Source organism: Streptomyces sp. NPDC002156 (genome assembly GCF_053593675.1).
Map to the genome: position 1 here is coordinate 1 of NZ_JBSFDA010000081.1, position 45,485 is coordinate 45,485.

42 protein-coding genes are annotated in these 45,485 nt (G+C 71.2%); 20 read left to right on the forward strand and 22 right to left on the reverse strand.

The window, feature by feature from the left end:
- Positions 1 to 127: 127 nt before the first annotated feature.
- Positions 128 to 907: a DUF3050 domain-containing protein gene (locus tag ACWCRB_RS28630; protein ID WP_450998787.1), complete on the reverse strand. Its 780-nt coding sequence runs from the start codon at positions 905 to 907 to the stop codon at positions 128 to 130.
- Between the two features lie 236 nt (positions 908 to 1,143).
- Between ACWCRB_RS28630 and ACWCRB_RS28635 the strand changes: the two genes are divergently transcribed.
- The 6 genes from ACWCRB_RS28635 (at position 1,144) to ACWCRB_RS28660 (ending at position 9,303) form a co-directional block, all read left to right on the forward strand.
- Positions 1,144 to 1,740, forward strand: a complete 597-nt coding sequence (locus tag ACWCRB_RS28635; protein WP_450998788.1) for an antibiotic biosynthesis monooxygenase — start codon at positions 1,144 to 1,146, stop codon at positions 1,738 to 1,740.
- 34 nt (positions 1,741 to 1,774) lie between these two features.
- Entirely contained in the window at positions 1,775 to 3,982 is a 2,208-nt protein-coding gene (gene pabB, locus ACWCRB_RS28640) for an aminodeoxychorismate synthase component I (protein ID WP_450998789.1), read from the forward strand.
- Positions 3,979 to 5,556 (forward strand): benzoate-CoA ligase family protein, encoded by a 1,578-nt coding sequence (locus tag ACWCRB_RS28645; RefSeq protein WP_450998790.1) that lies wholly within the window; start codon positions 3,979 to 3,981, stop codon positions 5,554 to 5,556. The genes pabB and ACWCRB_RS28645 overlap by 4 nt, the downstream gene beginning before the upstream one ends.
- Before the next feature lie 80 nt (positions 5,557 to 5,636).
- Entirely contained in the window at positions 5,637 to 7,217 is a 1,581-nt protein-coding gene (locus tag ACWCRB_RS28650; protein ID WP_450998791.1) for a class I adenylate-forming enzyme family protein, read from the forward strand.
- Positions 7,214 to 8,440: an FAD-dependent monooxygenase gene (locus tag ACWCRB_RS28655; protein WP_450998792.1), complete on the forward strand. Its 1,227-nt coding sequence runs from the start codon at positions 7,214 to 7,216 to the stop codon at positions 8,438 to 8,440. The genes ACWCRB_RS28650 and ACWCRB_RS28655 overlap by 4 nt, the downstream gene beginning before the upstream one ends.
- Positions 8,441 to 8,472: 32 nt before the next feature.
- Positions 8,473 to 9,303 (forward strand): aminotransferase class IV, encoded by an 831-nt coding sequence (locus tag ACWCRB_RS28660; RefSeq protein WP_450998793.1) that lies wholly within the window; start codon positions 8,473 to 8,475, stop codon positions 9,301 to 9,303.
- Positions 9,304 to 9,392: 89 nt separating this feature from the next.
- On the opposite strand, the gene ACWCRB_RS28665 is transcribed toward ACWCRB_RS28660, so the two are convergent.
- Genes ACWCRB_RS28665 through ACWCRB_RS28675 form a run of 3 tightly spaced genes read right to left on the reverse strand, consistent with a single transcriptional unit; the run spans position 9,393 to position 10,626 of the window.
- Complete coding sequence (locus tag ACWCRB_RS28665) at positions 9,393 to 9,887, reverse strand: carboxymuconolactone decarboxylase family protein (protein WP_235475379.1); 495 nt, start codon at positions 9,885 to 9,887, stop codon at positions 9,393 to 9,395.
- Entirely contained in the window at positions 9,884 to 10,213 is a 330-nt protein-coding gene (locus ACWCRB_RS28670; RefSeq protein WP_450998794.1) for a DUF7848 domain-containing protein, read from the reverse strand. The genes ACWCRB_RS28665 and ACWCRB_RS28670 overlap by 4 nt, the downstream gene beginning before the upstream one ends.
- On the reverse strand, positions 10,210 to 10,626 hold the full coding sequence (locus ACWCRB_RS28675) for a hypothetical protein (RefSeq protein ID WP_450998795.1): 417 nt from the start codon (positions 10,624 to 10,626) through the stop codon (positions 10,210 to 10,212). Before ACWCRB_RS28675 ends, ACWCRB_RS28670 begins: the two co-directional genes overlap by 4 nt.
- A gap of 149 nt (positions 10,627 to 10,775) precedes the next feature.
- Between ACWCRB_RS28675 and ACWCRB_RS28680 the strand changes: the two genes are divergently transcribed.
- The 3 genes from ACWCRB_RS28680 to ACWCRB_RS28690 are packed head-to-tail and all read left to right on the forward strand — an operon-like array spanning position 10,776 to position 12,378.
- Positions 10,776 to 11,597, forward strand: coding sequence for a helix-turn-helix domain-containing protein (locus ACWCRB_RS28680; protein WP_450998796.1), 822 nt, complete (start codon positions 10,776 to 10,778; stop codon positions 11,595 to 11,597).
- Positions 11,594 to 11,791 (forward strand): DUF397 domain-containing protein, encoded by a 198-nt coding sequence (locus ACWCRB_RS28685; protein ID WP_450998797.1) that lies wholly within the window; start codon positions 11,594 to 11,596, stop codon positions 11,789 to 11,791. The genes ACWCRB_RS28680 and ACWCRB_RS28685 overlap by 4 nt, the downstream gene beginning before the upstream one ends.
- A 20-nt stretch (positions 11,792 to 11,811) precedes the next feature.
- Positions 11,812 to 12,378, forward strand: a complete 567-nt coding sequence (locus ACWCRB_RS28690; RefSeq protein ID WP_450998798.1) for a hypothetical protein — start codon at positions 11,812 to 11,814, stop codon at positions 12,376 to 12,378.
- Here the strand turns inward: ACWCRB_RS28690 and pdxR are convergent.
- The gene (gene pdxR / locus ACWCRB_RS28695) at positions 12,375 to 13,829 is read right to left on the reverse strand and encodes a MocR-like pyridoxine biosynthesis transcription factor PdxR (RefSeq protein WP_450998799.1); all 1,455 of its coding nucleotides are present in this window, start codon (positions 13,827 to 13,829) and stop codon (positions 12,375 to 12,377) included. The two genes, ACWCRB_RS28690 and pdxR, sit on opposite strands and share 4 nt — an antisense overlap.
- Positions 13,830 to 13,876: 47 nt before the next feature.
- On the opposite strand from pdxR, the gene ACWCRB_RS28700 reads away from it, so the two are divergent.
- Complete coding sequence (locus tag ACWCRB_RS28700; protein ID WP_450998800.1) at positions 13,877 to 14,368, forward strand: carboxymuconolactone decarboxylase family protein; 492 nt, start codon at positions 13,877 to 13,879, stop codon at positions 14,366 to 14,368.
- A 2-nt stretch (positions 14,369 to 14,370) separates the two neighbouring features.
- Positions 14,371 to 15,105 carry an isocitrate lyase/PEP mutase family protein gene (locus ACWCRB_RS28705; RefSeq protein WP_450998801.1) on the forward strand — a complete coding sequence of 245 codons (735 nt, stop codon included), beginning with the start codon at positions 14,371 to 14,373 and terminating at the stop codon, positions 15,103 to 15,105.
- A gap of 25 nt (positions 15,106 to 15,130) precedes the next feature.
- On the opposite strand, the gene ACWCRB_RS28710 is transcribed toward ACWCRB_RS28705, so the two are convergent.
- Positions 15,131 to 16,333 carry a DUF5954 family protein gene (locus tag ACWCRB_RS28710; protein WP_450998802.1) on the reverse strand — a complete coding sequence of 401 codons (1,203 nt, stop codon included), beginning with the start codon at positions 16,331 to 16,333 and terminating at the stop codon, positions 15,131 to 15,133.
- A 115-nt stretch (positions 16,334 to 16,448) separates the two neighbouring features.
- Between ACWCRB_RS28710 and ACWCRB_RS28715 the strand changes: the two genes are divergently transcribed.
- Positions 16,449 to 17,339, forward strand: a complete 891-nt coding sequence (locus ACWCRB_RS28715) for a GNAT family N-acetyltransferase (RefSeq protein ID WP_450998803.1) — start codon at positions 16,449 to 16,451, stop codon at positions 17,337 to 17,339.
- Between the two features lie 85 nt (positions 17,340 to 17,424).
- On the opposite strand, the gene ACWCRB_RS28720 is transcribed toward ACWCRB_RS28715, so the two are convergent.
- The 5 genes from ACWCRB_RS28720 to ACWCRB_RS28740 form a co-directional block, all read right to left on the reverse strand.
- On the reverse strand, positions 17,425 to 18,414 hold the full coding sequence (locus ACWCRB_RS28720; protein WP_450998804.1) for a malate dehydrogenase: 990 nt from the start codon (positions 18,412 to 18,414) through the stop codon (positions 17,425 to 17,427).
- Positions 18,415 to 19,044: 630 nt separating this feature from the next.
- Positions 19,045 to 20,418: an XRE family transcriptional regulator gene (locus tag ACWCRB_RS28725; RefSeq protein ID WP_450998805.1), complete on the reverse strand. Its 1,374-nt coding sequence runs from the start codon at positions 20,416 to 20,418 to the stop codon at positions 19,045 to 19,047.
- A gap of 390 nt (positions 20,419 to 20,808) precedes the next feature.
- Entirely contained in the window at positions 20,809 to 21,324 is a 516-nt protein-coding gene (locus ACWCRB_RS28730) for a helix-turn-helix domain-containing protein (protein ID WP_450998806.1), read from the reverse strand.
- Between the two features lie 118 nt (positions 21,325 to 21,442).
- Positions 21,443 to 21,904 (reverse strand): DUF3017 domain-containing protein, encoded by a 462-nt coding sequence (locus ACWCRB_RS28735; RefSeq protein WP_450998821.1) that lies wholly within the window; start codon positions 21,902 to 21,904, stop codon positions 21,443 to 21,445.
- A gap of 439 nt (positions 21,905 to 22,343) precedes the next feature.
- Positions 22,344 to 23,198, reverse strand: a complete 855-nt coding sequence (locus ACWCRB_RS28740) for a bifunctional methylenetetrahydrofolate dehydrogenase/methenyltetrahydrofolate cyclohydrolase (RefSeq protein WP_450998807.1) — start codon at positions 23,196 to 23,198, stop codon at positions 22,344 to 22,346.
- A gap of 270 nt (positions 23,199 to 23,468) precedes the next feature.
- Here ACWCRB_RS28740 and ACWCRB_RS28745 point away from each other — a divergent pair, with 270 nt between their 5' ends.
- The 4 genes from ACWCRB_RS28745 (at position 23,469) to ACWCRB_RS28760 (ending at position 27,015) form a co-directional block, all read left to right on the forward strand.
- Entirely contained in the window at positions 23,469 to 24,092 is a 624-nt protein-coding gene (locus ACWCRB_RS28745; RefSeq protein WP_369030663.1) for a hypothetical protein, read from the forward strand.
- Positions 24,093 to 24,223: 131 nt separating this feature from the next.
- Entirely contained in the window at positions 24,224 to 24,955 is a 732-nt protein-coding gene (locus ACWCRB_RS28750) for an FHA domain-containing protein (RefSeq protein ID WP_450998808.1), read from the forward strand.
- A complete protein-coding gene (locus ACWCRB_RS28755) occupies positions 24,955 to 26,544 on the forward strand; it encodes a protein kinase domain-containing protein (protein WP_450998822.1) in 1,590 nt (529 codons plus the stop codon). The genes ACWCRB_RS28750 and ACWCRB_RS28755 overlap by 1 nt, the downstream gene beginning before the upstream one ends.
- Positions 26,545 to 26,640: 96 nt before the next feature.
- Positions 26,641 to 27,015 carry a peptidase inhibitor family I36 protein gene (locus ACWCRB_RS28760; RefSeq protein WP_450998809.1) on the forward strand — a complete coding sequence of 125 codons (375 nt, stop codon included), beginning with the start codon at positions 26,641 to 26,643 and terminating at the stop codon, positions 27,013 to 27,015.
- A 74-nt stretch (positions 27,016 to 27,089) separates the two neighbouring features.
- Here the strand turns inward: ACWCRB_RS28760 and ACWCRB_RS28765 are convergent, their stop codons facing one another.
- The 3 genes from ACWCRB_RS28765 to purN all read right to left on the reverse strand — a co-directional run bounded on the left by ACWCRB_RS28765 (position 27,090) and on the right by purN (position 29,828).
- Entirely contained in the window at positions 27,090 to 27,449 is a 360-nt protein-coding gene (locus ACWCRB_RS28765; protein WP_450998810.1) for a hypothetical protein, read from the reverse strand.
- Between the two features lie 175 nt (positions 27,450 to 27,624).
- On the reverse strand, positions 27,625 to 29,196 hold the full coding sequence (gene purH / locus ACWCRB_RS28770) for a bifunctional phosphoribosylaminoimidazolecarboxamide formyltransferase/IMP cyclohydrolase (RefSeq protein WP_450998823.1): 1,572 nt from the start codon (positions 29,194 to 29,196) through the stop codon (positions 27,625 to 27,627).
- 8 nt (positions 29,197 to 29,204) lie between these two features.
- Positions 29,205 to 29,828 carry a phosphoribosylglycinamide formyltransferase gene (gene purN / locus ACWCRB_RS28775; RefSeq protein ID WP_450998824.1) on the reverse strand — a complete coding sequence of 208 codons (624 nt, stop codon included), beginning with the start codon at positions 29,826 to 29,828 and terminating at the stop codon, positions 29,205 to 29,207.
- Positions 29,829 to 30,129: 301 nt separating this feature from the next.
- On the opposite strand from purN, the gene ACWCRB_RS28780 reads away from it, so the two are divergent.
- On the forward strand, positions 30,130 to 30,945 hold the full coding sequence (locus ACWCRB_RS28780) for a hypothetical protein (RefSeq protein WP_450998811.1): 816 nt from the start codon (positions 30,130 to 30,132) through the stop codon (positions 30,943 to 30,945).
- Between the two features lie 30 nt (positions 30,946 to 30,975).
- Here ACWCRB_RS28780 and ACWCRB_RS28785 read toward each other — a convergent pair whose 3' ends face one another.
- Positions 30,976 to 32,679: a cell division protein PerM gene (locus tag ACWCRB_RS28785; RefSeq protein WP_450998812.1), complete on the reverse strand. Its 1,704-nt coding sequence runs from the start codon at positions 32,677 to 32,679 to the stop codon at positions 30,976 to 30,978.
- A 97-nt stretch (positions 32,680 to 32,776) separates the two neighbouring features.
- Here ACWCRB_RS28785 and ACWCRB_RS28790 point away from each other — a divergent pair, with 97 nt between their 5' ends.
- Positions 32,777 to 33,799, forward strand: coding sequence for a helix-turn-helix domain-containing protein (locus ACWCRB_RS28790; RefSeq protein ID WP_450998813.1), 1,023 nt, complete (start codon positions 32,777 to 32,779; stop codon positions 33,797 to 33,799).
- Between the two features lie 407 nt (positions 33,800 to 34,206).
- Here ACWCRB_RS28790 and sucD read toward each other — a convergent pair whose 3' ends face one another.
- The 7 genes from sucD to ACWCRB_RS28825 all read right to left on the reverse strand — a co-directional run bounded on the left by sucD (position 34,207) and on the right by ACWCRB_RS28825 (position 43,381).
- Entirely contained in the window at positions 34,207 to 35,091 is an 885-nt protein-coding gene (sucD, locus tag ACWCRB_RS28795; RefSeq protein ID WP_371662151.1) for a succinate--CoA ligase subunit alpha, read from the reverse strand.
- 21 nt (positions 35,092 to 35,112) lie between these two features.
- Positions 35,113 to 36,291, reverse strand: a complete 1,179-nt coding sequence (gene sucC, locus ACWCRB_RS28800) for an ADP-forming succinate--CoA ligase subunit beta (protein ID WP_327697208.1) — start codon at positions 36,289 to 36,291, stop codon at positions 35,113 to 35,115.
- Between the two features lie 671 nt (positions 36,292 to 36,962).
- Complete coding sequence (locus ACWCRB_RS28805) at positions 36,963 to 37,859, reverse strand: hypothetical protein (RefSeq protein WP_450998814.1); 897 nt, start codon at positions 37,857 to 37,859, stop codon at positions 36,963 to 36,965.
- Between the two features lie 155 nt (positions 37,860 to 38,014).
- Complete coding sequence (locus tag ACWCRB_RS28810) at positions 38,015 to 39,190, reverse strand: VWA domain-containing protein (protein ID WP_450998815.1); 1,176 nt, start codon at positions 39,188 to 39,190, stop codon at positions 38,015 to 38,017.
- A complete protein-coding gene (locus ACWCRB_RS28815; RefSeq protein WP_450998816.1) occupies positions 39,187 to 42,069 on the reverse strand; it encodes a DUF5682 family protein in 2,883 nt (960 codons plus the stop codon). The genes ACWCRB_RS28810 and ACWCRB_RS28815 overlap by 4 nt, the downstream gene beginning before the upstream one ends.
- Entirely contained in the window at positions 42,066 to 42,227 is a 162-nt protein-coding gene (locus ACWCRB_RS28820) for a hypothetical protein (RefSeq protein ID WP_450998817.1), read from the reverse strand. Before ACWCRB_RS28820 ends, ACWCRB_RS28815 begins: the two co-directional genes overlap by 4 nt.
- Complete coding sequence (locus tag ACWCRB_RS28825) at positions 42,224 to 43,381, reverse strand: ATP-binding protein (protein WP_450998818.1); 1,158 nt, start codon at positions 43,379 to 43,381, stop codon at positions 42,224 to 42,226. The genes ACWCRB_RS28820 and ACWCRB_RS28825 overlap by 4 nt, the downstream gene beginning before the upstream one ends.
- A 167-nt stretch (positions 43,382 to 43,548) precedes the next feature.
- Here ACWCRB_RS28825 and ACWCRB_RS28830 point away from each other — a divergent pair, with 167 nt between their 5' ends.
- Positions 43,549 to 44,907 carry an SWIM zinc finger family protein gene (locus ACWCRB_RS28830; RefSeq protein WP_450998819.1) on the forward strand — a complete coding sequence of 453 codons (1,359 nt, stop codon included), beginning with the start codon at positions 43,549 to 43,551 and terminating at the stop codon, positions 44,905 to 44,907.
- Positions 44,908 to 45,247: 340 nt separating this feature from the next.
- The coding region (locus tag ACWCRB_RS28835; protein WP_450998820.1) for a DUF5691 domain-containing protein at positions 45,248 to 45,485 on the forward strand (238 nt) is incomplete at its 3' end.

The window sequence follows — 45,485 nt, forward strand, 5'->3', positions numbered from 1 at the left end:
GCCCGACGGGCTGACTACCCAGCCCGTCCGGCGTTTGAGGACTAGGCCCGTTCAGGGCCGGAGCGGGGGTCTGGGGGCGGCAGCCCCCAGAAGGATGGGACGGGTAGGGGCGGCGGGGGCGGACAACTCACCCCATCGCCCCCACCACCCCGTCCCACAACCGCACCCTCGCCTCCAACGCATCCATCGCCGTCTCCGCAGCCTCCGCCCAGTGCTTGTCACTCGTCCCGCACAGGTCCGCGACCATCTGCATGGCCATCGGAGTGTGCTCCTCCCCGTCGACCTCGATGTGCCGGGACAGGTAGTCGCAGAACAGAGGGAAGCGGTCCGTACCCTCCTTCTTGATCACCTGGTCGAACATGTCCGGGATGAGGTCCTCCCGGGAGAAGGCGAACGCCGCCGCGCGACAGTGCAGCGGGCGGTCGTTGATGATCTCGAAGGTGGTGCGGACGAACTCGGCGGCCGGGAGCGGGACTTGGGCCACCCGCAGGGCCGACGTCACGTCGTGCCCCTCCCCCACCAGCCCGATGAACGTGTCGATCCGCGTCGCATCGGCGTCCGCCTCGGCCATGCCGGCCCGGTACAGCTCGAAGTGGCTGGTGAACCCGCCGTTCAGCTCGTCGCTCTCCTCGACGAGCACGATGTCGTTGATGAGGCGGCGGCTCACCTCCGACCCGCGCGGCACCCAGGGGACGTCGACGCAGGTCAGCTCCCGCTGCAGCGACTTGAGCAGGGACATGAAGTCCCACACCGCGAACACATGATGTTCCATGAACGTCGCCATGTGTTCGCGGGTGTTTATCCGCTGGTAAATCGGGTGGGCGGTCACTTCTTTTCGTGCCGGTTCGATCACGGACCGGGCCCGCTCGATTCCCTCGTGGGTCATATCCCAGTCGTACCTGGACATGAAATCTCCCTCGCGTTGGTCGAATGGCGATCGTGCAGCTTTACCGACCCTCCCGGCAAGCCCTTTCCTGAATTCCAGAAAAGTTACCCCGAGTATCACTCAGGTATTGATCGAAACAACACCGAAATCCACCCCAAAGAACGATAAATAACCACCTTCCGGACATCCGGGCGAGGGTTTCGAAAATCTTCGTTGAAGATTTGAGCGTGACCGGATCCTGCTGCGTATAGGACGGGGTGACCAGGAATCCCGTCACCGTCACGGTGGCGTATCAAGTGATCCCGGGCCGCGAGACCGAGTTCCACTCCTGGGGGTGGGCCATGCTCCGCGCGACCGCGCGTGAGCAGGGTTTTCTGGGGGGTGGTGTGCTTGTCGACGGAGAGGGGGACTGGCATGTGGTCTACCGCTTCGACAGTGAGAGTTCGGGCCTGGCCTGGGAGAACTCCGTCGCCTGGGCCCAGTGGACGGCCAAGGCGCAGGCGCTTGCCCGAGAGACCGGGCGCCGGAGCGTCGAGGGATCCAAGACGTGGTTCGAGTCCCAGACGGACTCGCCGGCCACCACTCCGCCGCCCACTCCGCCACGCCCGCCGGATAAGTGGAAGCTCTGGTTCGTGAATATGAGCGCGGTTTTTCCACCCGTGCTCATATTCAATCTGACCATTCTCCCCTACCTCGGCGGTCTCAATCCGCTGATTCGCACTCTGCTGCTGTGCCTTTCCGTGACGGCAATCGTCACCTATATCCTCATGCCGCGCCTCCAGCGTTTCTTCAAGAAATGGCTGTATCCACCGCTCCAGGCACTTCGTGGACGGCACAAACGGCGAACCGCATGATCGACGGTATGAACGATGCAAGGGAGGTGGGCGGGTGAAGACCCTGCTCATCGACAATTATGACTCGTACACGTACAACCTTTTCCAGCTGATCGCGGAGGTCAACGGCGAGGAGCCGGTGGTGATCCGCAACGACGCACCGACCAGCGCATTCGACACTCTTGCCGAATTCGACAACGTGGTCGTCTCCCCCGGGCCCGGCCACCCCGCCGCACCCCGCGACTTCGGGATCAGCGCACGTGTACTCGCCGAGTCCCCGATCCCCGTACTGGGCGTCTGCCTGGGCCACCAGGGGATCGCGCTCGGTGAGCGGGGCCGGATCGTGCCCGCCCCCGAGCCACGTCACGGGCATCTCTCCACGATCCGGCACGACGAGCAGGACCTCTTCAAGGGGCTCCCGCAGAACTTCACCGCCGTGCGCTACCACTCCCTCGCCGTGCGCGAGCCGCTGCCCGAGACCCTCCAGGCCACCGCCTGGTCCGAGGACGGCGTCCTGATGGGCCTGCGGCACCGCACGCGCCCCCTGTGGGGAGTGCAGTTCCACCCGGAGTCCGTCCTCACCGAGTACGGCCGCCGCATGCTCATGAACTTCCGCAACCTCACGGCGGACCGCGCCCGCAAGCTCCGTACGAAGAACACCGCCGTCACCCGCCGGGCCGCGGCGATGCCCGAGCCGTCCGCCTCCCCGGCGCGCATGCCCCGCATCCCCGCCCAGCGCCGCTCCTCGCCGCAGCGCCCCACCCACCGTCTCCACACCCGCCGGATCGCCACCGCCGTGGACACGGAGGCCGCCTTCGGCCGGATGTACGCCGGCTCGCCGCGCGCGTTCTGGCTGGACAGTTCGCAGGTCGAGGAGGGGCGGTCGCGGTTCTCGTTCTTCGGGGACGGGTCAGGACCGCTCGCCGAGTTCGTGCGGTACGACGTCACGAGCGGCGTCTGTGAGATCGAGCGGGCCGGACGGCCCCCGCGCAAGGTGAAGGCGAGCGTCTTCGACTATCTGAAGCGGAAGTTGATCAGCCGTCAGGTCGACGCGACCGGCCTGCCCTTCGACTTCACCGGCGGATACGTCGGCTACTTCGGGTACGAGACGAAGGCCGACTGCGGAGCCTCGCCCAACGTCCACAAGGCCCAAACCCCGGACGCCTGCTGGCTGTTCGCCGACCGGCTGATCGCGGTGGACCACCAGGAGGGGTACACGTACGCGGTCTGTGTCGCCGAGGACACCCCGCAGGCCACGCTGGAGGCAGCCGACTGGCTCGACACCGCGCTGGCCCAGCTCACCTTCGTCGTCGCGGAACAGCCGCTCCCGTCGGTGCCCGCCGTCGAGCCGGACCCGGCCGCGGCCGAGCCGTGGCTGGTGCGCGACCGGGACACCTATCTCGCCGACATCGACGCCTGTCAGCGGGAGTTGAGGGCCGGTACGAGCTACGAGGTCTGTCTCACCGACGCGGCCAGGATGCCCGCCCCGCCGGACGCGTACGACTACTACCGCGTCCTGCGACGCGTCAACCCGGCGCCGTACGCGGCCTTCCTGCGCTTCGGGGACCTCGATGTGGCCGGCTCCTCCCCCGAGCGGTTCCTCCGCATCACCCGGGACGGCATGGCCGAGGCCAGACCCATCAAGGGCACCGCCCCGCGCGGCCACGCACCGGAGGAGGACGACGCCCTCCGGGACTCGCTCGCCGCCGACGACAAGACGCGCGCCGAGAACCTGATGATCGTCGACCTGCTCCGCAACGACCTGGGCCAGGTCTGCCGCACCGGCACGGTCCGCGTCTCCCGGCTCATGGTCGCCGAGACGTACGCCACCGTGCACCAGCTCGTCTCCTACGTCGAGGGACGGCTGCGCGAGGGCACCGACGCGGTGGACGCCGTCCGCGCCTGCTTCCCCGGCGGCTCCATGACCGGCGCGCCCAAGCTCCGCACGATGGAGATCATCGACTCGCTGGAGACCGAGGCCCGTGGCGTGTACTCCGGCGCCCTCGGCTACCTGGGGTGCAGCGGCGGCGCGGATCTCAGCATCGTCATCCGGACCGCCGTACTCGCCGACGGGGAGATGCAGTTGGGGGCCGGCGGCGCGATCGTCCTCGGTTCGGACCCGGTCGCGGAGTACGACGAGATGCTGCTGAAGACGGCCGCCCAGATGCGGGCCTACGACGAGTACCAGCAGCAGTACCAGGACAGCCAGGAGTACCAGTCGTCCCCGTCCCTGTCGGCCGCCGCCGAGGAGGCCACCCGATGACGCTCGACCAGGCGACCACGACAGCCGCTCCCCCTGCCTCCGCCCCTGCCGACGCCGGCGCCCCCGGCAACCTCGCCGCCCATCTCGCCGCCCTCGCCGAGCGGCGCGGCTGGCGCGACCGGGCCGCCTTCCACCAGAGCCACCAGGGGCACCGCTCCTGGACGCACGGGGAGGTGCACGAGCTGGCGGCCCGTACGGCGACGGTGCTCGCGGGGTACGGCGTGCGCGCCGGGGACCGGGTGCTCCTCGCCCTGCCCGACGGCATCACCTGGGTGACCGCCTTCCTCGCGATCGCCCGGCTGGGGGCCGTGGCCGTCCTGGTCAATCCCGAACTCCCGGCCGCCGACCACGCGTTCATGACCGAGGACGCCGAAGCCGTGCTGTGCGTGACCGGGCCTGGCCTTGAGGAGGCCGAGGGCGAGGAGGGGCGTTTCGCGGGACGGCCGCTCCTCGGCGCCGATCAGCTCGCCGCCCTCGCTCCGACCGCCGAACCGACCACCACCGCCCACCCGGTGGACGCGCATACACCCCTCTACGTGCAGTACACGTCCGGAACGACCGGGCGCCCCAAGGGAGTTGTGCACACGCACGGCGACCCGAAGACCTACCACGACCTCATCGGGCGTCGGCTGCTCCGCATCACCGAGGACGACGTCACCCTCTCCGTCTCGAAGATGTTCTTCGCCTACGGCTTCGGCAACGCCTTCGTCTTCCCGCTCTTCTCCGGCTCGTCGGCCGTCCTGGTGGACCGGCGTCCGACCCCGGCCGCCGTCGACGAACTCGTGGCCCGGCACCGGGTGACGCTGATCTACTCCGTGCCGTCCGCGTACGCGGCCCTCGTCTCCGACCGGGGCAGCGGCCACCAGGCCTGCTTCGCCTCCGTACGGGCCGCCGTGTCGGCCGGGGAGGGACTGCCGGACGGGCTCGGGCAACAGGTCGAGGAGCTGCTCGGCGCTCCGGTGCTGGAGCAGATCGGCTCGACGGAGGCCGGACACGCCTTCTGCGCCAACAGCTTCGACCACAACCACCCGGGTACGGTCGGCCGTCCCGTCCCCGGATTCGAGGTCGAGCTGCGCGACCGCGCCGGGGGCCGGTTACCCGAGGGGAGCGCGGAGGGCGAACTCTGGGTCCGTGGGCCCACGGTGACGTCCGGATACCTCAACCGGCCGGAGGAGACGGCCCGTTCACTGGTCGGCGGCTGGCTGGCCACCCGGGACCGGGCGGTGCGTGAACCGGACGGCACCTACCGGCACTTGGGCCGCGCCGACGACATGGAGATGGTCGGCGGCATCACGGTCTCCCCGCTGGAGGTGGAGGCCGTACTGCGCACCCACCCGGCGGTGAAGGAGGTCGCCGTCGCCGCTCTCACCGACGAGCGGGGCTTCAGCAGACTGCGCGCCTTCGTCGTGCCCGTCGGACCGGCCCGGGCGGGTCTGGAGACCGAACTCATCGAGCTGGCCCGGGCCCGGCTCGCCGCCTTCAAGGCCCCCCGCAGCGTCAGTTTCGTCCCGTCGCTGCCCCGCACCTCGACCGGGAAACTCCGCCGCCACCTGGTCCGCCAGGGCGCCTGGTGACTCGTACCACCACCCCCGGCACCACCACCGCAAGTCCCGCCGTACGACACGTACTTCAGACTTCAGAAGGGAACGGGCGCATGCCACAGCAGCAGCCCCTGCTCGCCGACCGCGGTTTCTATCTGGGCCCGATCTTCCGGCGGGCCGCCGACCGTCACGGAGCCGTCTTCGTCACCCTGGACCGGCCGCTGGATGTCAGCCCTGACCTCGGGGTCGACCTCAGCTACAGCCAACTGGCCGATCTGGTCGAGGAGTTGTCGGCCCGGCTGTGGGCGGCCGGGGTACGGCCGTCCGAGCAGGTGGTCGTCCACAAGACGGACAGCGTCGACATCGTGCTGCTGACCTGCGCCGTCTCCCGGATCGGCGCGGTCCCCGTACTCCTCTCCCCCGCCCTCGCCGGACCGGTCGTCGGGCAGTTGCTGGAGCGCCTGCAGCGCCCCTGGCTGCTCACCGACAGCACCAAACTCACCGGCCCGCTCAAGGAGTTGGACCTCTCTCCGCTGGTACGCCGGACCCTCACCGTCGACGCCGGCGCCACCGCGGCCGACGCCGAACCGCTGGAGAAGCACGCCGGTGCCGAACCCGCCGCGCCCGTCCGGCTCCACCCCCGCGAACCCGCCCTGATCACCCACAGTTCGGGCACCACCGGCATCCCGAAACTCGCCGTGCACTGCGCGAACACCATGTGGAACCGGCTCGTACCGCAGCAGGCGATGGGCTGGCCCACACGCGGGGAGACGGCCGCGCTGCACATGTCCTTCGTGCACTCGCGCTTCTACCATCTCCTCGGCGTGCTCCTGCACTTCGGCAGCCCGCTGCTCCTGATCACCGACCCGACCCCGGCCAGCGTGGGCCCGCTCCTCGCCCGCCATCGCCCCGGCATCGTCGAGACGCACCCCAACACCTTCGTCCTGTGGGAGGAGTTGGCGGACGCACCGGGCCAACCCCTGTCGCGCGTACGGTCGTACGGGTCGACGTTCGACGCGATCCACCCGCGTACCGTGAAGCGGCTGCTGGGCGCCTCGAAGCGCCGTAACGCCTGGCTGATCCAGCTGTACGGGCAGAGCGAGACCGGGCCGGTGGCCTTCCAGTGGTTCACCCGGCGCAGTGCCGCGAAGGCGGACGGGCGGCGAGTCGGGATCGGGATACCGGGGTTCACCCGGGTCCGGGTCACGGACGACAACGGGCAACCGGCGGCACCGGGAAAGCCGGGCCGGATCGAGGCCCGTACGCGCGGGCGCATCCTCACCTACCTCGGCGCGCGTGAGCAGTACGAGCGCCAGCTGGACGGCGGCGGGTGGTGGCAGATGGGCGACATGGGATACCGGAGCAGGCTCGGCGCGCTCTATCTCATCGACCGCGAGATCGACCAGATCGACTCCGTGCACAGCAACCTGGAGGTCGAGGACACGCTGATGGACCGGCTGGAGGAGCTGCGCGAGGTCGTCATCGTGCCGGGCGCCGACCGCGAGCCGGTACCCGTGATCTGCGTACGGGACGAGGTGCCGCTGGACCCGGACCGCTGGCGCCAGGCGACCGCCGACCTGCCGACGATGGCCGAGCCCCGGCAGTGGCGGTTCGAGGAGCTGCCGATGACGGCGACCTGGAAGGTGAAGCGGGTGGAGATCAGCCGCATGCTGGCCGAGAGCGCACGCGCATGACCCCCTCGGAACAGGTATCCGCGCAGGTGCTTGTGGTGGGGGCGGGTCCCGTCGGCCTCTCCGCCGCCCTGGGTCTGCGCGCCCATGGACTGCCCGTCGTCGTCCTGGAGTCGGACCCCGAGAAACGTGAACGCCCGGGCAGCCGCGCCCTGTTCGTGCACCGCGAGACCCTGCGCCTGCTGGACGCGATGCGCCCGGGCCTGGCCGCCGAGTTCACGGCGTACGGCCGTACGTGGCACACCAGGCGCACGCTGTACCGGGGCCGCGAGGTCTACTCCCGCACCTTCCCCGAGACACCGAACCCACCGACATCCACCCCACCCTTCACCAGCCTGCGCCAGGTCGACACCGAGCGCTTTCTGCGCGCCGCGTGCCAGGACGCGGGCGTGGAGTTCGCGTGGGGCGTGCGCGTGACGGGCGTACGGTCCTCGCCGACCGGAGTGACGCTCACCGACTCCGACGGGGGCGTCTGGCACGGCACCCATGTGATCGCGGCCGACGGCGCCCGGTCCGCTGTCCGGGCGGAGTTGGGGATCGCGATGGAGGGGACGCGCTCCGAGGGCTTCCATGTGGTCGTGGACGTCGCCGACATCCCCGGCGCCGAACTGCCCCTGGAGCGCGTCTTCCACTACGAACACCCGGGCTTGGGCGGCCGGAGCGTGATGCGGGTGCCCTTCACCGGCGGCTTCCAGGTCGACCTCCAGTGCCGCGACGACGACCAGCAGGAGGCGTACGGCACGGAGGAGGCCGTACGGGACTGGCTGCCGAGAGTCCTGGAGGCACCCGGGTACGGGTCGCAGATCCTGTGGGTGTCGACGTACCGCTTCCTGCGCAAGGTCGCGGACGCGTTCACCGATCCGCACCGGCGGGTGCTGCTCGTCGGGGAGGCGGCGCATCTGTTCCCGCCGTTCGGGGCGCGCGGCATGAACAGCGGGATCGCGGACGCGGCGGCAGCGGCGGAGGCGATCGCGGCGGTGACCAGAACGGGGCTGGTGGGAGCGGTCGCCGAGTTCGCCGAAGTACGGCGTGCGGCGGCCCTGTTCAACAGCGCGGCCGCCGGTACGGCGCTGGACCACCTCCGCCCCCACCGCCGGATCGTCCGGGCCAAGCAGCGTGCTGCGGCGGCCCTCGCACCGGTCCTGCCGTGGTGCGGATCGTGGCTGGAGCACGCGCCGTACGGGCCGCGCAACGGGGCACCGGCGGTGGCCGGCCGCAAGTACTGACCGAGGTACGAGGTATCAAGAAAGAGCACTTGATGACGCACCCAGCAACACAAGCAGTAGCCGCGGAGGGGCTGTTGGCCTGGTCGCCGCGCCGTGGCCTGACCGGTCCTGGCTCCGCGGACTCCGTACCGACGGTGGGCGAACGGCTGGCGGTCGCCGACTCGTGGCTGCTGCGCGACGGCCGGGTACGGGGCCTGGCCCGCCACCGGGAGCGTTTCCTGGGGGCCTGCGGTGACTCGGGCGGCCCCTCACTGCGCCACCTGGTGGACTTCTGGCGGGACATGGCCGCGGCACTGCCACGCACCGGGGAGTGGTTCCCCCGGGTCGAACTGGGCGCTGAATCAAGGGAGTTGAGACTTCTCCTCCGTCACGCTCCGCCGCTCGGCACGGGTGTACGGGTCTGGGCGACGGCCCAGTCCGATCCGCGTACCGTCCCCCGCCGCAAGGGCCCCGACCTGGACATCCTGGCCCGGGTCCGGCAGCGGGCGGTCGGCGCGGGGGCGGACGAGGCGGTGCTGATCGCACCCACGGGCGTGGTCCTGGAGGGCGCCACTTCCAGCGTCCTGTGGTGGGAGGGCGACACCCTGTGCTTCCCCTCCCCGCAGCTCCCCGTCCTGGCGGGAGTCACCCTCTCCCTCATCCAGGAACGCGCCCAGCGCACCGGCATCCGCGTCGCCCACCGCGAACGCGTCCTCGCCGACCTGGACGGCCGAGAGGTGTGGCTGGTGAACGCGCTCCACGGAATCCGCCCGGTGACGGCATGGACGGCAGGCGAATCGGAACCGCTTATGCGGGCGGGGCGAGCGGAACGGGCAGCTGAATGGCGGCAATGGCTGGAGGACCTGATGGAGCCGCTGCAATAAACAAAGAAACGTAGACCGAAGAAAGGTGGGGCAGGGCGCCGAATTTGCCCCGCCCCACCTTTTCACGCCCAAATTCAGCTGCTCTTCGTTCAGCTGCTCTTCTTCGCTGCCGACTGATAAGCCCCCGGAACCATCCGCGTCGCGATGGCGATCCGGTTGTACGCATTGATGACGGTGGCCGCCCAGATCAGCGCGGCGACCTGTGCCTCGTCGAAGACGGCGGCGGCCTCGGCGTACACGTCGTCGGGCACGTGACCGTCGTGCACCAGGGTCACTGCCTCGGTCAACGCCAGTGCGGCGCGCTCCCGTTCGGTGAAGAAGGGGGTCTCCCGCCAGGCGCTCAGGGCGTAGATCCGCTGCTCGGTCTCCTCCTGGGCGCGGGCGTCCTTGGTGTGCATGTCGAGGCAGAACGCACAGCCGTTGATCTGGGACGCGCGAATCCTGATCAGCTCCAGGAGTTCGGGTTCGACCTTGGCATCCTGCGCTGCGGAAACGGCGGCGCCGTGCAGGGCGCCCATCGACGCGGAGACATCGGGGGTGATTTTCTTGAGGGCGACTCGGGATATCGGCTCTGTGGTGGTCATGGGATTACTGTATCCGCCGAAGACGACGAAGAGTGCTCGGGGATCGAAAAAGCGAGGGAACCAGAAAAGGAGTCGGAACCGTCCTCGCCTCCGCCCGGGGGCTCCATGACCGCGTAGTCCGCGAACGTACGCCGATAGCGGCTGTGCCGGGTGTCCTGCATGTGCTTGCGCTGCCACTCCTCCACGTCCGCCGGGTCATGCCGTACGCCGGACTCGGCGCCGCAGTCTCTCTCGTCGCCGGACACGCATCGCGCCGCGTACTCCGGTTCGGCGGTCTGGTCCTGGACGATCGTGTACGGCACGTAGCGGAAGATCCGGCGGGTCATGCGTCGTGGTCCCGTCGCTGGTGGGAGCGGAGCAGTACGTTCGCGTCCGTCTCCCCACTCCAGTCGAAACCGGCGTGGGCGGCGGCGCGTCGAGCGGTGAGTTCGGCGCACTCCGTACAGCCGGGGACCGGCGTCGGCGGGCGCCGCATCTCGTGGTCCAGGACGTTCGCGGGTTCCGCCCGGTTGCGGGCGGCCTGGTCGTTCGCCGCCCGCACCTTGGCGCTCAGTTGTTCGGCCGGGGTCGCCGGGCGTACGTCCGCCGGGGCGGCCTCCCACTCCCGGCCGCCCCCGAGCGGGCGGAGCAGCAGATAGGGGCCGGCCTTCGCCCGGTACTCCCCGACCTTCCCCGACTCACCGTCGTACAGGACCGATCCGACCTCCGGGGCCGTACCCGCACACTTGTCCGTCTCCACGCGCTTCTCCTTTGGAGTGGGCAACTACCGGTTGTGGAGACAGCGTTGCGCTCCGTTGGGTAGCTTCACCAGGCAGAACGCCATGACCTGACCGGGGTCATGGGAGGTCGCCATGACCGCCTCTCGGTCATGACTGAGGAGGTTTGCGCATGACCGTCGAGACCGGCCCCGCACCTGATCCCACCAAGTCCCTGCTGGCCTTCTTCGGGACGGAGTTGGCCCGCATCCGCACCAAGCAGGGTCTGTCGCAAGAGAGGCTCGCGAAGCTGGCGCACACCACCCAGTCCATGATTTCGAAGGTGGAAGCGGCGAAGAGGGTCCCGTCGGAGGACCTCGCGCGCGATCTGGACATCGCGTTGAAGGCAGACGGGCACTTCCAACGGCTGTACCCGCTCGTCATGTGTTACGCGTATCCGTCATGGTTCCTGCCGCTCGTCGAACTGGAACGGAGTGCCGTGTCCATCCGGTCGTTCCAGGGGCAGATTCTCCCCGGGCTGTTGCAGACCGAGCAGTACGCGCGCACCATCCTGGCCGATGCCCGGCCGGACAACCTCGAAGATCTAGTGGCCGCCCGGATGACCCGGCAGTCGATCTTCGAACGCGAGGATCGCCCCCGGACCTGGTTCATCGTCGACGAGTACGTGCTCATGCGGCACGTCGGCGGCGAGGCCGTGATGCGCACCCAGCTCGAACGCCTGCTGGAGGCGGGCCAGCATCCCCGCACGGTGATCCAGATCATCCCCCGCACGGTTGTCACGCATCCCGGGCTGGAAGGCGCGTTCATGCTGCTCGGATTCGACGAGGGCGAGGACGTACTCCACGTGGACGGCTTCTTTCAGGGACGGACAACCGCAGACCGGGGGGAGGTCGCCGTGGCGGCCCACACTTATGATCTGCTCAGGGCGATGGCCCTATCACCCGACGCGTCGGCCGAGTTGATCGGCAGGCATCTGAAGGAGCTAGGCACATGATCAGCGCGAGCGAACTGCCCGTTGCGTGGCGCAAGAGCAGCTACAGCAGCTCCAACGGCGGCGACTGCCTCGAAGTCGGGGACGGTATCGCGAGCTTCGTCCCCGTCCGTGACTCCAAGGCGCCCCACGGGCCCGCGATCCTCTTCGCCTCGGCCGCCTGGGCATCGTTCCTCGTCGAGGCCAAGGCGAAGTAGGCACTGGAGGGGACCCGCCAGTGACCCCGCATTCCCTGGCGTTCTACGTGGACGTCGTCACCACCGGCACCGTGCTCGGCGTGGGCGGCCCCGCGGATTCTCCCGAGCAGGTCGCCAATGCCCTGGGGCCGGACTTCGCCGAGGACACCTTCAGCGATCACAGCATGTGCCTCGGCTACGGCTTCGTCGAGTTCTTCTGGGACCGCGCCTCCGCCGACGATCCCTGGTCGGGCCACCACTTCACCCTGCAACTGCACCGACTCGCGCACCGGAACCGCACCGACGTCCACGACGTACTGCGTGCCAGGTACGGGCGGTTCACCCCCAGGCTCCGGTTCGAGAAGCTGCAACGTCTGCTGACGCGGCGCGGCGTGCCCCTGGTGGAGATCCCGGAGATCCCGGGGACGGGTCCGTATTACCGCACGTTCTGGCAGCCCGACTCCCGTGTGGCCCTCACCGTCATCGGCACCTACGGCGAGCACTACACACCGGACAATCTGCGGGTCGGTGACGTGTACAGCGTCCACGGCCCGCTGCGTGCCGAGGAAGTCGCGTGGCGGAGGGCAAAGGTCCAGGAACCGGTCTAGGAACCGGCCGGGGCGACCGTCGCACACAGTTCCTCCAGCGCCCCCGCCCACCCATGGTCCGGCGGTGTCCCGTACCCCACCACCAGCGCGTCGGTCCGTTCGGCGGTCGAGTCGGGGTGGCGGTAGAGGTCGAGACCGTGCACCGCCAGTCGCCGCCGGACCGCCTCCCGTACCACCGACTCCTCGGTGCCCGGCGGGAGTTGGAGGACCGCGTGCAGACCGGCCGCGATGCCGGTCGCCTGGACCTGGGGTGCCCTGGCGGCCAGGGCCGCGACCAGCGCGTCCCGTCGACGCCGGTAACGCAGCCGGGCGGCGCGCACCTGACGGTCGTACGCACCCGAGTCGATGAACTCCGCGAGCGTCAACTGGTCGAAGACACCGCAGGACCAGTCGATCCTGCCCTTCGCCGCGACGACCTCGCCGACGAGGGACGGCGGCAGCACCAGCCAGCCCAGCCGCAGGCCGGGCGCCAGCGACTTGCTCGCCGTACCGAGGTACACCACCCGGTCGGGGTCCAGCCCCTGGAGCGCGCCCACCGCCTGCCGGTCGTAACGGAACTCCCCGTCGTAGTCGTCCTCCAGGATCAGCCCGTCCCCGCGCCGCGCCCAGTCCACGACGGCGGCCCGCCGGTCGGGATGCAGCGACTTGCCGATGGGGAACTGGTGGGCAGGGGTCAGCAACACGGTTCGTACGCCCGCCAGGTCTGCTTCCCCTCCCGTCAACTCTTCGGTACGGGTGCCCAGTTCGTCGAGGCCGAGCGGTACCGTCCGTAGCCCCGCGCGCTCCAACAGCCGCCAGTGGGCGTCCAGTCCGTACGACTCCAAGGCCAGTGAGGTGAGCCCGCGGGCGTGCAGGACCCCGCCCAGCAGCATCAGCCCGTGCACGAAGCCGGAGCAGATGACGATCCTGTCGGGGTCGGTGTGGACGCCTCGGGCGCGTGCCAGATAGCCGGCGAGGGCGGTACGGAGTTCCACGCGTCCGCGCGGGTCGGAGTAGCCGAGGGCGTCGTTCGGGGCGTTGGTGAGGGCGCGGCGGGATGCCTTGAGCCAGGCGGCGCGGGGGAAGAAGGAGAGGTCGGGGCTGCCGGGGATCAGGTCGTGCACCGGCGGGAACGGTGAACGCGGATGCCGGGTGGGCCCTGCGGACGGGCGGGGCACCGGGCGTTCCGCCACGCTGGTGCCCGAGCCCTGGCGGGCGGTGAGCCAGCCCTCGGCGACCAGGTCGGCGTAAGCGTCGGCGACCGTGTTGCGGGCGATGCCGAGATCGGCGGCGAGGGAGCGGGAGGAGGGCAGGCGGGTACCGGGCGTCAGCCTGCCGCCGCGCACGGCTTCCCGGATCGCGTCCGTGAGCCCCCGGCGCACGCCGGTGCCGGTGCCGGTACCGATGCCGGTCGGGTCGAGGCGGAGGTGGAGGTGGAGGTCCACCCCCAAAGCGGCCCAGGATTTTGCCATGAAAATGGACCATACCCTTGGGCTACTTGCCTCCTAGAGTCGATGGCATGACCACCGATGAGAAGACCCCCCGTCTCCCCTGGGCCGAACTCGCCCCCGACGTCTTCAAGGCCATGATCCGGCTGGACTCGGCGGCCAGACAGGGCCTCGACCCGGTTCTCTGGGAGCTGGTCAAGCTACGGGCCTCGCAGATCAACCACTGCGCCTACTGCCTGGACATGCACACCAAGGACGCGCTCGCGGCGGGCGAGAGCGTGGAGCGGATCGTCCAGCTCAGCGCGTGGGAGGAGTCGGCGCACTTCTACACGGAGAAGGAGCTGGCGGCACTCCGGCTGACCGAGGCGGTGACCGTCCTGACCGACGGCTTCGTCCCGGACGCGGTCTACGAACACGCCGCCCGCCACTTCGAGGAGGCCGAACTGGCCCACCTGATCGCCGGGATCACGGTCATCAACGCCTGGAACCGCTTCGCGGTGACGACCCGTATGGTCCCCGGCCACTACAAGCCGGGCCAGTACGCGACCGGCGGCGCCAAGTGAGCGTGGACGTCTTCCGAGCCCTGCACCAACACCGCCTGCCCGACGACCCGTTGATCCTGCCCGGCCCCTGGGACGCGGTCAGCGCACGGGAGTTCGCCGCCGCCGGGTTCCCCGCGCTCGCGACGCCCAGTGCCGGGATCGCGGCCTCGCTCGGGTACGAGGACGGGGCCACGCCCGCCGACGAGATGTTCGCGGCGATCGCACGCGTCGCGCGGGCCGTGGACGTACCCGTGTCGGCGGACGTGGAGGACGGATACGGCCTGGCGCCAAGGGAGTTGGTGGACCGGCTGCTGACCGCGGGCGCCGTCGGCTGCAACCTGGAGGACTCCCACGCGGGCGTCCTGGCCGACCCGCACGCCCACGCCGACCGCCTCGCCGAGGTACGGGACGCGGCAGGCGACCGGCTCTTCGTCAACGCCCGCATCGACTCGTTCGTATACGGCGACCAGACCCCCGAACAGGCCATCGAGCGGGCCGCGTTGTACGTGGCGGCCGGCGCGGACTGTGTCTACCCCATCGAGGCACCACTCGCCACACTTCCGCTGCTGCGGTCCGCCATCAGCGGTCCGCTCAACGTCTTCGCCACACTCGACGGCCCCTCCCCGGCCGAACTGGGCGCCCTGGGCGCCACCCGAATCACCTTCGGCCCGGGCTTTCTGCACTGGACGGCGGAGGCGCTGCGGGGGAGAGCGGCGGGGTTCATCGCGGGCGGAAGCGGGGCGGGGACCGGGGGCTGAAGCGGTACCGGGAGCGGGGCCGGGCTCAGACAGGCGTAGGCCCTTCTCCCACACCCTCGCCCTGCCCCCGCCCCTGCCCGTCCTCCTGACCCTGCCCCTTCGCCGCCTCCCTCGCCTTCCTCCTCTCCTCCCGCACCGCCGTTCGGCGGGCCTCCTCCGCCTCCCAGCGGCGTTTCAGTTCCAGGGTGCGTTCGCTGAGTGGGGCCGGCTCGTCGTCCTCCTCCTTCCACAGGCCCTTCGCCTTCAGCTCGCGCGTCTGGACCTCGACCGGCGGTTCCGGGTCGAAGTCGGAGGGGCGCGGGCCCTCGGGGCCGTCGGGGCCGACCCTGATCAGGCGTTCGACGCGGGTGACGCGGTAGCGGATGCCGTCGACGGTCGCGACGTTCAAGCGCTTCTCGTCGACTCGGTCGGCCATCAGGGCGTATTCCGCAGCCTTCTTCTCGTTCAGCCGGAGCGTGAAGGGCGCCATCACGCGCAACCAGTACGCCAGGGAGTCCCGCGCGCCCTGGGGCGTCGAGTCGGAGGCGCCGGGGTTGTGCGCCCGCCAACTCCCGTCCACCCGCTCGGAGATCATGTAGACGGCGGGCAGCAGCACACCGCCCGGGTGGGTGTGCAGCGCCCACCGCGCCTCGTCCCGCACCTCCTGCGGCGCACCCGGGGCGATGCCCACGAACTGGATCAGGTCCAGCTTGAGGATGCCGTCGGACAGCCCGGTACCGGTGACGGGGTCGACCACGAAACCCTTCGTCCGCGGCCCCACCTTGTACGCCTCGCCGACCTCCGCCGGGTCGGGGTCGGACGGGCGGGGCGGCTCGGGCCCGTTCGGCCCCATCCGGACGAAGCGTGAGGCGCGCACGATCCGGAATCTCTCGCCGCGCACCCGCAGGTCGTTCACGACCTCCCGGTCCATGCGCAACGCCGCCGCCATCCACTTGCGCCGGGCCCCCTCGTCACCCGCCTTCTCGGCCTCGGTGGCCCGCAGCCGGAACACCGAGCCGAGCGAGTCCCGGGAGCCCTGCGGGGTGTCGCTGCCGTAGCCGAACAGCTCCCAGCCGCCCGCCTCGCGCTCCTTGGCATGGAAGAACTCGGGGATGCCCACCCCCATCAGGTCGGGGTACCGCATCGCGGCCTCCCCCGCCTCCTGCTCCGCGAAGGCCGCGATCGGACCCTCCTGCGCGGTGACCCTGATCGTCAGATACGCCGGAACATCGTCCCTGTAGTCGCCCATGCACTGAGCGTGCACACAAGGGAGTTGCCCGACACCGGGTTTCACCGAATTCGCGGGGCTCCGGCGTGGAACCCTGTGGAATCTCACCGGTTCTTTGACTAAAGTCAAAGAAATCATGGATGACGCTGTGAACGATGTGAACACCCTCCGGCAGTTCAACCGGTACTTCACCCGCCGCATCGGCGCCCTCGACGACCACTACCTCGGCCAGGACCGGCCGCTCGGCGAGGCACGGCTGCTGTTCGAGATCTCCGAGGCCGGTGAGGGCGCCTCGCTGCGCGAGCTGCGCACCCGGCTCACCCTGGACGCGGGGTATCTGAGCCGACTGGTCCGCGCACTGGACAGACAGGGCCTGGTCCGGCTGCGGGTGCATCCCGGGGACAGCCGGTCACGGGTCGTGGAGCTGACACCGGCCGGAGAGGCCGAGCTGACGGAGCAGAACCGCCGGGCCGACGCCCTGGCGGCGGGCCTCCTCGCCGGCCTCGACGACACCCGGCGCGGCGAACTGACCGCCGCCCTCGACACCGCCCGACGGCTGCTGCGCCTCGCGGCGATCACCGTCGAGACCGTCGACGGCGCGAGCCCCGACGCCCGCGCCTGCCTCGCCGCGTACGCCTCCGACATCGACGAACGGTTCCCCGAGGGCTTCGATCCGGCAACCCTCGTACAGCCGCACGAGGTGTCGGACGACGCGGGCGCCTTCCTGGTGGCGTACGAGGAGGGGCGTGCCGTGGGCTGCGGGGCGCTGCGGCGGCTCGAACCGGGGGTCGGCGAGATCCGCCATGTCTGGGTGGACCCCGGGTCCCGCCGGCTGGGCCTCGCCCGGCGCATCCTCGACGGCCTCGAACAGCAGGCCGCCGTACGGGACTTGACGGTCGTACGACTGGACACGCACGCGGTCCTCAAGGAGGCGCAGGCGATGTACCTGGCGTGCGGCTACACGGAGATCCCGCGCTACGACGACAACCCTTACGCAGGGCACTGGTTCGAGAAGCGGCTGTCCTGACCCGTACGCCCGTACCGGGACGCACGCGGGCCCCGTCCGGCAGAAGCCTGAACGGGGCCCGAAAGCAGAGCGGTTGAACCGGGGACTAGATGAGGCCGAGGGCGCGGACCGCCTCGCGCTCCTCCGCCAGCTCCTGCACCGACGCGTCGATACGGGCGCGGGAGAACTCGTTGATGTCCAGGCCCTGGACGATCTCGTACACGCCGTCCTTCGTGGTGACCGGGAAGGAGGAGATGATGCCCTCCGGGACACCGTACGAGCCGTCGGACGGGATGCCCATGGAGGCCCAGTCGCCGTCGGCCGTGCCGTTGACCCAGGTGTGGATGTGGTCGATGGCGGCGTTGGCGGCGGAGGCGGCCGAGGACGCGCCACGGGCCTCGATGATCGCGGCACCACGCTTGGCGACGGTCGGGATGAAGTCCTCGGCGAGCCACTTCTCGTCGCTGACGACCTCGGCGGCGTTCTTGCCGGCGATCGTGGCGTGGAAGATGTCGGGGTACTGGGTGGCGGAGTGGTTGCCCCAGATCGTCAGGCGCTTGATGTCGGCGACCGTCGAGCCCGTCTTCTTCGCGAGCTGGGTGAGCGCGCGGTTGTGGTCCAGGCGGGTCATCGCGGTGAAGCGCTCGGCCGGTACGTCCGGGGCGGCGGCCTGCGCGATGAGCGCGTTGGTGTTGGCCGGGTTGCCGACGACGAGGACCTTGATGTCGTCCGCGGCGTTGTCGTTGATGGCCTTGCCCTGCGGCTTGAAGATGCCGCCGTTGGCCTCCAGGAGGTCACCGCGCTCCATGCCCTTGGTACGCGGGCGGGCGCCGACCAGCAGGCCGACGTTGGCGCCGTCGAAGGCCACGTTCGGGTCGTCCGTGATGTCGATGCCCTGGAGCAGCGGGAAGGCGCAGTCGTCCAGCTCCATGGCCGTACCCTCGGCGGCCTTGAGCGCCGGGGTGATCTCCAGGAGGCGGAGCCTGACCGGCACGTCCGCGCCGAGCAGCTGGCCGGAGGCGATGCGGAAGAGCAGGGCGTAACCGATCTGGCCGGCCGCGCCGGTGACGGTGACGTTCACGGGAGTGCGGGTCATGGCGTTCTCCGTATGACAGCTGGCGGTGGGGCGTCGCTGCCCCGGTTCGGATGATCGATCTCTTGGCATCAAGAGAGATCCGCCGTCAGGCTATCGCGCATCCGGGATCCCGGACGTCCGGGTCCCATGTGGCCCGTCCCACAGAGTCGCACGCACGGGCCGGGAAAGCGGCGGCCACCCGTCCGGGAGAGGTGTTGACGGGCGACCGCCGCCCGGGGACCGATCACGCCGGATCCCGTGGGGGTACTTCACCGCCTGCCCAGAACCGGGCCGGGCATTCCCCTCACACACCGATTGCACGGAATCCAGCGGAACGGACTCCGGCACACGAGGGGCATGACGCCCACACCTGCGGCGCGGGCCCGCACCCGCCGCGCGCGACTTTCCCTGCCGCGTGGGGCTCTTCGCGTTTCCCTGCCGCGTGGGGCTCTTCGCGCCGCGCGCGACCTCGTCACCGCCGCATGCGGCCTTCGCCGCCGCGTACGGCTCTTCCGCCGCATGCGACAGTCCCCGCCACTTGGGGATCTTCCCCATGGCGTACGGCTCTGCACGCCGCGCGCGACTCCCCGCCGCGCGCGGCCCCGTCACCGCCGCGCGCGACTCACCCCCGCCGCGCGCGGCCCTGCCCCCCTACTGCGTGCAGCCCTTCTCTCCGGTCGCCGCGAGGGTGACGCATGCCGTGGCGTCGCCCGCGTCCTTCACGGCCACCATCGGCGTGTACGCGTCGGTGTCCGTGTCGACCGCGCCGGTCTGCTTCGCCCCGCCGGAGGCGGTGACGTCGACCTTGTCGCCGGGGGCCGCCTGGGTGATGCGCGCCCAGGCCGCCTGGCAGGTCTTGCTGTAGCGGACCTCGACGAGCGTGGTGCCGACGGTGACGCTGTTGGCGGTCTGCGCCAACTCGCCGCCGCAGCCCATGTTCTCCGGGTCCTGGCCGGTGCACGCGTCGCCGCTGCACTCCACCCCGACCGGCAGGTCGGGATCGGTGCCGGCCGACGTGGTCGGGGACGGGCTCGGCTTGCTCGCCGCCGGTGTGTCGTCCCCCTGGTTGGTGAAGAACAGGGCCGCCGCGACCACCACCGACGCCCCCACGACGCCCGCGAGGAACATCGTGAGCCGCCGCTTGCGCCGCGAACCGCCGGAGCCACCGGGATCGTCAGGACCGCCGGGACCACCGCTGCCGCCCGGCCGAGCGTCCTGCGGCGAACCGCCGGGCGTCGGTACGGGCGTACCCGGAGTCCAAGGCGTCCCGCCCGAATATCCGGGCACCCCCGACGCCCCGGCCACACTGGGCGATCCCGAGGGCGGCGTGGCCGTGCGCCCCCCGGCGCCGCCCCTCGCCGCCGGCCCCTGATACCCGGCCAGGCCCCAGGAGTTGCCCTCGGCCGAGGCCGAACTCGCGGAGCCGGCCGAGCCGGCGGAAGAGGTGGAACTGGCAGAACTCACGGAGCCTGCGGAACTCGCGGAACTCACCGAGCCGCCGGAGGCACCGCCCCGCGCCGCACCCGCCCGTACGTCGCCCACCGAGTCCCGGGTCTCCGGGGTCGGCTGCGGCGGCACGGTCGGGGAGACACCGGCGGGGCCGGCGATCCCCGGAGTCACCGTCGCGCTCCGGGCGGCCCGTCCGTTCTTGCCGCTCCCGTTCTTCGTGTCGGCGGCAGGCGCCCCGAACTCCCCGAGCGCGGCGCGCGCCTGGGAGATCCGGATCGCCTCCATGGTCATGTCGTGGCGCATCTCCGAGCGGCTCCAGGCGCGCTCGGCCAATTCCCACATCGTCGTCAGATGAACGGGATTGGTGTTGGTGACCTCGGCCAGGGCGACGATCGCGCCCTTGGGCGCGAGAAGACGGCCGTTGAGATATCGCTCCCAGGACGTCTTGCTGTAGCCCGTGCGGTCGGCCACCGCCGCGATGTTCAGGCCGCTGCGGTCCACGAGCCTGCGCAGTTGGCTCGCGAACTCCTTGACCTGCGGATCGAGATCATCCGGCAAGGCCCTCCAACGAGGCATAGCTTCCCCCCTCATTCCCCCCGGTCGTGCTGGCTGTTCTCCCGTGCGTAGTGCCGTGGATCCCTCGCCGAGTCCCGTCTTGGCTACCCACACGGATGCGCCCATTCAGGATCTCGGTTCCCGGGGTGGGGGCGCACGGGAGCATTGTCAGGCCTGGAGGTGCACCGTTGCACGCCCCTGGCTTGCGGTCCAGTGTTCCACCGGTAGCCCTCCCGGCCGGACAGAACCCCTGGATGGTGCACGGGACGCCCCGGACCGTCCCGATTGCACACATTAGCCGTGGCGCGTTGCGCGCCGGTTGCAATTCCTCGAACTTATCGACACATCGCCACACAGAAAGCACAAGAGCGGTCACACCGGACACACTGTTGTCACATTCCCCCAGCGGCATCAACCAAAAGCGACAGCGCCGACCACCGCGAGCAACCCGAGCGCCACTACGAGGAGTACGGCGACGAGCAGCACGCGCCGGGAGGAGTCCCCGAAAGCGCGGGAATCCTCGGCGAACCCGAATCCGGCCCCGGACCCGGACTCTGACTCTGACTCTGACTCCACCCACCAAGGAAGTGTGGGCACCTCCTCCTCGTACACCCCGTCCTGCTGCGCCGACTCCGCGACCGGGGCCGGTGGCCGGGGCCAGACCTGGACCGCCAACTCCCAGCGGACGCCGAAGCGTTCGGCGTCCGTCGGGGTGAGGCCCGCGACCCGGCACAGCGCGGCTATCGCCTGGCGGGGCGGCGGCTGGGTCGCGTTGAGGTACCGCTGCCAGGAGGACTTGCTGTACGCGGTGCGCGCGCCGAGCGCGGCCAGGCTGAGCCCGGTGCGGTCCTTGAGACCCCGCACCTGCTCCACGAAGTGCCGCACCTCCGGCGGCAGATCGTCCGGCAGCGGCTGCCAGGCGCTCATCGCGCATCCTCCTCGGCATTCGTCGACCTTCGTCGGCGTACGTCGGCGCACAACGGCCGATCCGAGGCATTTGACGACGTCGGACGGCGGGTCGGTTCCCGCCGGGGCCGACGTGCGCCTACAGACCGCCGTGGCTGCGGATCGTGTAGTGCAGGGTGTCGTCCAGGAACGGGATCTCCAGCCACGGATTCGGCTGCGCCATCATCGACAGCAGCACGATGGCCGTGCCCAGCACCGTGTACGTGACCATGTCCGTGAACCGGGACCGTACGGCGAGCATCCCGACGTCCGGCACCACCCAGCGCAGCACCGCACCGGCCAGCAACGCGGCCCCGATCAGCAACGTCCCGTACCGGAACACGTCCAACGCGGTCAGCAACAGGCCGAGCCCGACCGCACTCAACACGGCAAGAATCGGCCACTGCCGAGCGGGCGCCGGCGCATCCCCACGAGCCGCCCGGCCACCACCCTCGGGCCGAGCGGTGTCCCGCGTGAACAGCGGAAACCGCCGCGTAGTACGCCGGGGCCGCCCCGCGGCATCCGGCGCGCTGACGGGGTCCACGACACCGTTCGAGTCCACGGCACCGTCCGACTCGGCGCCACCACCCGACCCGACGGCACCGACCCGATCACCCGCCCCGGACACTCCCCCGGACTCGGGCACCACACCGTTCCTGGAGGCCCCGCGAGAACTCGACGCCCCGCCGAAATCCCGCACCCCAGCCACCTCAGACACCCCGGCCCGATCACCCGCCCCGGACGCTCCCCCGGACTCGGGCACCACACCGTCCCTGGCGACCCCGCCAGAACTCGACGCCCCGCCGAAATCCCGCACCCCAGCCGCCTCAACACCACCGGCCCGGTCGCCCGACCTGGACACTCCCCCGGACTCGGGCGCCCCGTCGGAACCGGCCGGTCCGCCGAAATCGCGCATCCCAGTCGACTCGGGCGCCCCGGCGTCGGTCGTGCCGCCGGAGAGAGCTCCGTGTCCGCCCTCCGGCCCCCGCCGGTCCTCCGCCTCAGGCGACACTTCGCTCCGCCGCCTCGACCACGTTGACGAGCAGCTGGGCGCGGGTCATCGGGCCGACTCCGCCGGGGTTCGGGGAGATCCAGCCGGCGACCTCGGTGACGTCCGGGTGGACGTCGCCCACGATCTTGCCCTCGGCGGTGCGCGAGACGCCGACGTCGAGGACGGCGGCGCCCGGCTTCACGTCCTCGGGGCGGACCAGGTGGGCCGAGCCGGCCGCGGCGACGATGATGTCGGCGCGGCGGAGGTGGGCGGCCAGGTCACGCGTACCCGTGTGGCACTGCGTCACCGTCGCGTTCTCGCTGCGGCGGGTGAGGAGAAGGGGCATGGGGCGGCCGATCGTCACGCCTCGGCCGACGACCACCACCTCCGCGCCCTTGATCTCCACGCCGTGCGCGCGGAGGAGGGTGAGGATGCCGTTGGGGGTGCAGGGGAGCGGGGCCGGCTCGTTCAGGACGAGGCGGCCGAGGTTCATCGGGTGGAGGCCGTCCGCGTCCTTGTCCGGGTTCATCAGTTCGAGGACGCGGTTCTCGTCGATGCCCCGGGGGAGGGGCAGCTGGACGATGTAACCCGTGCAGGCCGGGTCCTCGTTCAGCTCGCGGACCGCCGCCTCGATCTCCTCCTGGGTCGCCGTGGCGGGCAACTCGCGCTGGATGGAGGCGATGCCCACCTGCGCGCAGTCACGGTGCTTTCCGGCGACGTACTTCTGGCTGCCGGGATCCTCACCCACCAGGATCGTGCCGAGGCCGGGCGTCACACCCTTCTCCTTCAGCGCCGCCACGCGGGCGGTCAGATCGGACTTGATCGCGGCTGCGGTGGCCTTGCCATCGAGAATCTGGGCGCTCATACCCACATCCTCGCGGATGACCGCCTCCCGGTTCCAATCCGGGTGCCCTACAAAGCACCCCACAGCCATATGCGCATGATCGCGGATGTTGCACTTGCACAACACATGCACTATGCGGCTGGACAAGTATGAGCGAACTAAAGAACGATAAAAAGCTGAGCAGCACAGTGCCGCGGGCAGGGCCGGGGGGCGTACCGCATCTGCATCACCTTCCTCCGTTCGGTGCCTCGCGTCGTCCCCGCACTTGACGCATACGGAGGAAGACCCGCCATGAGTTTCGGCGACCCGAACAACCCCTACGGCCCGCCCCAGCAGCAGCCCCAGCAGCCGGCGCCCGGTTACGGCTACCCCCAGCAGACCCCGCCCCAGCAGCCCGGTTACGGCTACCCGGCCGCCCCGCCGCTCGGCCAGCAGGCGTACGGACAGCCCGGCTACGGCGGCTACCCCGGCGGCCCGCTCACGATGCCGGGCAACGTCAAGGCCGCCCGCGTGATGCTCTACGTCATCGCGGGCTTCCAGGTGATCGGCGCGATCCTCTTCGCCCTGTCCGCGGTCGCGATCAACGCCGCGAAGGACGACGCCGAGCTGAAGGACAACGTCGACTTCCAGCAGCTCGCCGACTACTCGTCCGGCGCCCTGTGGGCCTTCACCGCGATCGTCCTCGGCTGGGGCATCTTCGCGATCGTGCTGGGCACGAAGTTCAGCAGCGGCGGCAGCGGCATCCGTATCACGACCATGGTGTTCGCGATCATCACCGCCGTCCTCGGCGTCTACCCGTTCATAGTCGTCGGCCTGGTGCACACCGTCCTCGCCATCCTCATCGCGGTGTTCGTCGGCAAGTCCGAGGGCGCGGCCTGGTTCAACCGGGCGAAGTACCCCGCGGCACACCAGTAACCACCGAGGCGACCACCGAGTTCTCGCCAATCACCGTCAAGGGCCGTGTCTCACCCGCACAAGGGGAGACACGGCCCTGGTGCGTCGCCCTACCCTGGCTCCGAAAGCTGCGAGGCCCGGGGAGACGCACCTTGTACAGCATCATCGTGGTACCTCCGCCGACCACGGAGGACGAGCGACGAAACACCCGATTCCGGCTCGCGCCCGGCGAACGCCTCACGTTCGGCCGGTCCGCGACCGACAACGACCTGGAGATCCCGCACGAGGGTGTCTCCCGCGCCGCCGGTGAGATCACCGCGCAGGGCGCCTTCTGGATACTCAGCAACCACAGCGGGTCCCAGACGTACGTCGTCGAGAACCCGGAGGGCGCGGGCGAGCACATCAAGGTGGGCCCGGGGCGGCTGGACGCGCCGATCCCCTTCGAGTTCTCCCGGATCGTGCTCCCGGCGGCCGGCGATCTGCTCCCGATCGAGGTGTGGGCACCGCGCCACGACTACCGCGACCCGTCCGCGGGACCGACCGGCGCCACAACGGCCCCCGCCTTCTCCGTCGACCGGACGAAGCGCTACTTCGCGGTCCTGGCCGCCCTCTGCGAGCCCCGCCTGCGCGGCGCCCCGCACGCGCCGCTGCCGACGGTCGACCAGGTCGTCGACCGGCTGCGCCCCAACTGGCCCGCCGCCTCCCGTACTTCGGTGCAGTGGAACATCGACTACCTGGCCGTGAAACTGCGCCTCAAACCCGGCCCGGACACGGCGGACACGGGCCCGCGCCTCAACGGCAAGAAGGAGTCCCTGGTCTCGCTGGCGCTCCGCTTCGACCTCGTACGAGAGGACGATCTGACCGTGCTCGCGGTGGAGCGATGATGCCGGAGCCGTACGCGGTGACGGTGCCCAAGGGCTACCGGGTGGGCGCCTGGGAGGTACGGGCGCCGATCGCGACGGGCGCCTTCGGCAGCGTGTACGAGGCCCGGCGCGTCGCCGACGACCAGGGCACCGCCCCGCAGGACCTGCCCCGCACCGCCGCCCTCAAGTTCCTGCCCACCGGCACCGGAACCCCCCGTCACCTCGCCCACCTGCGCGAACTGGCGGACCGCGAGCTGACGTTGCACCGCAGGCTGAAGCGTCCCCGGCTGATCCGCATGTACGAGACGCTGACCGTGGACGACCCGGCCCACCCGGACCTGGACGGCGCGGTGGTCCTCGTACTGGAGCGGGCGGAGGAGTCCCTGGCGGCCCTTCTCACCCGCACGCAGGGTCAGCCGCCCGAGGGCCCGTCCCTCCTCGCACAGATCTGCGAGGGGCTGGCCCAGCTCCACCGGGCGGGCTGGGTGCACGGTGACCTGAAACCGGCCAATGTCCTGCTGATGACGGACGGTTCGGCGCGGCTGGCCGACTTCAACATGGCCGCGGAGCTGGAGGGCACGCACGCGTACACGCCCGCCTTCTCGACGCCCGACTACACGCCCCCGGAACTCCTGTGGTCGGAGATCGGCGAACGGGGCCGCCGGATCCGCCCGTCGGCCGACATCTGGGCCTTCGGCGTCCTCGCCCACCTGGTCCTCACCGGCACCTTCCCGCTCCCCGGCGGCACCCCGACGACCCGCCGCGACGCGGCAGCGGCCTACGCCCGGGGTGCCGACGAACTCCGCCTCTCCCCCGAACTCCCGGACGCCTGGCGGGAGATCGTGCGGGCCTGTCTGACCCGTACGCACGAGGAGCGGATCGCGGGCGAGGCACTGCTGCGGAGAGTGGAGGCGGTGGCGGGCAAGGGAGCCCGCACCAAACTCCGCCCCCGCTTCCCGTACCGCGGACGGAGGCACAGGACCCTGATCATCGGCGCGGCGGCCGCCGCGGTGGCCGCCGCCGCACTCGGCTACGGCATCAGCACCTGGGCGTCGGGCGGCGAGCCCTCGACCGGCAAGGCGGCCGAGGGCACCGGCGGCACGACCGCGGTGACGGCCGCCTCGTACGGCGCCACGGACCTCCGTACCGACAAGGGCGTACCGCCCGCCTACCGGCTGCTGATCGTCGAGACGGCGCACGACTGCAACCAACCGGACGTCACCCCGCCCCTCATCGCGGCCATGCTGAAGGTCGAGAGCGACTTCGACCCGGACCTCGCCGACCCCGCCAAGAACGAGTACGGCATCGCCCGTTGGACCCCGAGCGTGCTGCGCTGGTGGATGCACGAGGACGGCACCCCCGGTGAGTCCGTGCCCGAACCGCCCTTCCCGCCCGCCGAGTCCATCCCGGCCATGGGCCGCTATCTGTGCTGGATCGCACCCCGCCTGGACACGAAGCTGCCGGGCGACCGCCGGGTGCTGATCTCGGCGGCCTACCGGACGTCGTACAAGGTGGTGAACGAGGCGGCCGGTGTTCCCCCGGAGGTCCGGCCCTACGCCGACCGCGTCGCCCACTACCTCAAGGAGTACACGCCGCCGGGAAAGAAGTGACCCTGAGAGTTCCGAGGTACCACTCCCCTTCCTGCCGTACGAGGGTGAGGACGTCCACCTACGGGGGTGGGTACGTCTCAAGGAGGGACACGCATCATGAAGAAGGCAATCCGGTTCAACCGGCTGACCGCCGCGGCGGCGGCGCTCGCCACGGTCGGCCTGCTGTCGGCCGGCACCGCGGTAGCCGCCCCGTCCGCCGACTCGGCCCGTCAGGCGGCCGCCGCCAGCTGGCACGGCTACGCCTCGACGGGCTTCGGCGGGCTGGAGAAGTGGTTCTCCGGAAACACCGGGTCGTGCACCTACGTCGGCGACAACTGGAACGACAAGATCCGCTCCGCCCGCACCGAGAACACCGCGGTCAGGGTCGAGCTGTGGGAGCACGCCAACTGCACCGGCTGGTCGATCACCATCGACGACAGCGGCTACGGCAACATCGGCCCGTGGGTCAGCGCGTACCGCGTCACCACGTAGTACGCACGTACGACAGTGGCCTCCGACCCCCTCGGGGGAGGGCCGGAGGCCACGCGTCATGCACGGCCCTCAACTCACGGCGCCGGCACGGCCAGGCAGGCCCCGATCGAGGGCGCCACGGCCCGCACGCTGTTGTCCCAGGTGTTGGTCTGGCCGGGAGCCAGTCCATGGCTCAACTGGCCGGTCACGCAGTACCCCAGCGACGTGCTGTTGGTGATCTCCGTGATCAGCAACGCGGGGTCGAACGAGACCCTTTGCCCTGCCGGTACGAGCAGGGGCTGCCCGCTCCCGAGCAGCGGGAGGAGACAGACGTACCCCGTCGGACACGCCACCGCGGCCTCGCGTTCGGCGGCGGACGCGGACACTCTCCCCACGGCCATGGTGAGGGTGGCTCCGACGGCAATCGCGAGTGTGCGTCTGAACTTGTTGCGCATCACTGGACCTCCAGAGGCCGGTACGAACAGGCAGTCGCCTGTCGCCACACCGTCCCAGCGGAACCCGTGCCTCTGTACCCGGGTATGCGCCATTCCGCTCCGAACCGTCGGAACACGGCTGCGGCCCACCGGAAGGCCAGGTTCCGGTGGGCCGCAGCCGTCAACACTCAACAGGTCAGTGGAAGAAGTGCCGCGTCCCCGTGAAGTACATCGTGACGCCCGCCTTCTTCGCGGCCTCCACGACCAGCTCGTCCCGGACCGAACCGCCCGGCTGCACCACGGCCTTGACGCCGGCGGCCGTCAGGATCTCCAGCCCGTCCGGGAACGGGAAGAACGCGTCCGAGGCCGCATACGAGCCCCGGGCCCGCTCTTCCCCCGCCCGCTCGACCGCCAGTTTCGCCGAGTCGACGCGGTTGACCTGGCCCATGCCGACGCCGACGGAGGCGCCGTCCTTGGCGAGGAGGATCGCGTTGGACTTGACGGCCCGGCACGCCTTCCAGGCGAAGGAGAGTTCCGCCAGCTCGGACGCGGACAGCGCCTCGCCCGTCGCGAGCGTCCAGTTGGCCGGGTCGTCGCCGTCGGCCTGGAGGCGGTCGGTCACCTGGAGGAGCACACCGCCGTCGACGGGCTTGACCTCGACGGGGTTGGCGGGCGCGCCGGCCGCCTTGAGCACCCGGATGTTCTTCTTCTTGGCGAGCGCTTCGAGGGCGCCCTCCTCGTAGTCCGGCGCGACGATGACCTCGGTGAAGATCTCGGCGACCTGCTCCGCCATCTCCTTGCTCACCGGCCGGTTGACGGCGATCACGCCACCGAACGCCGACAGCGGGTCGCACGCGTGCGCCTTGCGGTGCGCCTCGGCGACGTCCGAACCGACGGCGATCCCGCACGGGTTGGCGTGCTTGATGATCGCGACACAGGGCTCGGCGTGGTCGTACGCGGCACGGCGGGCAGCGTCCGTGTCCGTGTAGTTGTTGTACGACATCTCCTTGCCGTGCAGCTGCTCGGCCTTGGCGAGACCGCCACCCGTCCCGTCGACGTACAGCGCGGCGGGCTGGTGCGGGTTCTCGCCGTAGCGGAGGGTGTTCTCGCGCTCCCAGGTGGCGCCGAGGAAGTCGGGGAACTGCGACTCGTCCACGGGTGCGTAGGAGGACGCGAACCAGGAGGCGACCGCCACGTCGTACGACGCCGTGTGCTGGAAGGCCTCGGCCGCGAGCCGCTTGCGGGTGGTGAGGTCGAAGCCGCCGGTCTGTACGGCGCTCAGGACGTCGGCGTAGCGCGCCGGGCTGGTGACCACGGCCACCGACGGGTGGTTCTTGGCCGCCGCGCGGACCATCGACGGACCGCCGATGTCGATCTGCTCCACGCACTCGTCGGGCGAGGCGCCGGAGGCGACCGTCTCGCGGAACGGGTAGAGGTTGACGACGACCAGGTCGAAGGGCTCGACGCCCAGTTCGGCGAGCTGGTTGCGGTGGTCCTCCAGGCGCAGGTCGGCGAGGATGCCCGCGTGCACCTTGGGGTGCAGGGTCTTGACCCGGCCGTCCAGGCACTCGGGGAAGCCGGTCAGCTCCTCGACCTTGGTGACGGGGACGCCGGCGGCGGCGATACGCCCGGCGGTCGACCCGGTCGAGACCAGCTCCACGCCCGCCTCGTGCAGGCCGCGTGCGAGGTCTTCGAGGCCCGTCTTGTCGTAGACGCTGACGAGCGCCCGTCGGATGACCCGCTTGTTGCTCTCGGCCGTGACAGTGATGTCGGCGGTCACTGGATAACTACCTTTCGTCCCTCAATGCGATAGCCGTTGCGGGCGAGCCGCCCCACGACATCGACGAGCAGCCTTCGCTCGACTTCCTTGATGCGCTCGTGCAGAGCGCTCTCGTCGTCCTCGTCCCGGATCTCCACCACGCCCTGAGCGATGATCGGTCCGGTGTCGACGCCGTCGTCGACGAAGTGGACGGTGCAGCCGGTGACCCTGACGCCGTACGCGAGCGCTTCGCGAACGCCGTGGGCCCCCGGAAAACTGGGCAGCAGGGCGGGATGCGTGTTGACGAAGCGCCCGCCGAACAGGGCCAGGAACTCCTTGCCCACGATCTTCATGAACCCGGCGGACACGACCAGATCGGGTTCGTACGCGGCCACCGCCCCGGCGAGCGCCGCGTCCCACTCGGCCCGGGTCGCGTGGTCCTTCACCCGGCACACGAAGGTCGGCAGCCCGGCCCGCTCCGCGCGCGCGAGGCCCTCGATGCCGTCCCGGTCTGCCCCGACGGCGACGATCTCGGCCCCGTAGGCCCCGGCGCCGACGGCCGCGATGGCGTCGAGGAGCGCCTGAAGATTCGTACCGGATCCGGAGACCAGCACGACAAGGCGCTTGGCAGCACTGGTCATGGGCTTGGCGGCCTGGGGCTCGGCCACGGCGGGGCCCTTTCTCGGGGGAGCGTTTGTACGGTCGTACGAATGCTTCGCGCCCCCGGATACGGGGAAGTCTACGAAGCGGCCGACCGCCAGCAACGATACCGGCACACCGGACAGCCCCCACGGGACGGGGGCGTGGCCGGAAGGTAGCGTCTGGGAGGGACCCGTCCGGGAACGCGCTCGTCATACGGTGCGTTCACGGGGTGGCGGCTCACGCCGAAACAGCCCTGGCTCCAACCGAAGCTGTAATCAACAAGGGGAAGACGCTCACTTGATGTCGGACCGCAGCCTGCGACTCCTCCCGCTCACCCCGCAGTCGGTGCTGCTGCGGGAGCGCCCCGCGTCGCCGCCCGACGCGCCCTCGGGCAAGAAGAACGGCGACCAGGGCGACACCGGTGCGACCGGCGACGGGCAGGAGAGCGCGGCCCAGGACGACAACCCGTTCGCCCCGCCGCCCGAGGGCACCCCGGACAAGCCCTGGCAGCCCCGGCGTCCGACGGGCGACGACTCGTCCGGCGACGGGTCCGCCGACGGATCCGGCGGTGGTCACTCCCCGTGGGGCAACCAGTGGAGCGACCGGCAGCCCGGCCGTTCCCCGGGCGGCTTCGGCGACCGCTCCGGCCGCCAGGGCGGACAGGGCGGCCCCGAGGGACCGGGCGACGGCCAGGGCTCCAACCCGCGCTGGGACCCGACGGACCCCGCCCAGCGCCGCGCGCGGTACGCACTGCTGTGCGGCATGTGGGCCTTCTTCTTCGCCCTCTTCAGCTGGCCGTACGTGGCACTGCTGCTCGGCGCGCTCGCCCTGCACTGGGGCATCAGCGCCCTGCGCACCAAGCCCCGCACCCCGAACCCGGACACCCCGGCGCCCACGCAGGGTCCGGGCAGCGGTCGGCAGCAGCGGACGGCCGCGATCAGCGGCCTGGTCACGGCATCCCTGGCCCTCGCCATGGTCGCCGTGACGTTCAGCCTCCAGTTCGTCTACCGCGACTACTACACGTGCACGAACGACGCCCTCACGAACACCGCGAAGAAGGCCTGCGACGACCTTCTCCCGAAGGAACTGCGGGACGTGTTCGGCACGAACAGCTAGCCACGGATACGGATACGGATACGGATGCAGCTACGGCTGCGTCTGTGTCTGTGTCTCTTCCGGTTCCTCCGGGTCCTCCGGGTCCTCCGGCGGCGGTGTCGCCGACGCTTCCTTGAGTGCCGCCCAGCGGGCCTCTCGGGACGCGGTGTCGTACCAGGGCGAGAGGGACGACGCGGGCGACGGCGACGGCAGGTCGATGGGGAGGAAGTCGTACGCGGCCTCCGCCTCGTACGGGTCGCTCACCTCGTACGCGTCGTCGGCGGTGGCGGCAGCCGTCCCGTGCGGCTTCTTCGTCCCGGCGGGCGCCGCCGAGGGCCTCAGCTTCAGCGTGCCGATGTCGGTGCCGCTGCGGGTGCCGGTGGCTGTGGCCTTCGGGCGGCGCTTGCGCAGCCGCCACGCCCGCAGCCCGACGGCCGTCGGTACGGCGACCGGCGCCGTCCACGCCAGCGTCGCCGCGCCCGTCTGCCACCACACCGGCCCGATGTGCGCGAGGGCGCCGGTGCCGAGCGGTCCGCCCGCCAGCCCGGACAGCGCGGCGAGCGCGCCCGCGCACAGGAGGGCGGCGAGGCCGGCGTTCGCGGCGGTACGCCAGCCTGACCAGGGCGCCCTTCCCCCGCCGGGGGCTGCCACCCGTGCCGTGAACCAGGCCAGCGTCAGCCCGGCCGCCACCGGTACCCCGGCGACCGCCCAGGTCAGCGGGGTGCCCGGACCGGCGTCCGGTACCGACGACAGCAGCGGGAACGGCGGCAGCAGCGGGGCCGGATCGGAGCCCAGCGGGCCCGTGACCCGGCCCGCGCCGAGCACGAAACCGGGCCCGAGGGCGTAAGCCGCGCCCCACAGCGCCGCGTTGGGAATCAGAGCCAGGCAGAGCAGCAGTACGGCGATCCGGCCCGACCACGCCTCCGTCAGCTGGAGGAAGGAGGCCCGCGCGGCCCCGCCGTGCCCGACCAGCGACACGGCCACGAGCAGCGCCCCGCCTCCGACGAGCACGGCCGTACCGGCCCCGGCGGCCCGCCCGACGGCCAGGACCCGGCCCCGCACCTCCGGGTCCAGGATGCGCCGACGTACCCACCTGGGCAGCAGATACAGCACCCGTGGCGACAGGGGCGCGCGCGGGCGGCCGTACGCCGTCCACACCCCGGCTCCCGCCGCCGCCATGGCGAGCAGCGGCACGCATACGGCCGTCCAGGCCCAGTCGGGACGCAGCCCGCCCCCGGCCGCGTACAGCGCGACGCCCCCGCCGACGGCCAGATACCCGGCGACGACGCCGAGCCAGGCGGTACGGGCGGGAACGGGGGGCGCGTCTCCCGTCGCGCCCTCCTCCTCCGGGCCCTCGGCCGCGTCACGGGCGGCTCGGTGCAGCAGCCAGACCGGGAGGGCGAACAGCAGGAGCGGGGTGACGCCGACGGGGGCGGGGGCGCCGGTGAGGCCGTCCGCGCGGATCAGTTCGGCGCCGTGGGCGAGCAGCCAGAGGGCGGCGGCGATGTGCAGTGCGCCGTCGGGTCCGCTGTCCGGGTAGGGCGAGCTGATCCACAGCACCATGACGAGCACGGCGAACGAACCGAGCCCGAGCCCGGCCGCGACCGCGCCCCCGAGCAGACCCGCGCCCAGTCCGGGCGACCGGTCACGCAGCCGGTCGCGAACCCGGTCCCGGACCCGGACGCGCAGGCGCGGGGAGAGAGGCAGGGGCAGGAAGGGAAGCCGGCGGCCGGTCGTCTGGGTCACGAGCGCCATGCTCCCAACGACACGCGCTTTCCGGCTGCAACAGGCGAACCTACGACGTGTCACTCAATATACGTTTTATGTACTTTTACGTCCGAAGGGGCCCCCGGTGACGCAGAGCCCCGCCATCCCGCTGCCCCCGCCCGGCGAGCGCCGACGCCTGCGCGAGTCCCTGTCGCTGACACAGGCTCAGGTCGCCGAACGGGTGGGCGTCAGCCGCGAGACGGTACGCGCGTGGGAGACCGGCCGTACGACACCGCGCGGACGCAGGGCACAGACGTACGCGAGCCTGCTGGCGGCGGCGCCGGCAGCGACGCCCGCTGAGGACATGACGGCCCTGACCCCCGCTCAGGCCTTCGACGCGCTCTACGCGTTCTGCGCCCCCGCCCTCGTGCGGCAGACCTATCTCCTCACCGGGCGGCGGGAGTTGGCGCGCGAGTCCGTCGAACGGGCGTTCCAGCTGGCCTGGCACCGCTGGCCCGAGGTGGCGGTGGACCCGGACCCGGCGGGCTGGATCCGCGCCACGGCGTACGACTGCGCCCTCTCCCCCTGGCACCGCTTCCGCGCCCGCCACCGCCACCCGGAGGCCCCGCCCGCCGACCCGACCGACCGCGCACTGCTCTCCGTACTCCTGAAACTCCCCCCGCCGTACCGCCGCACCCTGCTCCTGTACGACGGCGTGGGCCTGGGCCTGCCGGAAACGGCGGCGGAGACGGAGGCGAGCACCCCGGCAGCAGCGAACCGCGTCCTCCACGCCCGCGAGGCGGTGGCGGCCCGGCTACCGGAGTTGGCGGACCCGACCGACCTCTCGACCCGCCTGTCGGGCCTGGCGACCCACGCCCGCCTGAGAGCCGCCCGCCCGTCAGCCGTCCGCGCGGGCAGCGAACGCCGAGCCCGCAACTGGACCCACGCGGCCATCGCCTTCACCATCGCCCTGATCGGCGCCACGACGTTCACCCTCCACACGTCCCCCACGCACTACGAGCCAGTAGTGGCCCCGGGGGCATCGGTCCAGGGAATCCCCCCGATCCCGGCCCCGGGCCCCCTGTCCCGAACGGAGCTCAACCTCCGCAAGAAACTGAAGGCCGAGCCGGAGAACGGCCCGGAGAGGGTGACACCGGAGATGAGATGACCGACGGCCACGGCGGCAGCCGCCGGGCCGAGGAGCACTACTCTCCCGCCCGTTGCCACCATCCCGGCCACGGGCAGCCGCTCCGCACCCGGCTCCGCCTGGCTGGCTAGAGGCAGTTCGTTCCGCACCCGCCCCGCCTGGCTGCGGCCAACGACCTGCCCGGCTGCCCGCAATCCCGCCCACCGGCCCTGCTCCGGGCAGCCATGCGCCCGGCTGTGGGCGGCCATTCCGCGCCCGCCCCGCCCGCCTGGCTGTGGGCAGTCGTTCCGCTAGGGCGGAACGGGTGGGCACAGCCACCGACTCCGGGTACCCGGCGAATCCACGGCACCTGTACCGACGCCAGCGGGCCCGCCCCCAGCGAAGGGAACGGGCCCACGAACGTTCAGCTCAGTACCGTCAAAGAAGAGTCAGCCGGCGAGAAGCTCGCGCGCCAGCTTCGCCGTCTCGGTCGGCGTCTTGCCGACCTTGACGCCGGCGGCCTCAAGGGCCTCCTTCTTCGCGGCGGCCGTGCCGGAGGAGCCGGAGACGATGGCACCGGCGTGGCCCATGGTCTTGCCCTCGGGCGCGGTGAACCCGGCCACGTAACCGACAACCGGCTTCGTCACGTTCTTCGCGATGAAGTCGGCGGCCCGCTCCTCCGCGTCGCCACCGATCTCACCGATCATCACGATCAGGTCGGTGTCGGGGTCGGCCTCGAACGCGGCGAGCGCGTCGATGTGCGTCGTACCGATGACGGGGTCGCCACCGATACCCACGGCGGACGAGAAGCCGATGTCACGCAGCTCGTACATCATCTGGTACGTCAGCGTGCCCGACTTCGAGACCAGACCGATACGGCCCGGCTTCGTGATGTCGCCCGGGATGATGCCGGCGTTCGACTGACCCGGGGTGATGAGCCCAGGACAGTTCGGGCCGATGATCCGGGTCTTGTTGCCCTTCGACTTCGCGTACGCCCAGAAGGCGGCGGAGTCGTGGACGGCGATGCCCTCGGTGATGACGACCGCGAGCGGGATCTCCGCGTCGATCGCCTCGACGACCGCGGCCTTGGCGAAGGCCGGCGGTACGAAGAGGACCGATACGTTCGCGCCCGTCTTCTCGATCGCCTCGGCGACCGTGCCGAAGACCGGGATCTCGGTGCCGTCGATGTCGACCGACGTGCCGGCCTTGCGCGGGTTCACGCCACCGACGATGTTCGAGCCGTCCGCCAGCATGAGCTTGGTGTGCTTCATGCCCGTGGCACCGGTCATGCCCTGGACGATGATCTTGCTGTCCTTGTTAAGGAAGATAGCCATGGCTGTTCTGTCCCTCTTCCCTTACTTCGCAGCCGCGAGCTCGGCGGCCTTGTCGGCCGCGCCGTCCATGGTGTCCACGCGCTGGACCAGCGGGTGGTTGGCGTCGGAGAGGATCTTGCGACCCAGCTCGGCGTTGTTGCCGTCGAGGCGGACGACGAGGGGCTTGGAGACTTCCTCGCCCTTGTCCGCGAGCAGCTGCAGCGCCTGCACGATGCCGTTGGCGACCTCGTCACACGCGGTGATGCCACCGAAGACGTTGACGAAGACCGACTTGACGTCGGGGTCGCCCAGGATGATCTCCAGGCCGTTCGCCATGACGGCGGCGGAGGCGCCACCACCGATGTCGAGGAAGTTGGCCGGCTTCACACCACCGTGGTTCTCACCGGCGTACGCGACGACGTCGAGGGTGCTCATGACGAGACCCGCGCCGTTGCCGATGATGCCGACCTCACCGTCGAGCTTGACGTAGTTGAGGTTCTTGGCCTTGGCGGCGGCCTCCAGCGGGTTGGCCGCGTCCTTGTCCTCGAGCGCGGCGTGGTCCGGCTGGCGGAACTCCGCGTTCTCGTCGAGGGAGACCTTGCCGTCGAGGGCGATGACCTTGCCGGAGGCGACCTTGGCGAGGGGGTTGACCTCGACGAGGAGGGCGTCCTCCTTGATGAAGGTGTCCCACAGCGTCACGAGGATCTCGGCGACCTGCTCCGCGACCTCGGCCGGGAACTTCGCCTGCGCGACGATCTCGCGGGCCTTCTCGATGCTCACGCCTTCGTTGGCGTCGACCGGGACCTTCGCGAGGGCCTCGGGGTTCTCCTCCGCGACGACCTCGATCTCCACGCCGCCCTGGACGGACGCCATGGCGAGGAAGGTGCGGTTGGTGCGGTCGAGGAGGTACGAGACGTAGTACTCCTCGACGATCTCGGGCGCGGTCTCGGCGATCATCACCTTGTGGACCGTGTGGCCCTTGATGTCCATGCCGAGGATGTCCGTCGCGCGGGCGACGGCCTCGTCCGGGGTGGCGGCGAGCTTCACGCCGCCGGCCTTTCCACGCCCACCGACCTTCACCTGCGCCTTGACGACAGACTTGCCGCCCAGGCGCTCGGTCGCCGCGCGCGCCGCCTCAGGCGTGTCGATGACTTCACCGGCCAGCACCGGTACACCGTGCTTGGCGAAGAGGTCCCTCGCCTGGTACTCGAACAGGTCCACGCGCGTCCGTCCCTATCAGTGATCTCGCGGTTCGTTGGATGCGTGGGCGTGCCGCGAAGGGCAACGTGACGTCCGCTGTGTCACAAGGGTGGCGCACACGGTGTCCGAGCGCGCGGCATGTCCGTCTCGCAGGTTATCGCCGCTCGCCGCAGGTCCCTAAATCAGGAATCACACCTGAGCGGTGATACCTGTCACAGAGTGCCATTCACGGCCCCCGGCGGACCCCTGTGAGGGCGCCCGGGAGGGGCTTAGATGTGGTTACGGGTGCAAAGGTGAGGCCTCACCGGACTGGGGTGGGCCCGGTGAGGCCTCTGGAAGGCCCGCCAATGGCTTTGACGGTCCTCCGGCAAGCGGTCCCCACCCCTTTGGGAGCCGCTCACCGCCGTCCGCCGGGCACGCCCCGCCCGGACCGATGGCATTCGGCCGTACGGGGCTCTCCTGGCGGAGTCCGAAAGATCCGCACGTCAGGCGCGCGGAAGTCGGGCGTGCAGGGGTCAGCTGCGCTGAAGTCGGGTGCGCGGAATGCGATTGCGCGAAGGCAAGGTGCGCGGAAGTCGGTCACCGGACTGGCACTCCGTGCAGTCACCGCAGGCTCCGCAGTCACCGCAGGCTCCGTTCACGCACGGCGCGGATTCACACGCACGGCGACGGAACGGAGAAGGAGCCCGGTCCTAACCGGGGAAGACAGGAATGGCCCGGTACCTGTCCCGGACCTCGGCACCGACGGCGACCGGGGCGACCCCCGGCACGAGCCGCACCGGCGCCCGCTGGCTCAACGCGACGGCATGCGCGTCGCCGTGCCCACCACCGTGCCGGGAGCCACCGGCCTCGACGACGGCCCGCTCACCGAGCGCCCCGTGCGACACCCCGCCCGGCAGCCCACCGGGCGCCTGCCGCACAGCAGCCCGAGAGACGCGTACGCCGCCCCGGTCACCGGCCACGGTCTCGCCAGTCCCACCGACACGACCGATGATCCGAGGCCCGTAGGCGACGCCGCCGCCCTGGTGCGTCCGGGGAGCGGTCGTCGGCGGGGTCTTGTCCGGCGACGAGGGAGAAGCGGGGGAGGCGGGAGAAACGGGCGGGGCAGGCGAGGAGGGGACAGTGGGCGACGTGGGCACACCCGGAAGCACGGGAAGCTCCGGAAGTACGGGCAGTTCTGGAAGCACGGGGAGTTCCGGGAGTTCCGGAAGCGCGGGCAACGTCGGCACTTGCGCCGTTACCTCCGCCAGCTTCTCGGTGACGGTCTCCACCAGTCCACCAACCGGCTGTACGACCTTGTCGACGGTGTCCTCGACGGCGGACGGCACGACCGGCTTGAGCGGCTCAGCCAACGAATCCGTCACCCGCAGAACCTGATCCTGAACCGGATTCTGAACCGGATCCTGAATCTGCCGCTGAACCTGCCCCAGAGGCAACGGCGCACCCTCCGCCGCATGTGCCCGCTCCCCGCACAGGAACCCGAAGACGAACAACCCGCCCACCAGCACGGCCACTTGCAGCGCACGCCGCCCCGCCGCCGTACGCGTCACGCGCAGTACGGCAATGGACAGGGCGGCTGGCCAGTTCAAGAGGAGGGGCCTCCGGACGGCGGCAAGACTGGGTGGGCGCCGATCCTCGCACGCCCCTCCCGAGGTCGCGCAAGCCCCCTGTACCGATGCTCACTCATGTCTGTTTTGCCGATCTGTTTTGCCGACCGAAGCCACCCCGCCTCATTCACCTCACTTCACTCGGTGTCGGGTATCGGCAGCGGGCGCTTCTCGATCGCCGCGGCCATGATGTCCGGGAACAGATCGGGCGTACAGGCGAACGCCGGTGCGCCCAGCGCCGCGAGTGCCGCCGCGTGCTCCCTGTCGTACGCGGGCGCCCCTTCGTCCGACAGCGCGAGCAGCGTCACGAACTGCACCCCGGACGCCTTCATCGCGGCGACCCGCTTCAGCATCTCGTCTCGTATGCCGCCCTCGTAGAGGTCGCTGATCAGCACGACGACCGTCTCGGCGGGCCGGGTGATCTGCGACTGGCAGTACGCGAGCGCCCTGTTGATGTCCGTACCGCCGCCGAGCTGCGTACCGAACAGCACGTCCACCGGATCGTCGAGCTGGTCGGTGAGGTCGACGACCGCCGTGTCGAAGACGACGAGCCGTGTGTCGATCGACCGCATGGACGCCAGCACCGCCCCGAACACCGACGCGTACACCACCGACGCCGCCATCGACCCGGACTGGTCGATGCAGAGGACGACCTCCTTCTTCACCGACTGGGAGGCACGCCCGTAGCCGATGAGCCGCTCGGGCACGATCGTGCCGTACTCCGGTAGGTAGTGCTTGAGGTTGGCCGCGATCGTGCGGTTCCAGTCGATGTCGTGATGGCGCGGCCGGTTGATCCGGGCGCTGCGGTCCAGCGCCCCGCTGAGCGTGGCCCGGGTCCGCGTCGCGAGCCGCTTCTCGAGATCCTCAACGACCTTGCGTACAACGGCTCTCGCCGTCTCCTTCGTCGTCTCCGGCATCGCCTTGTTGAGGGAGAGCAGCGTGCCGACGAGGTGGACGTCCGCCTCGACCGCCTCCAGCATCTCGGGCTCCAGCAGGAGGGCGGAGAGCCCGAGCCGGTCGATGGCGTCCCGTTGCATGACCTGGACGACGGAGGACGGGAAGTACGTCCGGATGTCGCCGAGCCACCGCGCGACCGACGGCGCGGACGCCCCGAGCCCCGCCGAACGCTCCCGCCCTCCTCGCCCCTTGATCCCGTCCCCTCTGCCGTAGAGCGCGGTGAGCGCCCCGTCCATGGCGGCGTCCTGCCCGGAGAGCGCGCACCCGGTACCGTCCGCCGCGTCGCCCCCGAGCACGAGCCGCCAGCGCCGCAGCCGCTCCTGTGCCGGATCCACCGACTCGGTCACCGTCGTCATGTCCCCACCCCCACAAGGTCGTTGTCGTAGAGCCCCCCGGTCCCCAGCAGCAGTCGCAGCACCGGCAACACGGCATCCGCCCGCCGGACGTCGAGGTCGGGCGCGAACCCCGGCACACCGGCGGCACCGGCCACCGCACTCCCCCGCTCGCCCGGGCCGCGCCGGACCAGTTCTCCCAGCGTTCTCCGCACCCCGGGCTCGTACGCCGAGAAGGTGCGCCTCAGCAGGGGCAGCACGTCGGTGAACGCCTCCGCCGGCACCCCGGTCAGCCAGGCGTCGACCAGCCCGAGCAGCCGTCCGTCGTGCACGAGCAGCATCCCGCCCCCGGAGCCGCCCCCGACGAACCCCTCGATCCACGCGGCCGCGTCCCCCGGCGTCGTCCCCGGCGACAGCACAAGCCCCATGAGCACGGCCGCCTCGTCCTGCCCCAACTCCCCGTCGTCCAACAGCAACCGCACGGCCCGCCCACGCACAACCCCGGCCACACTGTCCCGCGCGGACAGAACCCGGAGCACAGAGTGCCAGCGCTGCCGCAACTGGCTGCGGTGTCCCGGCGCGGAGACATCCCCCGCAGCATCCGCACAGGCGTCCACAACACCGCCCGCGAGGCCCTCTTCGGCCTCAAGGCCGTCCCCACGGGACCGCAGCTCGCCACGATCCCCCGACGCGGCGACTTCCGCCGCGGCGTCCGCGTCGACACCCGCAGCACCTCCCATGAAGCCCCCCTCGGCCTCAACGCCGTCCCCACGGCACCCCGGCTCGCCACGATCCCCCGACGCGGCGACTTCCGCCGCAGCGTCCGCGTCGACACCCGCAGCACCTCCCGCGAGACGTCCCTCGGCCTCACCATCGTGTCCACGGCGCCGCAACTCGCCCCGCTGCTCCGGCACGGGGGCACCCCCCACCGCGTCCGCACCGGCATCCGCAGAACCGCCCGCGGGTACGCCGTCCCCAGAGGCAGCCGTACCACCCGTCGGAGACAGCCCCGGTGCCGGAGCCGCATCCATGTCCGGCTCCGGAGTGGCTGTCGCCGCCTCGCCGAGCAACCCCACCGCCCCATGCACCGCGTCCACATGGCGCCGCATCTCCTCCGCCGCGTCCGTGTCGAGGGCGGCGCAGGCCGGGGGCAGGCCGACGAAGACGCGTTCGGCGAGGCCTGCCGCGACCTCGGCCAGTGCCTGGGTGTCCGTGCCGCGTACGTCGCCGTAGCGGAGGGAACGGACCAGCGCGGGCAGGGCCTGGGCGAGGTGGCCCACGTCCGCGTCGAGGGCCGCGCGGTCGGCGAGGACACGCATCACCACGGGGAGCGCGTCGGACAGTTCGGCGAGCAGACAGCGCTCGGCGAGTGCGGTCACGTCGGCCAGCGAGCCCGCTCCGACGGCGTCGGCCTCCGCCCTGGCGGTCGCCGCCGACAGAACGGTCGTCCCCCACACACCGGCCTCGGCGACCCGTACCGCCAGCTCCGGCTCCCACCGCAGCCGCCACGTCTCCCGGAACGTACCCGTGCTGCCGCGCGACGCCGCGGGCTCGCCCCAGCCGATGCCGAGCAGCCGCAGCCGGTGCAGCAGCCGACTGCGCGCGGCGTCGGTCTCCTTGCGCAGGTCGAGTTCCAACTCCCGTTCCAGCGCCTCCGGTTTGAGCCGCAGCCGACGCTGAAGCCGCGTCAGGTCGCGCTGCAACGGCACCGCGGGCGCCGACTCCGGGACCTCCCCGAGCACGTCCCCGACGACGAGCCGGTCCTGCACCAGGGCCAGCGGTACGTCCGACCCCTCGCACATCACCGCCCGCACGGCGTCGGTCGTCTCGGTCAGCCCCGGCAGCGGGCGCCCCCGCATCGCGGCGAGCGTCTCCGCCAGCCGCACCGCCTCGATGACGTGCGCCGAGGAGACCATCCTGTCCTCGTCGCGCAGCAGCCCCGCCACCTTGGCCATCCACCGCTCGACCGGCCGGTCCCGCGCCCCGAACAGATGCCCGTACCAGCCGGGCGAGTCGATGCCCGCCCCGTACCCGCTGGCCCGCGCGAGCCTGCGATGCGTCCACGGCACCCAGGTCACGTCCACCTTGACCTTGGGCAGCCCCTTCAGCAGCGCCCGGTCGGAGGCGACGGCACTCTTCCGCCGCAGCGCGGGCACATGCCAGGCCCCGCACACCACGGCCACCGCCGCGTCCCCGAACTCCCGCTGTGCCGCCCGCACCTGGAGCCGCATGTACGCCTCCCGCACCGGATCCCGGTCGTGGCCCCCGGTCCCGTACACCTCCCGCAGCGCGCCCATGGCCTCTTCGAGCACCTCGAAGGGGGCGAACGCGTCGCCCTCCCCAACCCCCCGGTGCTCGACGACGTCCTCCCACCAGCGCTCCGGATCGTCGTAACCGCCGGCCCGCGCGAGCACGGCGAGCGGATCGACCCGCACCTCGGCTTCGGGGTCCGAGTCGGAGCCAGGATCGCCGACGCCGTCCCCCTCCTCCCTCGTCTCGGCCTCCTTCTCCTCCTTCTCCTCCTTCTCCTCCTCGATTCCCCACGCCAGCGTGTGCGTGGCGGGAAGGTCGATGAAGCGGGCGGGTACCCCGTGTTCCAGGGCCCAGCGGATCGCCACCCACTCCGGGGAGAACTCGGCCAGCGGCCAGAACGCCGAGCAGCCGGGTTCGTCCACGGCGTGGGCCAGCAGGGCGACCGGCGGGCGCATGTCCTCGTCGGCGGCCAGCGGGATCAGGGCGTCGGCCTCGGGCGGTCCCTCGATCAGTACGACCGCCGGCCGCGCCGCCGCCAACGCGGCCCGCACCGCCCGCGCCGACCCGGGCCCGTGATGCCGCACGCCGAGCAGCAGGGGCCCGCTGCCGGACCTCCCACCACCGCGCTCCTCCCCCTCGACGTCCGTCACACCAGCCCCCTCTTGGGCCACAGCGTGTCGTCGTCGCCGTACACCCTGCTCACCGAACCGCCCCCCACGGACACCGAACCGCCTCCCACCGACATCCCGTACGCCCGCCCCCGAACACCCGCACCCGCACCCGCACCCGCACCCGCCATGCAGCTCACGCGCTCACCTCCCGGCACGCCCGGTAGAAGTCCTTCCAGCCGTCGCGTTCGCGGACCACCGCCTCCAGGTACTCCTGCCAGACGACCCGGTCGGCCGCCGGATCGCGGACGACGGCGCCGAGGATGCCCGCGGCTACGTCGGAGGCCCGCAGGACGCCGTCACCGAAGTGGGCCGCCAGGGCCAGGCCGTTGGTGACGACCGAGATCGCCTCGGCGGTGGACAGCGTGCCGCTGGGCGACTTCAACTTCGTACGGCCGTCCGACGTGATGCCGTCGCGCAGTTCGCGGAAGACGGTCACGACGCGGCGGATCTCGTCGACGCCGTCCGGCACGGCCGGCAGGTCGAGCGAGCGGCCGATCTGGTCGACCCGGCGCGAGACGATGTCGACCTCGGCGTCGGCGCTCTCGGGCAGCGGCAGCACGACCGTGTTGAAGCGGCGGCGCAAGGCGCTGGACAGCTCGTTGACCCCCCGGTCGCGGTCGTTGGCCGTCGCGATCAGGTTGAACCCGCGAACCGCCTGCACCTCCTGCCCCAACTCCGGTATCGGCAGGTTCTTCTCCGACAGGATCGTGATCAGCGTGTCCTGGACGTCGGCCGGGATACGGGTCAGCTCCTCGACGCGGGCCGTCATCCCCTCCGCCATCGCCCGCATGACGGGGCTGGGCACGAGGGCGGCGCGGCTCGGGCCGTGCGCGAGCAGCTCCGCGTAGTTCCAGCCGTACCGGATCGCCTCCTCCGGTGTGCCGGCCGTGCCCTGGACCAGCAGCGTCGAGTCGCCGCTGACCGCCGCCGCCAGATGCTCGGACACCCAGGTCTTCGCCGTGCCGGGCACGCCGAGCAGGAGCAGGGCACGATCGGTCGCGAGGGTCGTGACGGCGACCTCGACGATGCGGCGCGGGCCCACGTACTTCGGTGTGATCACCGTGCCGTCCGGCAGGGTGCCGCCTTGCAGATACGTCGCCACGGCCCACGGCGACAGCTTCCAGCGTGCCGGGCGCGGGCGGTCGTCCTGCGCTGCCAGCGCCGCGAGTTCGGCGGCGAAGGCGTCCTCGGCGTGCGGCCGCAGTTCTTCCGTGTTGTCCGCGTGATTGTTCGCGTGAGCGGACTGGTCCTGGCTCGGGTCGACGGATGTCGGTTCAGCGGAAACAGGCATGGCTCGGTCCCCCTCCAGCTCGGCCGGTCTTGGCCCGTTCGGATCTGGTGACCACACTGCACCACGCCACTGACAACGCGTTCTGACCTGCGAAAACGCCGTTTCGAGGGCAGAGCGGTGATCGCCGCGAGAACCGATTGTCAGTGCCGGGACCTACCTTCGATGTCATGACTCAGCAGGGGGTGCGCTGGACGGCGGATCAGGTGCTGGCACTGGCGCCTGACGTCTCGTCACGCAAAGCGGGAAGCAAACTCGGCGCGGCCGGACCGTGGTCCGAGGCCGGCAGTTCTGACGAGGGGACGGTGTGGGGGCTGTGCAAGGGCAGTGGCAGCAAGCCGTATCAGACGGTCGTCGACATCGCGGACGCCACCGGGCCCGCGTACAAGTGCAGTTGTCCGAGCCGCAAGTTCCCGTGCAAGCACGCCCTCGGGCTGCTGCTGCTCTGGGCGGGCGGGGACGGCGCGGTGCCGCGAGGGGAGGCGCCGGGCTGGGCGGAGGAATGGCTGGCGGGTCGGCGGAAGCGTGCGGGAGAGAAACGGGCGGCGGAGGCAGGCGGCTCCGGGTCCGCTGATCCGGAGGCGGCGCGGCGCAGGGCGGAGCGCCGGGCCGAGCGGATCACGGCGGGGGCTACGGAGCTTGAGCAGCGCCTCGCCGACCTGCTGCGCGGCGGCCTGGCCACGGCGGAGCAGGCGGGGTACGGGCTGTGGGAGGAGACGGCGGCCCGCATGGTCGACGCCCAGGCCCCTGGACTCGCCTCGCGCGTAAGAGAGTTGGGGGCGATCCCGGCGTCCGGTCCGGGCTGGCCGATGAGGCTGCTGGAGGAGTGCGCGCTGCTCCACCTCCTCGACCGGGGCTGGCTGCGCCGGGAGGAGCTGCCGCAGGACTTGGCGGCGACGGTGCGGTCCCGGATCGGCCTGTCCGGCTCGGCGGACGGCCCGCCGGTGCGCGACCAGTGGCTGGTCCTCGCCCAGTACGAGACGGCCGACGCCCGTCTGACGACCCGCAGGATCTGGCTGCACGGCACGGAGTCGGGCCGCACCGCCCTGCTCCTCTCGTTCGGTCCGGCCGGCCGTGCCCCCGAACTGACGCTGCCGGTCGGCCTGGCGTTCGAGGCGGAGGTGTCCGCGTACCCCGGCGCCGGGCAACTCCGCTCGGCCCTGGGCGAGCGGTTCACCGCACCCGCACCGACGAACGTACGGCCACCGGGGACGACAACCACGCTCGCGGCGGAGCGCTACGGGGAGGCACTCCGCGACGACCCCTGGCTGGACTCCGTCCCGGTCACACTGGACCGGGTCATACCCGTCCCGGCCGGCGACGCCTGGCAACTGGCAGACGCCGACACCGACACCGACATGGCGCTGCCCCTGTCCCCCTCCGCCATCGCTCACCCCGGCCTGTGGCGCCTGGTCGCCCTCTCGGGCGGCGCCCCGGTGACGGTCTTCGGCGAGTGCGGCCACCGGGGTTTCACTCCCCTGACGGCCTGGCCGGAGGAGGCAGCGGGACAGGCGGTCTCGCTGTGCTGAGGCGACGCGGCACTCCACGGTTCCTGGCGGCCACGGCTCTCCACGGCGCCCAGCGAACCCGTCGCCTCCTTCGGCGTCGCCTGTCACCAGAGCTTCGCTCCACTGCCCCCCTGGCCACAGGGGACGCCGGGACAGGCAGTCCCCCTGTGCTGAGGCAGCGCGACACCCCACGCCCCCCAGCAAACCCAGCGCCCTCTCAGGTGACCACGGCATCTCCTCCGGCGAATGCAGTCATCGGGGACGGCAGACCAGGCGGTCCCCTTGTACTGAGGGGGCGCGCCCTTCCACGACTCCCCGCCCCCACAACTCCCACGACCCCCACCCGACGAAAGGGCACCTCATGAACGGCAGCAAGGCCTCCGCCCCCGAGGGCACGCCTTCCGTGGGCACCCCCGCGGCGGGCGGCACCTGGGAGGAGCTGGTCACTGCGGCGCTGCTCGGCACGGAGCGGCGTACTCCCCCGAGCTGCCCGCCGGGCGTACACGCTCCGGTCGCGCTGCTCGACGCGGCGGCCGTGGAGACCGTACGGCGGCGGGCGGGGCTGCGACCGGCCCGGGCCGCGACGCGTCCCGAGCCCG

What these genes read in the sequence shown, in the direction of transcription:
- ACWCRB_RS28655 (WP_450998792.1), top strand. Translation starts at nt 7,214, where the DNA reads ATGACCCCCTCGGAACAGGTATCCGCGCAGGTGCTTGTGGTGGGGGCG.
- ACWCRB_RS28645 (WP_450998790.1), top strand. Translation starts at nt 3,979, where the DNA reads ATGACGCTCGACCAGGCGACCACGACAGCCGCTCCCCCTGCCTCCGCC.
- ACWCRB_RS28685 (WP_450998797.1), top strand. Translation starts at nt 11,594, where the DNA reads ATGATCAGCGCGAGCGAACTGCCCGTTGCGTGGCGCAAGAGCAGCTAC.
- ACWCRB_RS28680 (WP_450998796.1), top strand. Translation starts at nt 10,776, where the DNA reads ATGACCGTCGAGACCGGCCCCGCACCTGATCCCACCAAGTCCCTGCTG.
- ACWCRB_RS28715 (WP_450998803.1), top strand. Translation starts at nt 16,449, where the DNA reads ATGGATGACGCTGTGAACGATGTGAACACCCTCCGGCAGTTCAACCGG.
- ACWCRB_RS28740 (WP_450998807.1), bottom strand. Translation starts at nt 23,198, where the DNA reads ATGAGCGCCCAGATTCTCGATGGCAAGGCCACCGCAGCCGCGATCAAG.
- ACWCRB_RS28630 (WP_450998787.1), bottom strand. Translation starts at nt 907, where the DNA reads ATGTCCAGGTACGACTGGGATATGACCCACGAGGGAATCGAGCGGGCC.
- ACWCRB_RS28720 (WP_450998804.1), bottom strand. Translation starts at nt 18,414, where the DNA reads ATGACCCGCACTCCCGTGAACGTCACCGTCACCGGCGCGGCCGGCCAG.
- ACWCRB_RS28665 (WP_235475379.1), bottom strand. Translation starts at nt 9,887, where the DNA reads ATGACCACCACAGAGCCGATATCCCGAGTCGCCCTCAAGAAAATCACC.
- ACWCRB_RS28700 (WP_450998800.1), top strand. Translation starts at nt 13,877, where the DNA reads ATGACCACCGATGAGAAGACCCCCCGTCTCCCCTGGGCCGAACTCGCC.
- ACWCRB_RS28725 (WP_450998805.1), bottom strand. Translation starts at nt 20,418, where the DNA reads ATGCCTCGTTGGAGGGCCTTGCCGGATGATCTCGATCCGCAGGTCAAG.
- ACWCRB_RS28755 (WP_450998822.1), top strand. Translation starts at nt 24,955, where the DNA reads ATGCCGGAGCCGTACGCGGTGACGGTGCCCAAGGGCTACCGGGTGGGC.
- ACWCRB_RS28670 (WP_450998794.1), bottom strand. Translation starts at nt 10,213, where the DNA reads ATGACCCGCCGGATCTTCCGCTACGTGCCGTACACGATCGTCCAGGAC.
- ACWCRB_RS28810 (WP_450998815.1), bottom strand. Translation starts at nt 39,190, where the DNA reads ATGACGACGGTGACCGAGTCGGTGGATCCGGCACAGGAGCGGCTGCGG.
- ACWCRB_RS28765 (WP_450998810.1), bottom strand. Translation starts at nt 27,449, where the DNA reads ATGCGCAACAAGTTCAGACGCACACTCGCGATTGCCGTCGGAGCCACC.
- ACWCRB_RS28760 (WP_450998809.1), top strand. Translation starts at nt 26,641, where the DNA reads ATGAAGAAGGCAATCCGGTTCAACCGGCTGACCGCCGCGGCGGCGGCG.
- ACWCRB_RS28830 (WP_450998819.1), top strand. Translation starts at nt 43,549, where the DNA reads ATGACTCAGCAGGGGGTGCGCTGGACGGCGGATCAGGTGCTGGCACTG.
- ACWCRB_RS28650 (WP_450998791.1), top strand. Translation starts at nt 5,637, where the DNA reads ATGCCACAGCAGCAGCCCCTGCTCGCCGACCGCGGTTTCTATCTGGGC.
- ACWCRB_RS28660 (WP_450998793.1), top strand. Translation starts at nt 8,473, where the DNA reads ATGACGCACCCAGCAACACAAGCAGTAGCCGCGGAGGGGCTGTTGGCC.
- ACWCRB_RS28745 (WP_369030663.1), top strand. Translation starts at nt 23,469, where the DNA reads ATGAGTTTCGGCGACCCGAACAACCCCTACGGCCCGCCCCAGCAGCAG.
- ACWCRB_RS28785 (WP_450998812.1), bottom strand. Translation starts at nt 32,679, where the DNA reads ATGGCGCTCGTGACCCAGACGACCGGCCGCCGGCTTCCCTTCCTGCCC.
- pdxR (WP_450998799.1), bottom strand. Translation starts at nt 13,829, where the DNA reads ATGGCAAAATCCTGGGCCGCTTTGGGGGTGGACCTCCACCTCCACCTC.
- ACWCRB_RS28780 (WP_450998811.1), top strand. Translation starts at nt 30,130, where the DNA reads ATGTCGGACCGCAGCCTGCGACTCCTCCCGCTCACCCCGCAGTCGGTG.
- ACWCRB_RS28730 (WP_450998806.1), bottom strand. Translation starts at nt 21,324, where the DNA reads ATGAGCGCCTGGCAGCCGCTGCCGGACGATCTGCCGCCGGAGGTGCGG.
- sucD (WP_371662151.1), bottom strand. Translation starts at nt 35,091, where the DNA reads ATGGCTATCTTCCTTAACAAGGACAGCAAGATCATCGTCCAGGGCATG.
- ACWCRB_RS28825 (WP_450998818.1), bottom strand. Translation starts at nt 43,381, where the DNA reads ATGCCTGTTTCCGCTGAACCGACATCCGTCGACCCGAGCCAGGACCAG.
- ACWCRB_RS28710 (WP_450998802.1), bottom strand. Translation starts at nt 16,333, where the DNA reads ATGGGCGACTACAGGGACGATGTTCCGGCGTATCTGACGATCAGGGTC.
- purN (WP_450998824.1), bottom strand. Translation starts at nt 29,828, where the DNA reads ATGACCAGTGCTGCCAAGCGCCTTGTCGTGCTGGTCTCCGGATCCGGT.